Here is a 53770-nt window from a genome sequence, read left to right on the forward strand (position 1 = left end):
CGGGGAAGGACCCTGCTTCGAGGCGTTCGACCTCGGGGTGCCCGTCCTGCTGCCCGACCTCGACGCCACGGCCAGCTCGCGCTGGCCGATCTATGCCTCCCGGGCCGTCGAGCACTCCCACGCCCGGGCGGTGTTCGTGTTCCCCTTGAGGTTCGGGTCGCTGCGGATCGGCACGCTGAGCACCTACCGCACGACCCCGGTCCCACTCGAACCCGAAGCCCTCGCCGCCGGGGCCGAACTGGCCCAGACCGCGGCCTTGGTGCTCCTGAGCCTCCAGGATCCGGCCGGCACCGCCGCCCAGGTCCAGCGTGAGGCCTCGGCAGGACACCTCGGAGTGCGGGTGGCGAGGCACGACAAGGTGCACATGGCTGCGGGCATGCTCGCCGAGCAACTCGACCTGAACCCCGACGACGCGTTCGACCGGCTGCGTGGGCACGCGTTCGTCGAGAGCCGGCTGCTCGTCGACGTGGCCTCGGACGTCCTGGCCCGCCGGTTGCGGTTCGATCAGGAGCCCGATGGGGCCGGTGACGCTGCGGGCCCGCCGGAGCAGTGACGTCACGGCCCGTAGCGATGTGCGGGTTCGCCCGGTCGGTGATGACAGAGACGGCCGCTGCTCACGTGGTAGGGAGCGGCTGGGCGTCGCCACGAAGTCGGCACCGGCAAGCGTGATGAGACCGGAATCGCAGGAGCACGGAGCACGGCCCTCGCGGGTACGCTCGCTTGCCTCCAACTGCGTGGGGGCTCGCGGGGGATCCAGGGCGATGGTTCCCCGGCAGTCCCGCGACGCCGAGCTGCTCTACAGCTGGCCCGTCCTGCTGGTGCTCCACGACGCCGACGGCGTCTGGCACCTCCTGCCGACCGTTCCGGGCCACGCCCGCGAGGTCGCGTCCGGCTCGCCGCGACGTTCATCGTGGACGCACCTGGCGTCGATGGATGCGACCCTCCACGAGCTGGCGGGCCTGCCTCGGGGCTGGCTCGCGGCACGGGAGCACGGCGGGCGGCCCTTACAGCGCCAGCCCTACTGAGTCCCGACCGCTCGCCCGCCGGCAGGAGGCCCGCGACGTTCCCCTTCAACCGGCACACACTCGCCCGGGACCACCCGACGACCGGCGCCTGGTTCGGTCGTCGATGTGGCGGTGGCGCGACCCCGTGGGGGTGGAAGCCTCCCGGGGTAGTGGAAGCCTCCCGGGGTCAGTGGAAGCCTCCCGGGGTCAGAGGCCCGGTTGCGATCTGGATGCGGACGCCAGCAGCGTTGAGGTCGGGCCGGGTACGCCGAGGCGCACCCGGCCCGTAGCGATCAGCGTTGTCAGCGCTTGGAGGAGCCGATCTTCTGACCCACCATGCCGCCCGCGGCGGCCGCGAGGACGGTCAGGCCGAGCGCGAGCGCGGCCCAGCCGGCGCCCTGGTGGGCGGCCTGCAGCGCCTGCGCGGGGTCGATCTGGCCGGCGGCCTGGCCGGCCTGGCCGGCCTGCTGCTGCAGCGCGGCGTTCTGCGCGGTGGCGTTGGAGAGGTTGCCCAGCAGCGCTCCGGCACCGAGCAGTCCGGCGCCGAGGATGGCGACGATGCCGACGGCCCACGTCAGAACGCCGTGGAGCAGGCCCTCGTCGGAGTCGCGGGAGGCGGCGGTGGAGCCGGCCATGAGCCCGCCGACGAAGAAGGCGACGAGGGCGAGCACCGCACTGACGATGCTGGCCGTGGTGCTCTGGCCCTCGCCGTTCACCCCGAGGTCGATGATGCTCAGGGCGAAGAACAGCAGCTGCAGGACGAGGTAGACGGGCAGCGCGACGACCACCCCGGCCCAGACCGGGCCCCAGTGCACGCGATCCTGCAGGCGGGCGCGGGCCGGGGTGTCGGCATGTTGGGTGCCCCGCGTCGACGGAGCGACTTCGTGGGTGTTCTGTCCGGTCTCGTAGGCAGTACTCATGAGCACCTCTTCAGTTCGGGTGGACGCCACCGACCCGCGCAAGCAGGTGCTCGCGTTGGTGGTGTGTCGGGGGATGAGGGTGCGCCTGCTCTTCGGGTTGAACTTCGACGTCACCGCGCCGCGCGCTCGGTCTGGCGATCCGCAGCGGCGAGCGAGGCTGCCCAACGCCACGTCTGGTCATACCGATCGGCCGCCCGGAGTGATGAGCGACGCCGCGGTCTTCCCACATGTGCACCCGATCACTCAGCACGCCCAGAAGCCCTATCACGGCCTCCGCCGACCTCTCGTGCCCCGAATCGGTCGGACGGTCGTGGAGCCCGTGACCGGCCTGCTCTGCGGCGGCCATCGCGGTCATGAGCCGGGCGCCGCGATCCCGGTCTCGCGGTGGGACGCGAGGGCGACCGACCGATGCCACCTATTGGACGAGGGCGGCGGAGTCGGCCGGGCGCCATGGCACACGTCGTCGGCGCACCGTCGGCCGTGCGCATCGACACGTTCTGTGAGTGTCGTGTCAGCAGCGTTCGTGGCGGAGACCGATTGGTCCGCCGAGGACTCGCTGCGATACTCGGCGGGTGGATGTGAGGACCCGCAACCGCGTGACCGTGACCGGTCGCGGGGGCTGCCCCACGCTCCTGTTCGCCCACGGCTTCGGTTGTGATCAGTCGATGTGGCGCCTGGTGACGCCCGCGTTCGAGCGCGACCACCAGGTGGTGCTCTTCGATCACGTCGGGGCCGGTGGCTCGGACCTCTCGGCCTGGAGACCCGACCGGTACGCCTCGCTCGAGGGGTACGCACGGGACGTCCTCGAGATCTGCGAGGAGCTCGACCTGCGCGAGGTCGTGTTCGTCGGACACTCGGTGAGCGCGATGATCGGCGTGCTCGCCGCCGCCCGGGAACCCGACCGCTTCGCCGGCCTCGTCCTCGTCGGGCCGTCACCCCGCTACCTCGACGACCCGCCGTACCGGGGCGGCTTCGAGGCCGCGGACATCGCGGAGCTCCTCGAGTCGCTGGACAGCAACTACCTGGGCTGGTCGGCGGCGATGGCTCCGGCGATCATCGGCAACCCCGAGCGGCCGGAGCTCGGGGAGGAGCTGACCAACAGCTTCTGCCGCACCGACCCGTCGATCGCGCGCCACTTCGCGCGGGTCACCTTCACCTCCGACAACCGTGACGACCTCGCCCGCGTCGGCGTGCGCTGCCTGATCCTCCAGTCCCGCGAGGACGTCATCGCCCCGCTCGAGGTGGGCGAGTTCGTGCACTCCCGGATCCCCGACAGCACCCTGGTCGTCCTCGACGCCACGGGTCACTGCCCGAACCTGAGCGCGCCGGACCAGGTCGTCGCGGCGATGCGCGCCTGGCTGCCGGCTGCCGCGGTCGCGTGACGTGGGTCCGGCCGACGACATCGACGGCGCGCGCGCGGAGCGCCTGCACCGGGCGGAGCTGACCGAGACCGCCGAGGACCTCTACGACAACGCCCCGTGCGGCTACCTCTCCACCACGCCCGAGGGGTACATCGTGCGGATCAACGACACGCTCCTGCGATGGCTCGGCTACGCGCACGACCAGGTGGTCGGTCGTCTCCGCTTCGCCGACCTGCTCACCATCGGCGGCAAGATGTACCACGAGACCCACTTCGCGCCCCTGCTGCTGCTCCAGGGCTCCGTGCACTCGGTGGCGCTGGAGATCCGCACCGTCGACCGGCGCCGCCTGCCGGTGCTGGTGGACGCGGTGGTGAAGAAGGCTCCCGACGACACGCCGTCGCTGGTGCGGATCATGGTGGTCGACGCCGCCGACCGCCGCGCCTACGAGGAGGAACTGCTGCGGGCCCGTCGCCAGGCGGACCTCGAGAGGGACCGTCTGCAGCAGCTGGCCACCACCCTGCAGCGCACGCTGCTGCCACCGGCGCTGCCCGGCGTGCCCGGGCTCGACATCGCCGCGTACTACCACAGCGCCTCGCTCGAGGAGATCGGCGGAGACTTCTACGACCTCTTCCCCCTCGCGCACGACCGATGGGGGTTCTTCCTCGGCGACGTCTGCGGCAAGGGTCCCGGTGCGGCGGTGTTCACCTCCCTGATCCGCTACACCCTGCGAGCCGCCGCGGTCTACGACAGCGACCCCGTCTCGGTGCTGACCACCCTCAACACCAGCCTCCGGCAGGAGCGCGGCGCGACCTCCACGGGCTGGTGCACCCTCGTCTACGGCGTGCTCGTCCCGGCAGACCCCGGTTTCACCCTGACGCTGGCCAGCGGCGGCCACCCGCCCGCGTTGGGGCTCCTCCGCGGCGGCGGCGTCGAGGCCGTCGACACCGTGGGCGGGCAGCCCGTCGGGCTCCTGGCCCGGCCTCGCTTCCGCGTCGCCACGACGACGCTGCGGCCGGGCGACGGGCTGCTGCTCCACACCGACGGACTCTCCGAGGCGCGGCGCCCGGACGGCAGCATGCTCGACGAGGGCCTTCCCGAGCTCGTCGCCGCACTGCCCCGCGGGACGGCCCGGGGTGTCGTCGACGCGCTGGCCGATGTCCTGGCCTCGCTCGGGGCCGGGCTGGGTGACGACGCGGCGATCATGGTGCTCAGCGCGACCGACGCGACGGAGGAGGCGGCGACGTCGGACCTCTCGTCAGGGCGCCGTGAGTCCGGAGACTCCCGGTGTGGCCTACCGGAGGCATCGACCTCGTGACCCTTGGACACCAGCGCGTGCCTCGTGCCCGTCCCGTTGCTCGCCAGGACGCGTGAGCCCTCGCTACAGGGCGTCCTAGCCGGACGACTCGGCGGCCCTTGCCCGCCGACGTCGTCGACCTCGGGCCGCGGACGTGACGTCCAGGCCCGTCGACGTCGCCTCGGCGACGCCGTGGCACGAGAGGGGGCGGTGCCGGTGGAGACGCTGGTCGACGGACGAGCATGAACCAGCAGCTGGAGGAGCTCGCCGAGCAGCTCGACGCCAACGGGTGGGCGGCCGAGCTGCTCGACCACCGCTGGCACCTGGTGTGGGTGTCCGACGAGCTGTTGGCGGTGTACGCCGAGCGCGACGCCGAGCGCGACGCCGAGCAGGTCGGCGTGGGCAGCCACGTCCTCGCGGCGCGGGGGAGGGGTCTGGCACGAGACCTACCGCGTCGCCGCCGGACAGTACGAGGCCATCGACGCCGACATGCCCCGCATCGGCCTGGCCGCCGCGGGCGAGTACCGGCCCCTGGGAGCGGCGTCGCGCCTGCGGGACCGGATCGGCGACAGCGAGGCCGGCTGACGGCCCCGCACGGCCGACGAGGACCCGGATCGCTCCAGGGCGATCCGCTAACCGCCGTCGCCGTCCGGCGGGGGCCCGCCTCGGAACCCGGGTGAGCCCGGACCGGAGATCGGCGTGGGGCTGAACGTCCCGGTCCACGACGCCGTCGAGCCCGAGTCCCCGATGCGGTAGACGGTCACCACGGACCCGGCCGCCACGGCGACGGCGAGAACCGCGATCACCACTGTCGCCGCGGTCCCACCGAGGGCGCCCGCGGCCCGTCGAGCGGGCGGCGCGGTCGTCGTGCCGGGCCCCTCCCGGCGCGCCCGGCCGATCCACCGGGCACGGACGGCGAGCACCACCGCGACGAGGGCCAGCCCGATCGCCCACGGCAGCATCGTGTCGCCGAGCTCCGCATGGGCCTCGATGAGCTCCGAATGCGGCAGTCGGTGCTCGAGCCACTCGCCGGCCTCGGTGGTCAGCGGGACGGCCACGAGTGTGATCACCGCGAGCCCGGCGGTCAGGCCTGCCCACCGTCTCCGGGCGGCCGGCCACACCGCGACCAGCACCAGCAGGAGCGACGTCAGTGGGACCAGCACGACGACCGCGTGCACGAGCAGCACATGAGCGGGCAGGCCGTTCACCGTCGACATGCGTCAGCCCTCCGGCAGCACCATCGGACCCACGGGCCCGAACGCCGCCGATCTCGGCGGCGCGCCGGTATGTCACACCACCCGGCTGAAGCGGTCCTGAAGCCGCGACAGCGGCCGCGCCGTGCCCGACGGGTCAGCTCACCCGGGCTGCGGCGCGACGCCGACGGGCGGGCACCGCGACCTCGGTGAGCACGGCGACGCCGAGCAGCACCCAGCACAACTCCCACCCGGTGATGGCCCAGAGCGCGAGCGGGGCCGGCGGGCCACCGGAGGCGATGATGGCCGGGGTGAGCACGACCAGCGACCACAGTCCGACCAGCACCGGGGTGAACCGGTGCCACCCGCTCCAGCGGCGAGCGGTCAGCACCGCGATACCCGCTACGATCAGGCCGACCGCGCTGAGCAGGGGCGCGACCGAGAAGATCTGGTCACCGACGTCCGGGCTCACCGGATAGATCAGCTCGGCCGCGACCAACAGGACCTGGCCGATGACCGCTGCCCCCAACCCGATCCGGGCGAGCCACCCACGCCCGGTGGCGCCGCAGAGCGCGAGCGCGATCACCACGGCAAGCTCCCCGAGATGGATGACGGCCTGGGCCAGGAAGCCCCATGAGGGCTCCCAAGCGGTGAGCGCGCCGATGGCGGCGAACAGCGCCGCGAGCACGGTGATCACCACGCCGACCAGGGCGAGGCTCCGGGTGGTACGGATCGTGGGGTCCATGCTCACTCCTGATGGCTGGCACGAAGGTCGCAGACGGCGAACCGGGCCGCAGGCGGAGGACGTGGCGAGCATCCGGCCGTCTGTTAAGGCAACCTTAAGACTGTGAGTGACGACGAGCGAGGACCGTCACCCGAACAGCTCATCAACACCGCGGCGCTGCTCGGGCAGGCCTACAGCCGCCTCGGGCACCAGATCGTCGACGGCGTGATCGCCGCCGGGTTCCCCCAGCGGCCGGCGCACTCCGGGGTCTTCGCCCACATCGACCTCGAGGGCACCCGGCTGACCGTGCTCGCCGAGCGCGCCAACATGACACCGCAGGCGATGAAGGACCTCGTCGACGACCTGGTCCGCCTCGGCTACGTCTCCCGCCGCCCCGACCCCACCGACGGTCGCGCGAAGCTGGTGACCCTCACCGAGCGCGGCCGAGCCTGCATCGCCGCCAGCGTCGAGGTCATCGCCGGACTCGAGCGCCGCCTCGAGGCGCTGCTGGGCCCCGAACACCTCGCGACCATGCAGGACGCGCTGACCCGCATCCTGCGCCACCACTGGTGACCACGACCTGGACCTCGATGGCCGGCACGGAGACCGTGGCGTCGCGACCGGAGGACGTCCCCCGGTCGGCGGCTCCATCGCTGCCCGTCGGGTGCCGATGGGAGACGACGGACGCGGAGGGACCGGCCCTCCCGGCGCGGAGGAGGTCGACCCATCAGCGAGACGACGACACCCACGGCCGGTCGGCACCGGACGGCGACGACGCGCCGGTCCCGTGGACCGCGGAGGAGGTCGTGGTGGGCTGCCACCAGCGTCTCGGTCGGCATCCTCGCGGCGGTCGGGGGGCTCGCCGTACCGGCACTGGCGGAGAGCGCCCCGGCGGCGAACCCCGAGTCCGGTCCCGTTGCGCAGGCCGCCCACGGTGAGGCCGTGGTCCCGGGCACGCCCTGCGCGGTGTCCGCGCGGGCCTGCGTCGACCTCGAGTCGCAGCGCGCCTGGCTCATCCGCGACGGCCGGGTCGTCCGCGGTCCGATGACGATCTCCTCCGGCGGCGAGGGCTCGCCGACCCCCGTCGGGCACTCGTTCCGCGTCTACCGCAAGGACGAGCACCACGTGAGCGGCGAGTCGACGACCCGGGAGGGCCGGCCGGCGCCGATGCCGTACTCGGTGTTCTTCGCCGACGGCGGGATCGCCTTCCACGGCGGCGACCCGAGCCGGTCGTCCGCCGGCTGCATCCGCATGGAGATGCCGGACGCCGAGGCGACCTTCGGCGAGCTCCGGGAGGGCGACAAGGTCCAGGTCGTGAACGCGTCGCAGGAGGCCGCATCCCGCGGCGCGTGACCCCTCACCTGCGGAAGGAGCTCCTCGCCGTCCACCCGACACCCGGCCCCGCGCGAGGGCCCGACGAACGCGGTGATCAGAGGGCAGGGCAAGACGGCCCAGACCAGCGTCGGGGGGACAACGGGGTCTGGGCCGTCCCTGCTCGGCTCCTGCACCGACCGGGGCGGGGCGCGACGGTCGGGGCTCAGGAGGAGCCAGCTCCGCAACGGTCCACCCCCGGGTCGCCCCGAGTCAAGGTTCCTGACAGCCGGCGGCCAGGTCTCTCAGTCGTCTCGCGGCGTGCTCGTCCTCTGCTCGGGGATCAGCCCGGTCAGGTCGGCCGGTGCGGGGTCGCCTCGTCCCGTCGCTGCCCACCCGTCGAGGTCGGTCACCGACCTCAGCACGCGGGGACGGATCACCGGTCGGTGGGCGATCACATCACGGGCCACCTCGATCACCGATGTCCCGGCCAGCACGGCGTGGACCTTCAACGCCTGTGCCGCCTCGTCGAGAGAGATGCCGCGCAGGTGGGCCAGCACCCGCTCCGCTTCGCGCAGGTCTCGTTCGACCCGCAGCCTGTCCCTGTCTCGCCCGGTCCGCGTCACGGTTCCCCCAGCGGCTCGGTCCCCCACCCCTCGCGGGGGACGTGGCCGGCTGGGTCCGGGCCGACCCCGCCCAGGGTGCCGCCGATCCTGTGCAGTGTCGACCAGGTGGCGGGGGCGCGTCCGGCGTCTCGGTCAGAGGTCGGCGCGCGCAGCCTCCCGGTCGATGCCGATCCGGCGCCCACGTCGCGCGGCCGGGACGCACAGCTCGCGAGGGATGGTCAGCTCCCGGTCGACGACCCGGCGGGCGACGGTGTGCAGCAGCTCCCCGGTCATCGCCGCGTACGCGCGCAGCCCGCGGTAGGCCTGGGGCCGGAGACCGTGATCGCGCTCCGCCGCCTCGTCCGGCGCTGGACCCAGGCCACGGTCGTGGACGAGGAGGTCGGCGAGTCGATCGTCCTGGCCGTCGACGAGGCGGTGAGCAACGTCGTCGAGCACGCCAACCGTGACGTCGCCGGAGACGTGCACGTGCTCGCCTTGCCGCGGCCCTGCGGGGGTGGGGTCGCGGTCGTCGTCGAGGATCAGGGGATCTGGTCGCCCCCGGCCGCCGATCCCGGTTTCCGTGGCCGTGGGCTCGCCCTCATGGGCGCTCTCGGACCACCACTCGGTCGCCGGGTCCGGTGGCGGCACGACCGTCCGGATGTGCTGGCAGACCCTCGTCGCGAGCTGAGGCGGTTCGTCGCACGACGCCGACTACGGCCACGCAGGAGGTCGCGACGGTCGTCCGGAGACGGCGGGTGTCGGTTCGGACTCGACGGCGAGCACCGACGTGAGCGGGCCGGAGATGAACCGGCTGGTCGCGGTGAGCTCGCCGTGCTCGCCCTCGACCGGCACGAGCTCGGCGAATCCGAAGCTGTGCCCGTCGACCTCGAACGTCTGCTCATCCACCTCGTGCCACCCGTCGGCGAGGAGCACGCGGGTCACCTCGGGGTGTCGTTCTCGTGGCGTGGCGCTCATCGGGCGGGTGGGCCTCAGTCTCGACGGTCGTCGCGCCGGGTGGCGCGGCGACGGTGGCGGCGCATCACGCCGAGCCCGAACCACACCAACGCCCCGACCAGCGCCGAGACGAGGGTGAGTAGCCAGAGCGGCCAGGTGAAGCTCCAGAACAGGAACGACAGCGTGATGCGTTCGGTGTTCTGGACCATGAAGACGACGAGCAGCCCCAGCCCGATGAGGGACGCGACGGCTCCGCCGCTGACCCGGAGTCCTCGTCCACCCGCGGCGCCGGCGGCGCCGGGGGGCCTCTGCTGGACCATGGGTTCCTCCTCCGTGCTCCGCGTCCTGCGCTCAGCCTGGAGGGCCCGCCGGGCACGGGCATCACCCGAACGGGACGAAGGGACCGGTCCCTCCGCTATCCCGGCGAGCCCGTCGTCGTGGGGGACGCGGGCCGGTCCGCCGGCCGGACGGGAACGGTCGCCGAGGCCTGCTCGGCTTCCCGGGCGAGCGCTCGTGCTTCGGCGTTGGAGCTGTAGTCGGCGAGCTCCCTCATCAGGGCGCGACGGATCTTCGGCTGCTGGGACAGGGCGACCGCGAAGATGGTCAGCAGGATCCACATGCCGATGCTGCTGAGCACGATGAGGATCGCCGGGAGGACCACACTGCCCATCCGCTGGGCCAGTTCCTGGGCCGCGAACACCCGTAGGAGCAGCATGATGTTGACCAGGTAGCCGACGAGGTAGGCGACGGTGAAGGCGACGAGGAACGGCTTGAGGGTGCCGGACCTCCTGCGGTTCCTGATCGGCTCGTCGCGGATCGGCACGACCACTGACAGGACGTTGCCCACGCCCAGCCACAGGACGATCAAGCAGATCATCAGCGCGCAGGCCTTGAAGAACGCTCCGAGGTCTCCGGCCCGCCAGGCGAGCAGGCCGCTGAGCAGGAAGCCGATCGGGGTGACCAGGCAGAAGAGGGCGAGGTTCTTGACCACGAGCAGGTGCCAGAGCCGGGCGCCGCTGTCGAGGGCGGCGCGGACCCGCATGGCGTCGAAGCTCATCGCGTTGAGGCAGACCGAGCCGCCGATGACGAACGAGATCGCCAACAGGCCGAGGTAGGGCAGGTACGGCTGGCCCCGGTCCCAATTGAAGATTCGGATGAAGCCGAGGTAGCCCAGGCCCAGGGCCAGCCCGACGGCGAGGCTCGTGAGGATCGAGCGGGGCTTGCGCGCCAGCATGTAGCGGATCTCGCCGCCCAGCCCGTGGGCCAGTGCCGGCCCGTGGCGGGCGACCGCGTTGCGGCCCTGCAGGGGGACGTGGCCGTCGACCGCGGCCGCTTCCGGCTCCGCCTCGCCCGCATCGAGACGGGCGAGGCGCGCGTCGAGGACCGCCAGATGAGCCTCCAACAGGGCCAGCCGCGCGACCGTCACCGCGGCCACGGCGTCGGCCTCGGCCTGCACGGCGTCCTCGAGACCCGTGTGTGCCCGTGAGGCGGACGTGTCACCACCGGCCGGTTCCCGGCCGGCGGGGTCGATCTGGAGGACGGCCTCCCTGCGTCGGGCCCACCGGCCGGTGAGCGCGGTACCCGGGCTCGCCCGCCGTTCCAGATCGCGCTGGTCGTCGAGCGCGTGCCGGACCCGGCGCTGCAGAGCTTCGACGTCGCCGCGTTCCTTCCACTTCGACGCGAGCGCAGCCCGTTCCGCCGCCCCGGCGCGTTCGACGAGCTCGGTCAGGTCATCAACGGCGGACATCGCGGCTCCTGCCACCAGGGGGCGCGGCCGTCACGGACGGCCGACGTCCCGGCCCACGCCTCGGGCTCAGGGGGCGCTCCGCCGCAGGGACATCGCCAGACCGACGGCGGCGCCGCCGCGCAGGATGAAACCCAGGGCGATGACCAGGGCGATGACGCCGACGGCGGTCCCCGGCGAGAACAGCAGGACCAGCGCCGCGACCAGGCTGATGACGCCCATCGCGATGTTCCAGCCCCGGTGCTCCCGCGTCGAGGCCGCAGCGACGAGGTCGTTCACACCCGCGACGGCGAACCACAGGATGAGGCCCCAGACCAGCACCAGCACACCGGTGCCGGGCACGAACAGGACCAGGACGCCGGCGACGAGGGCGAGCACGCCGAACGCGACGAGCCATCCACGACCGGTCGCTCCCGCTCCGCCGCGGATCGCGGCGGTGATCTCGACGATGCCCTGGACGACGAGGCCGATCCCGAGGAAGACGGCCGCCGCCAGGATCGTGACACCGGGGAAGAACAGGGCCAGGACGCCGATGAGGATGCCGATGACTCCGGAGGCGGCGACCCATCCCCACTGCGGGGACGTCCTCGGGGCGAGTCCTCCGGGCGTGGTCCGAGCCGACATGGGTGCTCCTTTGGGCAGCGATCCTGTCCCGACGTGGGTTCGTCCACCGTGGTCCGGACCGTCGGCGCCCCCGTCATCCGTGGCGGGTGAAGGCGACGAGGACCTCGGAGCAGGCCGAGCACCCGACATGCGGAAGACGGCTCTCCGGCGGGTCTCACCGGTCGACGCCTCGGCCGGCCGCGGCGGCCGCCGCGTCCCCATCCGGGGCGGGTGAGGGCCGAGGGGGGTGCATCCCCAGTCTTCGAGCACGGGATGAGTTCCGACGTGCCTCGCTCCCGATCCGCGTCGTGGCCCGGCAGGAGCAACGAGGAGGCGGTCCGGATGGGACGTGGGAAGAACGGGGACGGTGGCGCGGGGCACCGAGCGGGGCACCGAGCACCGCGACTGCGAGACCGAGGTCGCATCGTCGGCGCCCCGAACCCCTCACCGGGCTTCGGGTTCCGCCGGGCCGGCACCGCTCAGGCGAGCCCGGCCACGGCTCACGGCGTCGACCACCGCCTGCAGCACGAACCCGAGCACGAGCAGGTCGGCGATCATCTGGATGGTCACCACGACCCGAGCCGGATCCGAGACGGGCGAGATGTCGCCGAACCCCACGGTGGCGAACACGGTCACGCTGAAGTACACCGCGTCGGTCCGCGACATCTCCTCGCTGAACGACGCCGGCTGCGCCTGGGACATGAGGGTGTAGGCCGCAGCGAACAGCAGCAGGAACAGGGGGATGAGCACCGCGAGGGTCTCGATCGCCCGCAACGCCGGGTACGGGGACCGGGCGATGCCCCGGAGCTGCCAGGCGGTCAGCAGGGCCAGGGCGAGGAGGCCGACGACCAGGCGGATGAACGTGCCGACGTCGACGGACAGGCGGAGGGGCACCAGGTAGAAGAGGACCACGATCAGGACGGCGACGACCAGCGCCCGGGTCAGGACGAGCACGAGCCGGACGCGCGAGGGTGCCTCCGGGGTGCTCATCGCGGCCGGCCGAGGTCGTCGGCAGAGCTCGCGCCGGTGTGCGGTGTCGTCATCGGCCAACGATGCGGCGATTTCCTGCTCGCTCCATCACCCTCGCGACATGACCTCCGTGTCGTGCGCGGGTCGCGTGCAGGCACGGGGTCGGATGCAGCACCCACCGTCGTCAGGTTGCCAGGCCGGTCGAGGATCCTCGCCGGCCGAGAACGCCCTTCCGGAGTCGGGACGGGAGTAGCGTCCGGAGGACCGAGAGCTCTCCGTGCGCCGGTGTTCGAGCCGGTGCCGTCCTCGGCGTTTCCCACGTTCGGTCGCCGAGGCGGCCGGGGACGGGAGCACCGACATGACGTCGGTTCCTCAGGTGGCGCAGGTCGCCGCGGACGCCGCCTGGTTGCGTCTGTCCCTCAAGTCGACCGCGCCGGTCACGGGGTACGTCGACGGCGGGTGGTGGCCGCACTCCCGGGACCTCGGCGCCGAGGCGTCCGCCCTCGCCCGCGCCGTGACGCTCCGGCTGGGTCCGGTCCGCGAGATCGCCTACGCGCTCGCCGCGTGGAACCCCGCCCCGCGCCACGTCGGGCTCGACACCACCACCGAGGGCCGACGGGTCCGGCTCGTGGGGTTCGCGTCGCAGGACCCCAGCGTGGTGCTCGTGACCGGGACGTCCGGGCGCACCCTGGGCCTGCTCGTGGTCCCTCCGGAGACGACCGACCCGGCGGGGCACGACGCGATGGACCGGGCCGCCCGTGCAGGCAACGCCGAGAGCCCGTCGGCGCTGCTGGCCGCGGCCGGTGTCCGACCGGACCCGCGGGTCCCCGCACCGCGCCGCGCGAGGCCCTGATGAGCCGACGGCGGGCCGACCGCGTCTTCGAACGTGCCTAGCGACCGCCCCGCTCCGCGCCACGGGTCTGCTCCCTGCGGATCACCGGGACGTCAGCGGCCGGCCCGGGCTCCACGCCCGGCGCCCCACCGACGGTCCCACCGGATCCCTCGCAGCAGCCCCGGAGGCGTGCTCCGGACCCGCCGGCCTCGTGCACCGAGGTCGGTGGCGTCGGGGTCGTCGGCGTCCCGCCGAGTCCAGGACGGGCGCTCGAGCCAGAGCTCCCCGACTACGTGGACCAGTCGGTGCGGCGCTGGACCGAGGTGGTGGGTCGCTCACGCGCGTGCGGGTCGTCGTCGGCTCTCCGGCGGACCGCGTCGTAGACCAGGAACACCTCGTCGAGCGGAGCGGCGTTCAGCGCGGCCAGGAACTCGGGCAGTGCCACCCCGACGAGCCGCAGGCTCCCCCCGTGGTCGGCCAGCTCGGCGCGGGTACGGGCGAGCACCGTCAGCAGCGCGGCGCTGTCCCAGGCGTGGGTGAGGTCGACGACGAGCTCGCTGACCCCGACCGCGAGCAGGCCCCGGACGGTGCCGGACACCTCGCCGGTCTTCGCGCGGTCCACCTGGCCCGTCACGGTGACGGTGGGCCGGTCTCCGGTGTAGGAGAGCTCCACGCCGGGCTGCGGGTGCCGGTCCGGCGGTGGATCGCCGGACGTCGGCGTGGACGGTTCGTGGACACCCTGCGCCATGATGCGGCCCCCCGGCCTGGTTGCTCGACGATACGAGCGCTCGGCGCCGGGGTCCGGGGCGTCACAGAGGGATGATCCTATCTCCGCAGGTCAAGAGGTCGCCATTCGAGCGGGACCGTCGGAGAGGGGCCGGGCGTCTCCCTCGGGGTCAGGCGGTGTGGTGCTCGGCGGGCGACGTGCCGGCGGACCCGGTGCCGGCGGTGGGCGGAGAGGTCGTGAAGCCCTTGACCACGAGCCAGACGCCCAGCGACAGCTCCCACAGGAAGATCGGGATGGTCGCGATCGCCGACCAGACCGAGACCTGGCTGTAGGCGCCGAACAGCGTCGCGATGGACGACGCGAGGAGCAGCGGGGCGCCGACGAGACCCATGGCGGGGATGATGCGGGGGACCAGCCGCGCCCGGAAGAGCAGCGTGGCGAGCAGCAGGGCGTTGACGGCGGGCATCACGCCGGGCCCGAGCAGGAACGTCCACTCGTGGACGGCGACGAGTGCGTGCCCCGCGGTGAGGAGGGAGGCCGCGTCGGCTCCCGCAGCGCCGGCCAGGTCCTGCCGCAGGCTCGCCACGGCGAGCAGGCTCACCACACCGGTGACGATGGTCGCGGCCTCGAGGCCGCGTGAGGCGATGAAGCCGAGCGCGACGGCCTCGTTGTGCCGGCGGAGGACGGGGAACAGCGCGATCGCGGTGCCGACGCCGGCGATCGCGGTGATCACCTCGAGCAGGCCGCCCCAGAGGATGCCGGTGTCGGGGCCGGAGCCGAGGACGAAGCCCGGGTCGTTCAGGACCGGGCCGTACAGGATGAGCGCCGGGATCGAGGCCACGAACGTGACCAGGTAGAGCGCGCCGGCGACGACGGCGAGTCTCCTCGTGGCGTCCTGCGGGGCTCCGCGCGCCACGGTGGGGGGAGTCGACGTGGCCGGCGGTTCGTCCCGACCCGGCCCGACGGGCGGGACGGTGGAGCCGTTCACGGGTGGGATGTTCAGCGTGGGCATCGGTGGGCTCTTCTCGGTGGTGGACCTCCGACATCTGATCGGTGCCGACGGGAGGGTCGGACGCGTCTACGCGGAGCGGGCGAGCGGCCGGTGGGACGCGAGGGTCACGGCGATCGCCGGTGCTGGGCGTGGGAGTCGACGCGGGGCAGGACGGCGATGAGCAGGAGGCCGGACAGCGCGCTGTAGGTCAGCGCGCCGTAGGCGCCGAAGACGGTGTACTGGCTCTCGACGTCGATGCCGCCGAGGGTCGTGGCCGTCCAGCCGAGAGCCCAGAGCGCCGGTGCCGCGGCGGCCCAGAGCCAGCGACGACGTCGTTCCGTCCCGCCGGGCAGGGCGAGCGCCTGGACGGGACCGAGGACGAGGCCGGTGAGGGCGCCCTGGACGGCGAGGTCGCCCAGGCCGGTGCGGTACCCGACCACGACCGCACCGAGCAGCAGCCCGACGGCCATGCCGGCGCCCGTGGCGGCGGTCCAGCGCAGCGCGGGCAGGCGCCGTCGCGACACGAGCGCCTGCACGGCGCCGATGACCAGGCCGGCGACGGCCCCACCGAGCGCCGCGGCGAGGGGGTCGTCGACACGGCCCGCGAGGGCCGTGCCGGCCAGCCCGGCCAGCGGGAACGCGACGAAACCCGCGGTCCACAGGGCCCACGTCAGGACCGGCGAGCGGGCACCGGGCGGTCGGGACGCCGCCGGGCGGGGCGGGGCGGTGGTCATGCGATCGGCACGTCCTCTCGTGTCGCGGTGTCGGCTGCGAGGCGCGGGTGGTCGGGACGCCAGCGGTCGCCGCGGGCGGTCACGTACCGGGAGACCACGTGGTCCCAGGGGATGACGGCGACGATGATCAGGACCGGCGCGCACGCGATCACCACCTGCTGGGTCGCCTCGTCGATCTGGCCAGCGGCCCACAGCGGGAGGACGACGGCGGTCAGCCAGATCAGCTTCCAGAGGCACTCGAGCAGCAGCAGGGGCAGCATCCGCAGCGGGTAGCGGATGCCCAGGAACGCGAGCAGGGAGAACGCGACGAGGATCGAGGTCTCGACCCCCTCGAACAGGGGCCAGGTCAGGTCGTGGCCGATGAGCAGCGGCCACTTCGTCACGACGAGTCCGACCGCGAAGAAGAGATAGCCGCCCCTGAGCAGGTAGAGGCGCAAGAGTGACAGCCGGGCGTCGGCATCGGCTCTGGTCGGACCCATCACGACCTCCTTCGGTGCGGTCGGGTCGTCCCGTCAGCGGGACGGGACGTGTCAGGCAGGGAGGGGCTGCGCGGTGGGGTCCGGTGCGGGCGCCGCGGGGGCGCGGAACGCTCCGCGCAACAGCAGGACGCCGAACCAGACGATCCACGCGCTCCACAGCAGGAAGCCGGCGAAGTTCGTCGTGTCGGCCCCGGGAACGCCGAGCGGGACGAGCAGCCCGGCGAGGATCATCACGGCGGACACGACCCCGACCACTGCGAACACCCGGGGGACCCGGGCGCGGCGGCGGAGGGCGAGGAGGACCAGGAGCGTCCACGCCGCGGTGAGCAGGTAGCCGCAGGTCTCGCCCAGGCCCTGTCCCAGCACGGTGTTGAGCCACGTGAACTGCTCGGTCGCGCTCGCGCGGTCCACGGCCGAGGACGTCGGGTCGGCGACGGTGGCGGCGAGGGAGGGCACGAGGAGGGGCCAGCGCGCCAGACCGACCACCTGCATGAGAGCCGCGGCGACCCCGGTCGCGGCCGCGGCGGTGCTCCACCGGCTCGGGCCGGCCAGCCTCGCGGTGCCCAGCGCGATCGGCGCCAGCATCGCTGCGCCGAGCGCGAGGAGGGTGAACAGGCTCCCCACCAGCCAGGCCTGGGCGCCGAACGCGACCAGCACCTGCTCGGCGGGTCGTCCCAGCACGTCCGGGTAGTCGAAGGCGGAACCGAGCCCGGCGAACGCCACGGTCACCACTACGGCGCTGCCGACGAGGAGTAGACCGGTCAGACGTGGTCCAGGGGCTGCGAGGGCCATGAGGCTTCCCGACCTGTATAGTGTCCAGAGTTTGGACGGTGTCCAGAGTCTGGACACCGTCCACCACCACGTCAAGGGGACGGGATGAATGGCCCAGAGCGCTACAGGGCGGGTGGGACCGCGGCGATCCCTGGCCGAGGGCGACATCGTCGCCGCGGCGCTGGGTCTGCTCGACCAGGGCGGCGCCTCCGCGCTGTCGTTGCGCGCGGTCGCCGCGGCCGTCGGGGTGGCCCCCAACGCGCTCTACACCTACTTCCGCACCAAGACCGCCCTGCTCCACGCGGTCACCGACACGCTCCTCGGACAGGTCGACCACCGGCTCCTCGCCGACCCCGCCCGGACCTGGCGCGACCGGCTCGCGCTCTACGCGCTCGACGTCCGGGCGACGCTGCTCGCGCACCCGGGCTCCGCGCCGCTCCTGCTGAGCTCGCCGCTGGACGGACCGCACGCGCTCGCGGCCGGGGAGGCGCTCCTCGGTGTCCTCGCCGAGGCCGGCCTCGACGGCGACGAGGCGGCACGTGCGTCCTACCTGCTCATGACCTACGTCCTGGGCACGGTCGCGTTCGACGTGGCCGAGCTCGAGCCGGGTGCTGACCCGCTCGACGACGACGCCCGCACCGCGTCCCGACGAGCCGCACTGGACATCCCGGCCGAGCAGTACCCCCGCACCGCGGCCCAGACCGACCTCATCGCCGCCTACAACAGCACCGAGCAGTACCTCTGGGGCCTGCACCGCCTCCTCGACGGTCTCGAACGACCCCGCACGGACGGACGGCAGTGGCGATCCCCGGCGGGCCGGGACGCGGGGACATAGCCTGGGTCGGCGCGCGGCCGGTTCGCCCGCGCGGACGGGGGCGGTCATGCAGGTCTCGACATCGAGCGACGCCGACAGCGGTCTGGTCGCGATCACGCTCGCCGACGAGCAGGGCCACGCGGTCCGCAGCCGGGTGATGTCGGCCGACGTGGCGGAGCGGGTCGGGTACCTGTTCCTCGGGATCGCGGTGGCCGCGCGGGCCCGGGGCGAGCGGATCGCGTACATCGACCTGGACGAGGTCGTCGCTGCCGCGGAATCCGACTAGAACGTCCGCTCGTGTGTTCGTGCCATCCGTCGACACGGGACGAGAGCCTCGGGCTCAGCCATGAGCGGCGATCATGTCGCGGACCGCGTCCCAGGTGCCGACCCGCGTCCAGGATGCGCCTGTGTCGGCGAAGATCGCTCGTCGTGTGGTGTCGGTGAGCGTGACCGAGCGCGGTTGTCCCTTCGCCCGATGGTTCTTGGCTTTCCAGCGTCCGTCAGGGGTCGTCCAATAGCCTCGAGCGTCCGGTTTCGGACAGAACTCGATGTTGCTCGTTCGCGTGCTCACTGCTCGAGCATCACGCCCGACCGCGCGGCTGTACACCCCCCGCCTCTCGGGACGGGCTCACCTCCATCACAGAACCCCGCGGGTTGTCCGCCCCAGCGCCTTCAGCGGCCGGTCTGGTCGAGGACCTCGATCCCTGCCTCGCGAGTGACGAGTCGGCGGGCGAGGTCGGTGAGGGGCTGGTCGGTCGCGTGTGCGTGGTCGCGCAGACGGATGAACGCCTCGCCCATGTCGAGGTTCCCGACCTCGGCGAGGACGCCCTTGGCCTGTTCGATGATCGCCCGACGGTTCAGGGCGGCCTGGAGCTTCGTGGTGACGGCTTGTTCGCCGTGGAGGTCGCGTTCTTGCAGGATGGTGATGGTGGCGGCATCGGCGAGGGCCTGGACCGCCCGCAGGTCAGCCGGCGGCAGCGCGGCCGAGGCGGCGCCGAAGAGGTTCAACGCGCCGATGGTCTGACCGCGCAGGCGCATCGGCACCGCGTGCACCGATCGGAACCCCTCCTGGGCGGCACGGGCGGTGAACCGTGTCCACCTGTCTCCCACGCTCAGATCGGGAGCGTTCACCGGCTGGCCGCTGCGGTAGCAGTCCAGGCAGGGGCCCTCGTCGGACTGGAGCTGGAAGAGCTCGACGAGCCGGGCCGCCTCGCTGGAGGACGCGACGAGGCGCAAGGTGCCCTGGTGGTCGGAGACGAGGAGTCCGGCGGCGTCGGCGGGGAACAGCGCGACGCAGTCGGTGGTCAACCGGTGCAGCAGGTCGAGCAAGTCGAAGTCGGCCACGAGCGTGTCCGCCACGTGGATCAACGCCGCGAGCAGCGCCGTCTCCCGGTTCTCCCCGGCCGTGGCCATCACTTCTCCTCGGCGAACCGCAGCGTGCGGGCCACGACGTCGCGGGCCACCGCATCGATGGGCCGGTCGTGGACGAACGCGTGCGCGCGCAGGGTGGCGAGCGCGTCGTCCGGAGTGAGCCCGAGCTGGGCGATGACCATGCCGGTCGCCTGGTAGACCTCCGGGCGCTCCAACGGCACATCGGCCAGCCAGCCCGCGACGTCCACGTCGACGCCACCCACGGGCTCCGCGTCGTCGGGGGCTCCGCTCGGGCCCAGCGTCCCCCGCGGACGCATGTCCAGCACGGCCCAGAACGCGGCGCCCGATGCTCGTAGTGCGCGAGCCACGTCGTCCGGACCGAACGCTAGAGGCCGGTCGCGGTAGAAGTCGAGCACCCCGATGCTGATCGGCCCGCCGAGCAACGGCAGGACATACATGCCCCGCGCCACCGTCTCCCGCACGGCAGTGGCGGCGAACACCGGCCACTTCTCGTGGACACCCTCGCGGATGTCGGGCACCACCACCGGAGCCGCGGAGGTGAACGCCTCCACGCACGGCCCCTCGGCCAAGCGGAACTGCAGTTCGTCGATCCGCGCCGCCACCTCGTCGGTGGCCCACATCGTGTTCTGTCGATCCGGGCTGACCATCGCCGTGATCGCCGCCCCGGTCACGGGCAGGGACTCCACACACAGCTCGCAGATGAGCTGGGCCGCCCGAGCCCCGCCCGCAGCCAGGGCCGCGGCGAGTCCCTGCTCGAAATCGGGTCGCCCACGTCCGGTCGTCATGTCTGACACCACTCACTGGTCGGGTCGGCCGCGCCTGGCGAGCCGCGCTCAGCCGCCTGACGCACCTGATGGGGCGGACCACGCCGGGGGCCTGACCCTACCCCCGGCCCGAGCTCCGGCGGCCGGCAGTCGACACCCCTCCGGGTGGGGCCCGAGCACCCTCGATTCCGTCACGCGTCGACGCCGGGCCTCACCGCCCGGAACGGCGGTCCTGACGCCCGGTGCGTCACCCGGCCGGAGCCTCCTTCGTTGCGGGGAGCGAGAGATGCCTGCTCGCGGGGGAACCCGCCGCTCCCGGAGGTCCCCCATGTCGCTGTCCCACTCCACCGGACGGCACCTCCGCGCCGTGCTCGGCGCCGTCGCCCTCGCCGTGACGGCAGGTGCCACGCTGCCGGGCGCGGCCCTCGCCGAGACCTGCACCGCCGGGGACGACACGGCCGCCTGCGCACCGAGCGACCAGGCGCGGTCCGACGCGACCTCGGGGACGGCGACAGCGTCCGGGTTCGCCGACGACAGTGGCGCGGGCCAGTCGCTGTTCGACCCCGATGCCTCGTCCGACGACTACACGGTCACCTTCGGCGGGACGGAGGTGTCGGGGTCCGGCACCTCGACGGCCACCGCGACCCACGGCGACACCGCCACCACCATCGCGGGCGCGGCGACGGACAGCGACGCCACCGCACGAGCGGACGGCTTCCGGGCCTCCTCGGTCGCGGGCGCCGTGCGTGGCTCGGAGGCCGGGGCGACCACCACCGGCGACGGCGCGCAGGCGGCCGCCACGGCAGTGGACTCCTCCCGGGCCACCGCTCGGGCCCAGGGCGAGGGCGCCCGGTCGAGCGCGGCGGCCGCGGACCACAGCACGGCCGACGCCGCCGCGTTCGGCGCCGGGGCCACCAGCGGCGCGGCGGCCGACGACCGCGGCTTCGCCTTCGCCCGCGCGATCGGACCCGGCTCCAGCGCCCGCGCCGCCGCCACCGATCAAGGACGCGCGTTCGCGCTCGCCGGACCGTTCTCGAGCGCCGACGTCGCACCGGGCCGGGCGCAGTGCACGGGGCTCGCGGCCGGCCTGGACCTCCCGAGCGGCGCCGCGTGCCTCGGCCCCGTCGACGGTGTGCACCAGCCACACGAGCCGTCGCACCACCACGAGCACGGCAGGCACCACCGGAGTGGCCACCACCGGCACTGACCCGGCCGGGCCCCGTCTCCGCCGTCAGCGCGCCGCGGCGAGCCGCGCCCGCGGTGCCGCGGACGACGTCGGGCCGCGCCCGACCTCCTCGTCGGCGAGCGCCTGCCGGTAGTACGCCTGGGCGGCCGCGACGCCCGCGCCGGCCACCAGGTCGACGCCCGCGTCGAGCAGGGCCATCTCCGCCGCGGCGAGCGCGGTCAGGCAGGAGACCTCGTTGACGTCACCGAGGTGCCCGATGCGGAACACCCGTCCGGCGACCTGCCCGAGTCCGCCGCCGAACGACGTCCGGTAGCGGTGGTAGGCGATCCGGCACACCTCGGCCCCGTCGACGCCGTGCGGCAGCCGCACGGCGGTGACCGTGTCCGAGTACCAGCGCGGGGACATCGCGCACAGGTCCAGGCCCCACGCCTTGACCCCGTGCCGGACGCCCTCCGCCAACCGGTGGTGGCGCGCGACGACGTCGTCCATCCCCTCGTCGAGGAGGCGGTCGACCGACGCCCGCAGACCGTGGAGGAGGGGCAGCGGCGGGGTGTAGGGGAAGTAGCCGACGTCGTTCGCGGCGAGCATGTCGCGGAACGCGAAGTAGCACCGTTCCGTCGTCGTGCGCTCCGCGGCCTCGAGCGCCTTCTCGCTCACGCCGAGCATGGCGAGGCCGGCCGGGAGCATGAACCCCTTCTGGCTCCCGGCGACCGCGACGTCCACGCCCCAGTCCTCCTGCCGGAAGTCGAGCGAGGCGATCGACGAGACCCCGTCGACGAACAGCAGGGCGTCGGAGCCGGCGGCGTCCATCGCCCGCCGCACCGCCCGGACGTCGGAGGTCACGCCGGTCGCGGTCTCGTTGTGGGTGACGAACACGGCCCTGATCGAGGGGTCGACCCGCAGCTCCCGCTCGTACGCCTCGACCGGGACGCCCTCGCCCCACGCGACGTCGTGGCAGACGACGTCGAGCCCGAGCCGCCGCGCCATGTCCACCCACAGGTGGGAGAAGTGGCCGTAGCGCGACATCAGCACCCGGTCGCCGCGGGAGAGGCAGTTGCTGATCGCCGCTTCCCACGCCCCGGTCCCGGAGCCGGGAAAGAGGAGGACGCGACCCTCCGGCAGCCGGAAGACGCGCTGGAGGTCGGCGAGCAGATCGAGGACGAAGTCCGGCAGGTCGGGCGCCCGGTGGTCCTCCATCGGGACGTTCATCGCCCGCCGGACCACCTCGGGCACGGTGGTGGGACCGGGGACGAACAGGTGCGTCGTACCGATCTTCACGGCCGTTCCTCTCGACGGGCGGTGGTGCCCGTCGACGCTAGGTCGCGGCGCCCCGTCCCGACTCCCCTGTCACGGGGAGACGCCGGGGGACGCGGGTCAGGTCAGAGCGGCCCGCGCGAACGCGGCCGGGCGGGTCCGCCGGAGGATGACCGCGGCGGCGGCGACCATGGCCGCGGCGGTGCCGCCGTGGACGCCGTAGGCGGTGGCCGCGGGGCCGCCGTGGGCGAGCACGATCGCGGCGTCGCCGGCCGGGATCACGGACGCGGCCAGCAGGGTCGCGCCCACCGCGCGGTGCTGCCCGGTCGAGAGCAGGGACAGCAGGATCAGGCCGCTGCCGATGTCGCGCACGCCCTTGACCGCGAGGTAGGGGTCCCCGCTCGTGGGCGCTGCGGCGCCGTAGCCGGCCGCCGACGCCTCGGGCTGGAGCAGGAACCGGGTGCCGATCGCGGCGATCCCGAGACCGGTCAGCCAGGCGACACCGGTCGCGATCTTCTCCTGCGTGGTCATCGAGCACCTCTTCCTAGCGCTGACAGCAACACGGCTGACGCTAGCACTAGCGTCGACCTGACATCTAGCGCTGCTAGGAAACGGCGATACGGCCGACGAGGAGGTCGAGGCGGTCCTCCTGGCCGGCGGCGGGGATGCGGCGGCTGTCCGACAGGACCGCCATGCCGTGCAGGGCGCTCCACACGACCTCGGCGAGCAGTTCGCGGCGCTCGTCGTCCGGGGGGAAGCAGTCGACGAACTCGCCGAACGCCTCCCGCAGCGGGGCGGGCGTCTCCGCGCTGCCGAACTCCAGGTCGGTGGGCAGCACGAACATGGCCTGGTAGAGGGCGGGTCGCTCGGCGGCGAAGTCCAGGTAGGCGCGGCAGACGGCGCGCAGGACCTGTCCCGGGCCGGCGGCCTCCCGCGCGCGGCGCAGGTGGTCGGCGAGCTCGCCCATGCCGTCGAGGGCGACCGCACTGACGATGGCGTCCTTGCCGGCGAAGTGGCTGTACAGCACCGGCTGGCTGTACTCGACGCGTTCGGCCAGCCGCCGTGTCGTCACCGCCTCCCACCCCTCGGCCTCCGCGAGGTCGCGCGCGGCCGTGACGATCAGCTGGTGACGCTGGGCGCGCTCGCGTTCCCGCCGCTCGCTGATGGCCGACATGACGTGAACCTAGCAACGCTAGGAACTGGCGGACGTCAACCGACGATCCCGCCCACGAGGGTGCCGAGGAGATAGGTGAGCGTCGCCGCGCCGGCACCGATCGCGAGCTGGCGCAGCCCCCGCCGCAGCGGCGGCCCGCCGGAGAGCACCCCGACCGTCGCGCCCGTCAGCAGGAGACCGAGGCCGACGAGGACCATCGCGGCGACGAGCGCGGGCGGTCCCTCGAGGCCGACGAGGAACGGCAGGACGGGGATCGCCGCGCCGGAGGCGAAGAAGGCGAAGCTCGACACGGCGGCGCCGACCCCGGTCCCGACGACCTCGTGCCGCGTGTCGGGGACGGGCTCGGGTCGTGCGTCGGCGCCGAGGAGCACGGCCTCGGCCTGGTGCTGCGCGTCCTCGGTGCTCATCCCGCGCGCCCGGTAGACCAGCGCCAGCTCGTTGGCCTCGATGTCGAGGTCGGGGACGACCCGGCGCGACGCGGGGTCGGGCGCCGACGCGGCCAGGAGCTCCCGCTGGGACCGCACGGAGATGTACTCCCCGGCGCCCATCGACAGCGCGCCGGAGAGCAGCCCGGCGAGGCCGGTCAGCAGCACGGTGCTCGCCCCGACGCCGCCGCCGCTCACGCCGAGCACCAGCGCCAGGTTGCTGACCAGCCCGTCGTTGGCGCCGAAGACCGCGGCGCGGAAGGTGCCCGACGCCTGCTCGCGGCCGCGGGCGGCCAGCCCGCGCACCACCTCGGCGTGCACGCGCTCGTCGGCGACCATCGCCGGGGTGGTGTCGACGTCGGCCGCCGCGTCCTGCGAGGCACGGCCCTCCGCGCGCTGGGCGAGGGCGAGCACGAAGACGGAGCCGAAGTGCCGGGCGAGCAGCGCGAGCAGGCGCAGGCGCACGTCGCCGCGTGCTGCCGGGCCCGCCTCGTCGCCGAGGAGGGCCTGCCAGTGCGCGGCGTGGCGCTCCTCGGCCTCAGCGAGGCCCAGCAGGATCTCGCGCTCGTCCTCGGAGGACCGCCGCGACGCGAGGTCGCGGTAGACCCGCGCCTCGGCGCACTCGTCCGCGAGCCGCTTGCGGCGCCGGCGCGTGGTCGCGTCCAGGTCGGGCATGCGCCGAGGATGCCCGACGGTGGCCGGCGCACTCCGCCCGCGCTCGTGCTTGACTTCATACTTGTTTTTAGCAAGTGTGAGCGCCGTCCGGAACCACGGACCCACGAGAGGGAGACCCCATGCCCCAGATGTTCGTCAACCTGCCGGTCACCGACCTGGACCGCGCGAAGGCCTTCTACGAAGCGGTCGGCTTCCGCATCAACCCGCTCTTCACCGACCACAACGCGGCCTGCGTCGTCGTCGAGGACGGGCACAACTACTTCATGATCCACACGCGCGAGTTCTTCCAGACCATGACGTCACTGCCGATCGGTGACCCGGCGGTGAACCCCTCCGCGGCGATCACGATCTTCCTCGACAGCCGGGAGGCCGTGGACGCCGCAGCGGCCGCCGGCGTCGCGGCGGGCGGCGGCGAGCCCGGGCCGCCGTCGGACTACGGCTTCATGTACCAGCGGCCGCTCACCGACCCCGACGGCAACGTCGTCGACTTCGGCTGGATGGACCCGGTCGCCGCCGAGCAGGGGCCCGAGGCGTTCGCGACGCAGCAGGGCTGAGGGCGGTGGCCCCCCGCGACTACGGGCAGTTCTCCGGCATCACGCGGGCGATGGAGCTGGTGGGGGAGCGCTGGGCCCTGCTCATCGTCCGCGACCTGCTCGTCGGCCCGCGCCGGTACGGCGAGCTCGCCGCGGGGCTGCCGCGCATCCCGAGCAACATCCTGGCGGCGCGGCTCAAGGAGCTCCAGGCGGCGGGCGTCCTGCGCCGGGCGCCGCGCTCGCGCATCATCGTCTACGAGCTGACGCCCTACGGACGGGAGCTCGAGCCGGTGGTGCTCGCGCTCGGCGCCTGGGGCTTCAAGGCGATGGGGGATCCGCGCGGGGAGCAGGTCATCACGCCCGAGTCGATGACGATGGACCTGCGCAGCGCCTTCCGCCCGGAGGTGGCGGCCCGCCTGCCGGCCACCGCCTACGGGGCGCGCCTCGGTGCCGCCGAGCTGCGCATCCGGGTCGACGGCCCCGCCCTCGACGTGACGCGCGACGACGGTCCCGTCGACCTCGCCTTCGCCACCGGCCTGGGCATCCACCGGCTCCTGTCCGGCGAGCTCGCCCCGGAGCGCGCGATCGCCACCGGTGTGGTCGAGGTGGTGCGGGGCCCCCGCGACCTCCTCGGCCGGTTCGCGGACACGTTCCACGTGGCGGCGTGACCCCCGCGCCGCCACGCGGGACCGGTCAGCCGGCGGTGCGGAGGGCCCCGGCCTCGGCGGTGAGGGTGGCGACGATGTCGGCGGCCGGGCGCACGTCGTTGACCAGGGAGCAGGACTCGCCGGCGTAGAGCACCGAGGCGTCGAGGTCGCCCTCGAAGCCGTCCATGGGCATGAAGATGCTGTAGCGCGGGAGCTCGATCGTCTGGCCGCCGACCGGCATCTTCCCCGTGACCTCGCCCTCGCCCTCGCGCTGGCCGCTCGCGGGTGACCCGGCGGCCACCCACTCGTCGACGACCCGGTTCCGCAGCACGCGGTGCGTCGCGTCCGGCCAGCCCACGTCGAAGAGCGTCGTGTAGTAGGTGTCGGCGGCGGTGGCCGCGACGACCCGGTCCTTGTACGCCGCGCGCGACTCGTCGCTGCACAGGAACCGCGTCCCGAGCGACACCGCCTGCGCGCCGAGGGTCAGGGCGGCGGCGAGCCCGCGGCCGTCGGCGATCCCGCCCGAGGCCACGACCGGGAGCGGCGCCACGGCGTCGACGGTGGCCGGCAGGACGACCGACAGCGACTCGACACCGCGGACGTGCCCGCCCGCCTCGACACCCTGGATCACGACCGCGTCCACCCCGGCCCGTGCCGCGGCCTCCGCCTCCGCGACCGACCCCACCTGGGACACGAGGCGCGTCCCGACGGCGTGGGCGCGCTCGACGTAGGGGCCCGGGTCGCCCCAGAACAGGACGAGTACCGGTACCCGCTCCTCCAGGCAGCAGTCGATCGGCGTGTCGTCCTCGAGCAGGGGCATGATCAGGTTGACGCCGAAGGGCCGGTCGGTGAGCATCCGCGTCTCGCGGACCTGCTCGCGCACCACCGGCTCGGGCAGGCCACCCATCCCGAGGACGCCGAGGCCGCCCGCGTTCGACACCGCCGCGGCCAGGGCCGGGCCCGCGAGCCCTCCGCCCATCCCGGCGTTCCAGATCGGGAGCTCGACTCCCAGGGTCCGGCAGAGGTCCGTCGTGAGCATCGGTGCTCCAGCCTGTGGTCGCGCGAGGGAAGCCTCACCGCGACTGTGCGCCCGGCCCGGACCGGGGTCAACGTCCCGCGGCGCCCTCGAGCAGGTCGGCCGCGAGCCGCCGGGCCCGGCCCAGGCGGGCGGTGTCGCCCTCCAGCCCGGCGCGCACCATGGCGCCCTCGAGCAGCAGGGACAGGTGCTCGGCCAGCGCGTCGGCCGCGTCGAGGGGGGCCAGGGCGTCGCGGAGCATCTGCTCGACCTCGGCCTTGTCCCGCGCCACCACCTCGCGGCCCGGGTCGCCGGTGGGCAGTTCGCCGGCCACGTTGAGCAGCCCGCAGCCGCGGAACTCCTCGACCGCCTCGGCGTGCTCGACGTAGGCGTCGAACACCGCCAGCGCCCGCGCGCCCGGCCCCGCGTCGGCGGGCAGCCCCTCGAGGCGCCGGCGGTGGAGCGCGCGGAACTCCTCCTGGCGCCGGTCGAGGTAGGCCGCCACGAGGTCGGCCTTCGAGGAGAAGTTGTTGTACAGGCTCATCTTCGCGACGCCGGCGTCGGCGGTGATCACGTCGATGCCGGTCGCCGCCACGCCGCCGGCGTAGAAGCGCGCTGCGGCGGCCGCCATCAGCTTGGCGCGCGCCGTGCCCCGTCCGCGGCGCCCGGTCGGTTCCTCGTCCATAGTGGGTAGACTAGTCTACCTACTGAGGAGGAACACCGTGGAGCTCGACCAGCACGTCCTCGTCGACGGTGTGCGGCTGGCGTACCGCGACCGTGGGGAGGGCGACCCCGTCGTCTTCGTGCACGGGACGCCCTCGTACTCCTACGAGTGGCGCGACGTCGTGCCCGCGGTCGAGGCCGCCGGGCACCGCGTCGTCACCTACGACCTGCTCGGCTACGGCGCCTCGGAACGCCCGCTCGACCGCGACACGTCGGTCGGCGCGCAGACCGACCTGCTCGTCGGGCTGCTCGACGCGCTGGGGATCGAGCGCCCCAGCCTGATCACCCACGACATCGGCGGGGCGATCGGCCAGCGGATCGCCGTCCTGCACCCCGAGCGGGCCCGCCGGCTGATGCTCATCGACACCGTCAGCTACGACTCGTGGCCGTCGGAGACCTGGCGGGAGATCATCCGGACGCGGCTCGAGAGCTTTGCGGCGATGTCGGCGGAGGACTTCGAGGAGATGCTCACCCGCCAGCTGGAGATGACCGTCGCCGACCCGGCGCGCATGCAGGGCGACGAGCTCGCCGCCTACCTCGCCCCGCACCGCGGGGCCCTGGGGCGGGCGTCGTTCTTCACCCACCAGGTGGGGCACTACGACTCCCGGTACACCGAGGAGCTGACCGGCAAGCTCGGGGAGATCGGGGTGCCGGTGCGCATCCTGTGGGGCGAGCAGGACCGGTGGCAGCCCACGAGCTACGCGGAGCGGCTCGCCGCCGACATCCCCGGCGCCGAGCTCGTCGTCGTGCCCGGCGCGGGCCACTTCCTCATGGAGGACGACCCGGCGCGCGTGACCCGCGAGGTCCTCGACTTCCTGGCCACGACCCGTCCCTGATCCGGACGCCCGGGGGATGTCGCCGGGGACGGAGATCCCGGAGGCTGGGCCCGGACACGGCGCCCCACCGAGGCGGCGCCCGGAGAGGGAGCCGAGATGGCGGAGATCAAGGTCGAGCACGAGGTGACGCTGTCGCGCGAGGAGGTGGCCGACTGGCTGGCCGACCTCGCCGACGCCATCCGCGAGGGTGGCTCGGCCGAGCTGTCGCTGTCGGGGCCCGTCCTCACGCTGCCGCTCTCCGACGAGATCGAGGTCGAGATCGACGTCGAGATCGACGGGGACGAGATCGAGCTGGAGCTCGAGCTGTCGTGGTCGACGAAGAAGTCCGGGTCCGCCGCCAAGACCGAGGACGAGGACGAGGACGACGAGGAGGACGGCGAGCAGGACGAGGACGAGGAGAGCACCTCGTCCGGCGCGAGCACCTCGTCCGGCGACACCGCGTCCGGTGCGACCCCGCCGGCGGGCGGCACGACCGGCGCGATCACCCAGCCGGCCACGCCCGCCGCCTCGTCGTCGTCGTCGTCCTCGTCCGGGTCCGGGTCGGGCGCACGGACGGCGGCGAAGGGCCCGGCGCGGACCCCGACGCGGAACGCCGGGCGGGGCGGGGCCAAGGCCGGGGCGAAGGGCCCGGCGGCGCGGACGCCGGCGACCGAAGGGACCGACGCCTGAGGGCGGTCAGCCGCCGCCCCCGGCGATGTTGACCAGCCAGCTGACGCCGAAGCGGTCGGTGCAGGCGCCGAAGGTGTCGCCCCACATCTGCTTCTCCAGTGGGGTCTCCACCTTCCCGCCCGCCGAGAGCTTCTCCCACCAGCCGCGCAGGGTCGCCTCGTCGTCGCCGGAGAGCGAGACCGTCATGTCGTTGCCGTGCTGGCGCGACATGCCGGGCGGCATGTCCGAGACCATGAGCGTGATGCCGCTGTCGGTCTCGATCTGCCCGTGCATGACCTTCTGCGCGTCCGGGCCCTCCATGCCCATCTGGCCGAAGGTCATGACCGAGGTGGTGCCGCCGAGCACGTCGGCGTAGAAGGCGATGGCGTCGGCGGCCTCGCCCTCGAAGTTCAGGTACGGGTTGAGTCTGATGCCCACGGCACGCTCCGGGAATCGATGGTTCAGGGCCCCGACGGGCGCGCCAAGGTAGCGCCGTCCGCCGCGGCGGGGAACCGCCTCACGGGCGTCGCGCCGCCTCCCGTGCCGCCTGCTCGACGTCCGCGTGGTGCGCCGACCACGCCGCCGCGTCGCCGTGGGCGAGGTTGTCGTTGTCGGAGCGCAGCCCGGCCACGCCGTCGATGTGCTCCCGGACGATGTCGGCGTGCCCGGCGTGGCGGTGGATCTCGGCGACGACGTGCACGAGGATCCCGTGCAGGGTGACGTGGCGGCGCTCCTCGGGCCAGTGCTCGACGGTGCCCGGCGCGTCGAGGGGCAGCGTCGCGATGATCTCGTCGGTGTGGGCCGCGACGCGGCGGTGGGTCGCGACGACCTGGTCGCGGGACTCGTCGGCGGTCACCCAGAGGTCGGCGTCGGGGTCGTCGCCGAGGTCCTCCCACCGCGGCCCGCCGGGCAGCGACGGGCCGAAGGTGTCGGCGAAGTAGCCGATCTCGACGAAGGTCTGGTGCTTGACCAGCCCGAGCAGGTTGGTCGCGGTGGGCGTCATCGGCCGCCGGGCGTCGTACTCGTCGAGACCCTCGAGCTTCCAGAGCAGGGCCTCGCGCCCCTGCTGCAGCGCGCGGTGCAGGTGCGCCTTCGCGATCGCCTCGTCCACGCCCGCGTCAGCAGCCCTGCGGCGCCCGCTGGCAGTGCGGGGTGGTGCCGGGGAAGCGGCTGCGGTGGTCGGCGACCCAGCGGTACGCGCGCTCCTGCAGACCGGAGCTGGCGCGGTAGAGCGTGGACGGCAGCGCGGTGCCGGTGAGCACCGCGAGCACGGCGTTGACCGCGTCGGCGCCGCTGCGGCGCACGCCGTCGGGACCCAGGAACTGCACCGCGCCCTGGCACTCCTCGACCGTGGCGCCGATCGACGCCGGCACGCCCTCGGCCTGGAAGGGCTGCACGTCGATCTTCCCCTGCGGGTCGAGGCGGCGCAGCCAGTCGACGCAGCGCGTGCAGAACCCGCACTCGCCGTCGAAGACGAGCCGGCCCGCGTATCCGTCGGCGCTGCTCATGCCTCCAGGGTGCCAGCGGCACCGGGACGGTGGGTGCCGAAGCTCCAGACGTTGTCCTCGCCGTCGACCGCGGCCCACTCGCGGGCGCCGTAGGGCTGGTCGACGAGCTCCTGGACCACGGTCGCGCCGGCGGCGACCGCCCGGGCGTGGTGGGCGTCGGGGTCGTCGACGACGCAGTAGACGACGGCCCGGCCGGTCGCGAACGCGTCGCCGTCGCGGCGGGGCCCGATCAGCACGGCGCCGCTGCCGTGCACCAGCTCGGCGTGCACCACGGTGCCGTCGTCGTCGCGGTGGGCCGAGGCCACGGTGAAGCCGAACGCGTCGCGGAGCAGGGCGATGGCGGCGTCGGGGTCGGCGTAGCGGAGGGTGGGGTGGACGCTCATGGCCGGTGACGCTAGGAGCCCGCGGCGGCGCCGTCTTGGACGTCGGGGAACCACGCGCGGAGGTACTCGCCCGGGGTCCAGCCGGTGAGGTCGCGGAACTCGCGCACCAGGTGGGAGTGGTCGGCGTAGCCGCACGCCGCGGCCACGTCGGCGATGCGCACGTCGGCCGGCAGCCTGTCCGGGCCGGCGCCGGGCACGAGCAGGGCGCTCGCGTGCCGGAAGCGCAGCACGCGCCCGGCGACCGTCGGCGCCAGGCCCACCTGCCGGTGGAAGCGGGCGAGCAGGTGCCGCCGGCTCCAGCCCGTCTCGGCCGCGAGCTCGCCCACCGGCACCCGCCCGCGGGCCGCGGCCAGGCGCCGCCAGGCGTGCGCGACCTCGGGGGCGGGACGGAACGCCGAGCGCGCGAGCAGGTCGGTCAACGTCGTGGTGACCAGGGCGAAGCGCGCCTCCCACGTGGGCGTCGCGGCGAGGCGCTCGGGCAGCGCGGCCAGCGCCGGCACGTCGAGCAGGTCGAGGTCCGTGACGAGGTGCGCGACCTCGACGCCGTCGCGCGCGAGCAGGCGCGCGGCCCCCAGTGGGGTGAGGTCGACCTGGACGCCCGCCTGGTCGCCGGTGAACGTCGTCGTGGCCCACGCGTCGTCGAGGCCGGCGAGGAACGCACCGTGGCGCGCAGGGCGTCCGACGCCCTCGACCTGCAGCGGGCCGCCCCAGGCGAGGATCAGCGTGACGCCGCCCGTCGGGCTCTCGCGGCGCACGAGGGGCCTCGTGGCGTGCTCGGTGTAGCCGGCCAGGCCCGTCACCACGCCGCGGAGGACCGCGGGTGGGTGAGCCGCCGTGTACGTCACGTTGGCAGCCTGCCAAAAGCGGCCGCGACCAGCTACCGTCCGCTGCCGTGGACGGACGCAGCGCAGCAGGTCAGCGGGTGGTCGTGGTGGGCGCGGGGTTCGGCGGGATCGCCGCCGCCGTCGAGCTGCGCGACCACGGGATCACCGACGTCGTGATCCTCGACAGCGCCCCCGAGATCGGCGGCACCTGGTACTACAACAGCTATCCCGGCGCGGCGTGCGACGTCCCGAGCCACCTCTACTCGTTCTCGTTCGCGCAGCGCAGCGACTGGTCGCGGCTGTGCTCGCCGCAGAGCGAGATCCTCGAGTACCTGCAGGGCGTCGCCCGCGAGTTCGGCGTCGAGGAGTGCTTCGTGCCGGACGTGCGCGTCAGCGCGTGCCGCCTGGACGAGGCGACGATGACCTGGACGGTCGAGAGCGAGGACGGGCGCACCTGGGAGGCCGACGCCGTCGTCCTCGCGACGGGCCAGCTGAACTCCCCGGCGATCCCCGAGGTGCCGGGCGCCGACACCTTCGCCGGCCCGACCATGCACTCGGCGCGCTGGGACCACGAGGCCGACCTGCGGGGCAAGCGCGTCGCGGTGGTCGGCACGGGCGCCAGCGCCGTGCAGTTCGTGCCGGCGATCGCGCCCCAGGTCGGACACATGACCGTCTTCCAGCGCAGCGGCAACTGGTTCTTCCCGCGCAAGAACCGCTCGTACCCGCGCTGGCTGCAGGCGTTCTTCCGGCGGTTCCCCGCGGTGCTGCGCGGTCGCCGGTTCTTCCTCAAGGGCTACCTCGAGTTCCTGACGATCATGATCAGGCACCCGCGGACCGTCGGGCGGCTCGGCCGCGTCTACTCGACGCTCTTCATGCGCCGCCAGCTCCCCGACCCCGAGGTCCGGCGCAAGGCCTGGCCGGACTACACGTTCGGGTGCAAGCGGATCCTGTTCAGCTCGCACTACCTGCCGGCGCTCGGGCGGGACAACGTCGAGCTGGTCACCGAGCGGGTCACCGAGGTCGTCCCCGACGGCGTGCGCACCGGCGACGGGCGCCACCACCCGGCCGACGTGCTCATCTGGGGCACCGGGTTCCGCACCACCGAGTTCATGTTCCCCATGGACATCGTCGGGCGGGGCGGCCGGACGCTGCAGGAGGAGTGGGGCGCGGGGGCGCACGCGCACTACGGCATCACCGTGCCCGGCTTCCCCTCGCTGTTCGTGCTCTACGGCCCCAACACCAACACCTCGGGCGGCTCGATCATCGTCTTCCTCGAGGCGCAGGTGGCCTACGTGCGCCAGGCGCTGGAGGAGACCGCGCGCCGCCGGGCGGCCGCGCTGGAGGTCCGCCGCGACGTCGAGGAGGCCTTCGACCGGCGCGTCCAGGCGCAGTTTGAGGGGACGGCGTGGACGCGGTGCGACTCCTGGTACCGCGACGCGTCGGGCCGGATCGTCGCCAACTGGCCGCGCTACATGGAGGAGTACGTGCGCGCGGTGTCGCGCCTCGAGCCCACGGACTACGAGTTCCACCCCGCTCGTCGGTGACTTCTCCACAGGGGTTGTCCACACTGGGGACGAATGACACGGCTGTGATTACGAGCCCGGATCCGGCCGGTGTCTAGGGTCGGGGGATGCTGCGGCGCTCCGAGATCGAGCTGAAGTCCGCCGGTGAGATCGACGCGATGCGCGAGGCCGGCCGGGTCGTCGCGCGCTGCCTCGACGCCGTGCGCGCGGCCGCGGCGCCCGGGGTGTCGCTGAAGGAGCTCGACGACGTCGCCCACGACGTCATGCGCGAGGCCGGCGCCGTGCCCGCGTTCCTCGACTACCACCCGCACTTCGCGCCCAGCCCGTTCCCGGGCGTCATCTGCGCGAGCGTCAACGACGCGGTCGTCCACGCCATCCCCGGGGCGCACCGGCTCGCGGCGGGCGACCTGCTGAGCATCGACTGCGGCGCCTTCCTCGACGGGTGGTGCGGCGACGCCGCGATCAGCCTCGTGGTCGGCGACGACCCCGATCCCGCCGACGTCGCGCTGATCGCCACCACCGAGCGCGCGCTCGAGGCCGGCATCGCCGCCGCCGTGCCCGGCAACCGGCTCGGTGACCTCGGGGCCGCGATCGGCGCCGTCGCCCGCGAGGCGGGCTACGGCATGCTCGCCGACCACGGCGGGCACGGCATCGGGCGCGCGATGCACGAGGCCCCGCACGTCCCCAACGAGGGCCGGGCCGGGCGCGGGATGAAGCTGCGCGCGGGCCTGGTCATCGCGATCGAGCCGATGCTGCACGCCGGCGGGGACGACGACTACCGCCACGACGCCGACGGCTGGACCCTGCGCACCGCCGACGGCAGCCGCGCCGCGCACGTCGAGCACACCGTCGCCATCACCGACGACGGCCCGCGGGTGCTCACCCTCGCGTGAGAGGTGCGCTGCGCGCTCGTGAGCACCTCCTGGTGCTGGAGCACCAAGAAGTGCTCACGTGCGCGGAGCGCACCTGGCCGCGCGCTCGTCGTCCTGCGGCGAGTCGCCCTGCGACGCCCCCTCGCGCGGCGCGTCGGCGCGCTCGCGGTGTGCCTGCTCCCACTCGGAGTCGTCGCGGGCGCCGTCCTCGCCGCCATCCGAGCGGGGCTTGCGGCGCACCCCGCGGCGGTCGAGGCGGTGGAGCTGGCCGTTGCTGTCGCGGCCCCAATGGGTGCCGTGCGAGTCGGTGAACCGCATCTCCGGCACGGCCGGCGCCGAGTAGAGCTCCTCGCGGCTGACGTCGCCGGAGCCGAACGGCAGCGACCGGATCTCGTCGCTGGCCGGGGGCAGGAGGGCCATGGAGATGCTGTGCTGCTCGTCGCTCGAGGGCAGGCTGAACAGGCAGCGGACCTGGAAGACGGGCGAGTCGCCGCCGTTGTGGACGCAGAGGACGTAGTCCTCGTCGCGGTCGTGGCGGTGGCCCTCGTCGAGCCACGCGGTGACGCCCTGGGCCTGCTGCTCCTGCCGGACCTCCACCTGGTCCTTGCGGTTAAGCAGCATGATCCAGACGTAGGCGGCGAAGCCGAGCAGCGAGCCGGCGCTGCCCACCGCCGACACCCACTGGGCGGCGAGCTGGGAGGTGCTCATCGGGGGTCGACACCCCGGGGGGAGAACTGGTGGATCACGAGCGCACGAGTGCCCCACCGGCCCGCGGTCTACGCTCCCTCGGTGTGAGCGCCGCGCCGTCCCCGTCCCGACGTCCCGCCGCCGACCCGCCCCGGCCGACGCCCCCGGCCGACGCGACGCCGGGCGCGCTGATCCGCTGGACCGTCGACGTCGTCAACAGCCACGACGCCGAGGCCCTGCGCCAGGTCTACGGGCCGTCGGTCTACGCGCGGTTCCCCACGCGCACCGTCCGGGGCCCCGACGCCCTCGTGGCCTGGTGGCGGGAGGTGTTCACCGCCCTGCCGGACCTGACCCTGACCATCCAGGGCATGGCCGAGAACGACGAGGGCGAGGTGTTCCTGCACTGGCGGCTGACCGGGCACCACACCGGCGGCGACTGGGAGGGCATCGCCCCGTCCGGTGCGACGATCGACCTCGACGGCATGGACCACTTCACGGTCACCGACGGCCAGGTGGCCAGCAACTTCGTCGTGTTCGACCAGATGCAGTTCGCCCGCCAGATCGGCCTCATGCCCGCCGACGGCTCGCGGCTCGACGTCGGCCTGAAGTGGGCCTACAACGCGGTGCAGCGCCGCAAGAGCTGAGGGCCCGCCGCTAGGACGAGCCCGCGCCGTCCTTGCGGCTGCGGCCCTGCGTCCCGCCGCGACCACGGAACTCCACGCCCGCGTCGACCAGCAGGCGACGGACCCGGCCGATGCTGTAGCCGGTCTCGGAGCAGATCTCCCGGATGCTCGCGCCCTTCTGGTACCGCTTCAGCAGTTCGCTGCCCAGCTTGGCGCGCTCCGCTCCCGTCACCCGCTGGTTGCGCGCCAGCTCCGGTGTCTTCGCCATGCCGGGGAGTATCACAGCGCGTGGCCGAGCGACGCCACTATCGCGTATTACTCCTGAGTCAAGCGGTCGGAGGCGTACTGCGAACGAGATCAAGGTCCGTCCGACGGTCCAGTCTCGTCACGGTGCGTCGTCGAAACGGCCGGGGCCTGTACTACCTGTACGCGGGGTACTGACGGCCCCGCGGGGCGACCTCGTCGTCGGACTCGGCACCCCAGCTGGCCCACCCGGGGCGGGCGTAGCGGGCGAACATCTCGAGGTACGGACCCGGCGAGCACGCCTCGATGAGGTCGTAGGCCTCCTCGGGCTTGCGGGAGTGCTCGCGCTTGCGGGTCTCGATCATGTTGACCTGCCGGCGGCCCGGCTCGAGCGTGCGCATCGACCCGCGGACGCCGAAGAGGATCAGCTCGGTGACGTTGCGGAAGTAGAACCCCACGCCTCGCCCGTCGGGGCCGCCGTCCTTGCGCCGCTTGGCCCACACGAGGTTGCTGACGTAGCGGAAGCCCCAGCCCTGCATCACCGCGAGGCCCTCGGGCAGCAGGGCGTTGGGCACCCAGAGGTAGAGGTGCGCGTTGGCCGAGACGACGTCGGCGACGGGCAGCGCGGCGATCTCGGGCGCGGACATGGTGTCGTAGCGGTCGAGACGCCGGTGCTCGGGCGCGACCTTGCCCGTGCGGTTGGTGAACCGCCACGGCGGATCGGCGTAGACGCACGACCACCCGCCCGCGGTGCGCGGCAGCTCGACGCTCCCGGCGGGCGTCGCGTCCGCGCGCAGCGGGGCGGCCCGCCGGGCGCGGGCGGGCACCCCCGGGCCGTCGTCGGTGCCGTCGGTGTCGTCGGTCTGGCCGGCCTGCACCGCCGCGGTCATCGTGCTCCTCGGGCTCGGGGTGGTCGCATCGGGCGGGACGCTAGCGGCGGCCCCCGACAGCCCCGGGTCCTCGGCGGGTGCGCCGGTCACGTCAGCCCGTCGGTGAGCATCAGCGGCGCGGGCTCCGGCGGGCGCGCCCGCTCGCCCGCGGCCGGCGACCAGCAGCGGCGCGAGATCGCCACGGCGAGCAGCGGGCAGCCGCCCGCGTCCCCGCGGGTCATGCGCGACTCGAGCTTGCCGAGGTGGGTGGTGGTCGACGTCGAGAGCCGGCTGCGCACCTCGTCGTCGCTGCCCCCCGCCGCGCGGGTGAGCTCGCGGGCCAGTTCGCGCAGGTCGTCGTGGGTACGGGTGAGCAGGACGGCGCCGTCGATGAGCCCGGCGTCGTAGAGCGCGCGGTAGGCGCCGACGTCGCGGTCGAGGTTGCCGTCCTTCGCGTTCCACTCCACGTCGAGCGCCACCCGGCCCTTGACGTTGTCGACCTTGTAGCCCTCGTTGAACACCTCGCTCTCGCGCACCGTGACGCCGTGCTCGCCGGCCGGGTGCCACGGCTGGACCTGCAGCCGCGAGGTGACGACGGTGTCGACCCGCCCCTCGCGCCAGCCGCGGGAACGGAACGCGGTGTTGAGGCGCGCGGCGAGGCGCGACTCGTTGCCGCCGGGATCGACGAGGTCGGGGGTGGTGAGGACGAAGTCGGCGAGGACGGCGCAGATCTCGGCGAACTCGGCGGGGCTGGTGGCCGCGAGGACCGCCGCGGCGTTGCGCGTCTCGCGCAGCTCGTAGCGCCCGGCGACGTCGGCCGGCAGGGCGGCGTTCCAGCTGCCGGTGAGCTCCATCGCCGCACATCCTTGCACCACCCGCGTGTCGGCGACCTCCGCCTCCGGGCCCGCGCAGGCGTGTCGCTAGGGTCCCTCGGATGGGTCACGACGAGACGTGCGCCTCGTGACCGCCACGGCTCCGCTGCCGACCCTCGCCCCGGTCGCCGGCCCCACGCCGGCGACCCGGCCCCGGGTGGCCTGGCGCCCCGTGCTCCTGCTGGCCGGCGCGCTCGCGCTGGTGCACGGGATCGCGTCGGCCTGGTACGGGGCGTTCGGCGACGAGCTCTACTTCGTCGCGGCAGGCCGCCACCTCGCGTGGGGCTACGCCGACCAGCCGCCCCTGGTGCCGTGGCTCGCGGCGGCGCTCGACCACCTGGCGCCGGGGAACCTCGTCGTGCTGCGCCTGCCGGCGACGCTGGCGAGCGCCGGGCACGTCGTGCTCGCCGCGCTCCTCGCGGTGGAGATGGGTGGGCGCCGGCGCGCCCAGCTCCTCGCCGGCGCCGCCGTCGCGATCTCGCCGTTCTTCCTCGCCACCGGGCACCTGCTGGCGACCTCGACGCTCGACCCGGTCCTGTGGACCCTGCTGCTGTGGCTGGTCGTGCGCTGGATCCGCATCGACGTCGGCCTCCGGCGCGGCAGCTCCGCTCCGCTGCGTGCCGCAGGCCACGACGTGCTCCTCCTCGCCGCCGCCCCGGTGCTCGCGGTGGCCCTGTTCGGCAAGTTCCTCGTCCCCGTGCTCGTCGCGGGGCTCGCCGTCGGCGTGCTCCTGGCCGGCCCGCGCCGCCTGCTCGCCCGGCCGTCGCTGTGGATGGCGCTGGTCCTGGCCGCGGCGTCCACGGTGCCGACGCTGCTCTGGCAGGCCGCGCACGGCTGGCCGCAGCTGCGCATGGGCGCGGTGGTCGCGGCCGAAGGCGGCGTCACCGGCAACCAATGGTGCTTCCTGCCCTTCGCCGCCTGGGACGTCGGGCTCCTGCCCGGCGTCGTGCTCGGCGGGCTCGGGCTGTGGGCGCTCCTGCGCGTCGACGCCCTGCGGCCCTGGCGGGCGATCGGGATCGCCACCGTCGCCGTGGTCGCGGTGACGCTCGCGGGCGGCGGCCGGCCCTACTACGTCATGGGGATGGCCGCGGTCCTCGTCGCCGCCGGGGCCGTCGCGCTGCAGGACCGGGCGCCGGCGCGGTGGTGGTCGTGGACGGTGTCGGTGCCCGCGTTCGTCGCGTCCGCGCTCGTGGTCGCGGTGATCGCCCTGCCGGTCGGGCCGGCGTCCTGGCGGGTCGACCGCGGGGACTTCCTCGCCGCGGGCCAGGTCGGCTGGCAGAGCCTCACCGCCGACACCGCGGCCGCGCACCGGGCCCTGCCGCCCGACGAGCAGGCGCACACGACCGTGCTCGCCTGGTCGTACTGGTACGCCTCGGCGCTCGAGTACTACGGCCCCGCCGCCGGCCTGCCGCCGGTGTACAGCGGCCACCGCGGGTTCGGGTTCTTCGGCCCGCCCCCGGACGGGGCCCGCACCGCGATCCTCGTGGGCCCGGTCCGCGGGGCCGCGGACTTCTGCCGCACGCTCACGCCCCTGCCCCCGCACCGCGACCCCACGGCGAACGCCGTGATCAACGGCGACGTCCCGCTGACGCTCTGCACGCCCCGGGCGCCGTGGTCGCAGCTGTGGGGCTCGATCGTCGACATGCACTGAGGCGCCGCAGAATGGTCCCGTGAGACCACGGGGGGTGCCGGCGCGGGCCGTCGTGCTCGCGGTCGTCGTCCTCGTCGGCCTGGCCGGGTGCGCACGCCCGTCGACCCGGGAGGAGTCGGGCCCGCCGCCCCTGGGGACCAACGGCGCCCCGGTGCCCGCGCTCGACTGGCGCGCCTGCGGCGGGGCGTTCACCTGCGCCGACGTCACGGTGCCCCTGGACTACCGGCAACCGGCCGGGGAGACGATCAGCCTCGCCGCCGTCCGCCTACCCGCCACCGACCCGGCCGCCCGCATCGGCACCCTCGCGGTGAACTACGGCGGCCCCGGCACCCCGGCCACCTCGAGCCTGCGCCGGCTCGCGCAGCGCTTCGCTGGCCTGCGCGCGCGCTTCGACCTGCTCGCCGTCGATCCACGTGGAACCGGCGCGTCCGCCCCCGTCGACTGCGGCCCGTTCGGCGGCGACCGCGTGCCCGCGCCCGTCGGCCCCGCCCGCACCCCCGCGTTCTGGGCCTCGGCGGCCGAGCCGGGCCGGGCGTGCCTGGCGGGCACGGGCGAGCGGCTGCGCCACCTCTCGACGGCCAACGCCGCCCGCGACCTGGACCTCGTGCGCCAGTCGCTGGGCGAGCCCACGCTCAGCCTCTACGGCTACTCCTACGGCACCTACTCGGCCGGGACGTACGCCAACCTCTTCCCGGACCACACGCGGGCGATGGTGCTCGACGGCAGCCTCGACCTCGTCGCCAACGCCGCCGGCGCGCCCGGCACCGAGCGCCTCCCGGTCGACGTGCGGGCCGGGGTGAGCGAGGCCTGGGAGGAGGCGTTCGGCGTCGCGCTCGACCGGTGCGCGGCCGCGCCCTCGTGCCCGCTCGGCCCCGATCCCCGGGCCCGCGCCACCGACGTCCTCGCCGCGTCCGCCGCCGGCACCCTCGGCGCCACGACGAACGCCGAGCTCGTCGCGCGCATCGACCGCGCGCTGCAGACCGAGGGCCGGCTGCCCGGGATGGTGCGCTCGCTGGCCGCGCTCGCGCCGGGCGCGCCGCCCTCGGGCGGGCGGATCCCCCTGGCCGCGGCGCCGTGGGCCCCGGAGCACTCGCCGTCCTACCTGGCGATCCAGTGCACCGACGCCGTCACGCCTTCGGCCGCCGACATGGACGCGGCGGTGGTGGACGAGCAGGCGGCGCACCCGATCGTCGGGGCGTCGACGGCGCTCAACCACGCGATGTGCGTGGACTGGCCGGCGATCGACCCCGACCGCTACCTCGGGCCGTGGAACGCGCCCCTCGCCGCGACGGCGCTGCTGGTCAACTCGCGGTGGGACCCGACGACGCCGCTGATCGACGCCCGCGCGACCGCGTCGCAGCTGTCGGCGGCGCACGTCCTCGTCGTCGACGCCATCGGGCACACGACCCTCGACGCCCCGAGCCGCTGCGCGCAGGACGCGTACACCGTCTACCTGCTCGACCCCACCGTCACGCCGCCCGAGGAGTGCCCGGCCGGGCTCTGAACCGCCATCCCCGCACGCACCGCGTCCGCCGAGCCCCGCGGGCCGACGTAGCCGTCGGGCCGGATCGCGACCACCTCGCCGGGCGCGAGCGCGTAGGTCGCAGCCGCGGGCCCCTCGGCGGGGACGACGACCACCGTCGCCCCCGGGACCTCGACGGCGGTGTCGGTGGTCAGCAGCGTCCAGTCGGCCTCGCGGCGGCGCAGGAACACGGTGCTGGTACCGGTGGGGGCGTCGGGCGCGCGGTCGCCGGGCCGGGGTCCCGGCGCGCCGCCGTCCGGCTCCCCGAGCGGGCCGCCGCGGTAGGAGAGCGCGAGCTGGGAGGTCTCGCGCCGCTGCGTGGCGGTGCGCGCCCCCATCGCCTGCCCGGTGAGCTCGGCGGAGAGCCCGAGCACGCCGGCGGCGACCGGCAGGCGCTCGGCGGTGTAGGTGTCGAGCAGCGCCGGGTCGGCCCCGCGGAGCACGGCGGCGAGCTTCCAGCCGAGGTTCACCGCGTCGCCGATGCCGGTGTTCATGCCCTGCGCGCCGGCCGGGGAGTGCACGTGGGCGGCGTCGCCGGCGAGGAACACCGGGCCCACCCGGTAGTCGGCCACCATGCGCACGTTGAGGCGCCACACCGAGCGCCACGCCACCGTGCGCAGCCGCACCCGCGGGCCCCGCGCCGCCACGATCTCCGCGAGCACCGCCTCGTCGGGCTCGCGGTCGTCGAGCGGGCCGGCCTGGAGCTGCCAGGTGGGTGACGCGGGCAGCGGGCACAGCGCGACCCACGAGTACGGCGCGGGGTCGGGCGACCCCCACTGGTGCCAGTGGTCGCGGTCGAGGCCCTCGAGCTCGACGTCGGCCACCACCATCCGTACCTCCTGGCGCGTCTCGCCGAGGAACGGCACCCCGAGCCGCCGGCGCACCGTGCTGCCGCCGCCGTCGGCGCCCACGAGGTGGCGGGCGCGCAGCGTCCCGGCCGTCGTCGCCACCTCGACCCCGTCGGCGCCGATCGCCAGGTCCTCCACGCGCACGCCCTGCTCCGGCACGACCCCGAAGTCCGCGAGGCGCTCGCGCAGCACCTGCTCGACGCGCCACTGGGGCAGGAGCAGGGTCGAGGGCCACGGGGTGTCCGGCGTCGCGGGGACGGCGCGGCCGGGCTCGTCCTGGACCTCGCCGCCGGGACCGTGGCGACGGACGGGCAGATCGGAGCGACCCAGCGCCACGAGCCGGTCGGTGACGCCCCCGACGGCGTCGAGCAGCTCCAGCGAGCGGGGCTGGAGCCCCTTGCCCCGCGAGCCCGCGAACGGCGCGGGCGCCGCGTCGAGCAGGCGCACGGCGACGCCCCGCCGTGCGAGCTCCAGGGCCGTCGTCAGCCCGGTCGGGCCCGCGCCCGCCACGATCACCTCGGTGTCCATGTCCGAGAACGCTAGGCCGAAGTGGAACGGAGTATCAAGTAGTACTCGGTACCATTAGAGTCACGTGCCAGACTGCTCGCGTGACCGACCCGGGCCTGCGCCAGCGCAAGAAGGCCCGCACCCGGGCCGACCTGCAGCGCCACGCCCTGCGGCTGTTCCGCGACCGCGGGTGGGCCGCGACCACGGTGGACGACATCGCCGCGGCGGCCGAGGTCTCGCGCAGCACGTTCTTCCGCTACTTCCCGACCAAGGAGGACGTGCTCCTCCTCGACGACGTCGACCCGCTCTACGAGCAGGCCTTCCGGGCGCTCCCGGCCGGCACGCCGCTGCTCGAGGCCCTGCGCCTCTGCGTGCGCACCGCCTTCGCCTCGCTCGACGAGGAGAAGCGCGTGCTCGAGGAGGTGCGCATGGACCTCGCGCGCTCCGTGCCGGAGGTGGCGGCCGTGCTGCGCGAGCGGAACACGTGGGGGGTCGAGGCGAGCGCGCGGATGGTGTCCGCGGCTGTGGGGCGCCCGGCCACCGACCCGGACGTCGTCCTGTTCGCCGGCGTGGTCACCGGCGCGCGGCTGGCCGCGCAGGCGCTGGTGCATGCCGACCCGTCGCGCGGCTACATCGACACCCTCGACGCGGTCCTCGGGCGCCTCGCCGACGGGGTCCCGCTGGCCGACGCCCCCATCGCCACCATCGCCACCGAGCCCGCCGGGAGGGCAGCCCCGTGACACCTCTGCGTCCCTACATCCTCGACGACGCGGCGACGATGGAGTACCAGCGCCTGGACCTCATGTCGAAGATCCTCGATCCGTGGACGCGGGGCTACCTCGAGGGCGTCGGCGTCGGCCTCGGCTGGCACTGCCTGGAGCTCGGCGGCGGCAACGGCAGCGTCGCCGAGTGGCTGTGCGGGGTGGTCGGCCCGTTCGGGAGCGTGACGTCGGTCGACGTCAACACCGCGCTGCTCGACCTGGTGCCCGCGCCGAACCTCACCGTGCACGAGGCGGACGTCCGCACCAGCGGGCTGCCCGCCGGAGCCTACGACCTCGTCACCGGCCGTGCCGTGTTGCACCAGATCAGCGAGCACGCCCCGCAGGTGCTCGCGCAGCTCGCTGCGGCGGTGAAGCCGGGCGGGTGGCTCGTGGTGCAGGAGCCGGACTTCCACCTCGCGCCCACCACCGAGCCCGAGGCGTGGGCCGCGACCTGGCGGGGCCTGCTGGCGTGGGGCCGCGACAGCGGGGTCGACTGGTACATCGGGCGGCGGCTGCCGGGGATGGTCGACGCCCTCGGGCTCGGGCGGCCGCAGGCGAAGACCGACGTGCAGGACATCCGCGGGCGGGATCGCGGCGCGCTCTACTTCAAGCTGTTCTTCGCCGAGGTGCGCGACCGGGTCCTCGCCAGCGGCCACCTCGACGCGGCCACGCTGGACGCCGCCACGGCGGTGCTGGACGACCCGGCGTCCTGGACCCAGTGCTGGATGATGACCGCCGTGTGGGCGCAGCGGCCACCGGCCGGCGCCTAGTCGGGCTCGCGCAGCACGACCTCGGGCAGGAATCCGTGCTGGTAGAGGCGCTTCTCGCGCACCATCGGCGAGAACAGCGCCGCCATGAACAGCGTCGCGAACAGCACGAACAGCGGCAGCGCGAGGCGGAGCCACCCGGGTCCGGGCAGGAGCGCCAGCAGCGCCGCCGGCGTGGCCTGCACCGCCGAGCGCGAGAGGTGGCGCAGGAACCACGTGCGCGCCGTGAGGTCGTGCAGCACCCACGGCGCGTAGCGCACGGGCAGCCGCGCGCCGAACGCGTACCCGACCCAGCGCAGGACGCCGGGGCGGGTCATCCGGCCGTCGGCCCTGTGAGTGCTTGTCCGTGCCCCGACACGGACGATCGCTCACGAGGCCGCAGGCCCAAGGCGACCGCGGCGAGGTGGGCCAGGTGCACCGGCTCGTGGCCCGTGTCGTCGAGCTGGCGGATCTGGGTGCGGCACGAGAAGCCGTCGGCGAGCACGGCGGTGTCCGCGTCGGCGCCCCGCACCGCGGGCAGCAGGCCGCGCTCGGCGCAGGCCGTCGACACCTCGTAGTGCCCCTGCTCGAACCCGAAGTTGCCGGCGAGCCCGCAGCAGCCCTCGTCGAGCACCGCGGTCTCGACGCCGAGCGCGTCGAGCACGGCGCGATCGGCGTCGTAGCCCATCGCCGCGTACTGGTGGCAGTGCACCTGCGCGATCGCCCGCTGGCCCGTCGTCACGACGCCCGCGCGCAGCTCGTCGAGGTGCGACGCGAGCACCTCGGCCAGCGTGCGCGTCGACGCCTGCATCCGGACGGCGTCCTCGTCGTCCGGGCCGAGGAGCTCGGTGAGGTCCTGGCGCAGGGTCGCGGTGCACGACGGCTCGAGGCCGACCACGGGCACGCCGTCGTCGAGCCACGGCTTGACCGCCGCGATGCTGCGGCGCACCACGGCGCGGGCGGTGTCGAGCTGGCCGGTGGTGTGCCAGGTCAGCCCGCAGCACACCTGCCCGGTGGGCAGCTCGACGCGGTAGCCGAGGTGCTCGAGCACCGCGATCGCGTCGAGCGCGAGGTCGGGGTCGAACGCCGAGGTGAACGTGTCGGGCCAGAGCAGGAGCCGGGGCTTGCGGCTCTCGTGCCGTGCCGAGCGGTCCCCGACCAGGCGCCGCAGCGGGCGCGGCGCCAGCGGCGGGATGTCGCGCTGCGGGGCGATGCCGCCGAGGCGCTTGGCCACCCCCGCCAGCGCCGGCCGCCGCGCCAGGGCGTTGGCCAGGCGCGGCAGCCCGGGCACGGCGGTCGCGAGGCGCAGCCAGCGCGGCAGGTACCCCATCGACCAGTGGCTGCGCGGGCGCTCGCGGGCGCGCCCGGCGTAGTGCTGGGAGAGGAACTCGGCCTTGTAGGTGGCCATGTCCACGCCCACCGGGCAGTCGCGCTGGCAGGCCTTGCAGCTCAGGCAGAGGTCGAGCGCGTCGCGGACCTCGGTGGAGCGCCAGCCGTCGGGCACGAGCTGCCCGGACGCCATCTCGAAGAGCAGCCGCGCGCGCCCGCGGGTGGAGTGCATCTCCTCGCCGGTGACGCGGTAGCTCGGGCACATGTAGCCGCCCGAGTCGGTGATGCACTTGGCGACGCCGATGCAGCGGCGGGTGGCGCGGGTGAAGCTGCCGCGGTCGTCGGTGTAGTGCAGCTCGGTGCGCGGCCCGATCGTGGGCACGCCGACGAAGACCTTGAGGTCGTCGTCCATCTTCTTCGGGTCCACCACGCGGCCGGGGTTCATGCGGCCCTCGGGGTCCCACACCGCCTTGAACGCGCCGAACGCGTCGATCAGCGCGGGGCTGTAGGTGCGCGAGAGCAGCTCGGCGCGCGCCTGCCCGTCGCCGTGCTCGCCGGAGACCGACCCGCCGTGCTCGGCGACGAGGTCGGCGGCGTCGAGCAGGAACGAGCGGAAGTTCGCGAGGCCGGGGCGCGTGAGCAGGTCGAAGTCGATGCGCACGTGCAGGCAGCCTTCGCCGAAGTGCCCGTAGTAGGCCCCCTGGCGCCCGTGGCGGGCGAGCAGCGCGTCGAACTCGCGCAGGTAGGAGCCCAGCGTCGCCGGCGGGACCGCGGCGTCCTCCCAGCCCGGCCACGCCTCGCCCCCGTCGGGGGAGCGGGTGACGATGCCCGAACCGTCCTCGCGGATCTTCCACAGCGCGCGCATCGCGCGCGGCTCCGAGACGACCTTGACGCTCGCCCCGTAGCGCGCCATCTCGCGGCCGATGGCCTCGGCCTTCGCCGTCGCCTCGGCGCGGTCCTCGCCGCCGGTCTCCACGTAGAGCCAGCCCTTGCCCTCGGGCAGCTGCTCGTGGGTGCGGTCGTCGGGACGGCTCGCGCGCAGGGCGCCGATGACGCCGACGTCGACGCCCTCGATCGTCAGCGGGGCGTGCTCGCGGATCGGCAGGACGTGGTCCGCGGCGACGTAGGCGTCGGGGAAGCCGAGCACGCACAGCGCCCGCGCGGCCGGGGCCTCGACGAGCTCGACCGTCGCCTCCATGAACGTCGCGCACGTGCCCTCGGTGCCGACGAGGGCACCGGCGAGGTCGACGCCCTCGTCGTCGAGCAGCTGGTCGAGGTTGTAGCCGCTGACCCGCCGGGTGAGGCCCTCGACCACCAGCTCGTCGCGCACGATGCGCTGGGTGCGGTCGCGCAGCGCCGCCAGCTCCCGGTACACCGCGCCCTCGCGTCCGGGCCGCTGCTGGGCGGCCTGCAGGTCGGGCGTGCGGCCCACCGTCATCCGCGTGCCGTCGGCCAGCAGGACGTCGAGCTCGCGCACGTTGTCGACGGTCTTGCCCCACGCCACGGAGTGCGACCCGCAGGCGTTGTTGGCGATCATCCCGCCCAGCGTGCAGCGGTTGTGCGTCGACGGGTCCGGGCCGAACGTCAGCCCGTACGGGCGCGCCGCCTCGCGGAGGTCGTCGAGCACGACGCCGGGCTGGACGCGGGCGGTGCGGGCGTCGGGGTCGATCTCGAGCACGCGGTCGAGGTGGCGCGAGAAGTCGATCACGACGGCCTCGTTGACCGACTGCCCGCCGATGCTCGTGCTCGCCCCGCGCGGCAGCAGGGGCACGCCGTGGCGGCGCGCGACGTCCACCGTGGCCTCGACGTCGTCGAGGTCGACGGGCTGCACCACGCCGATGGGGACGTGGCGGTAGTTCGACCCGTCCGCCGACCACATGGCCCGGCTCGCGGTGTCGAAGCGCACCCGACCGCGCACCGACGACCGGAGCTCCTCGGCGAGGTGGGACGCGGCGGACGGACGGCGCATCGTGGTCATCGTGCTCCAGTCTGCGCTGGTGGCCGTGCCTTGTCGCAGCGAACGGGCTGTTCGCTGCTTCTAGGCGCGCGAAGTCCCCGTTCGTGCCGGCTCGAGGTCGGCGACGTGCGTGCGCGGCGCGCGGTCGAGCATGCCCGTCGCGGCGTCCGGGGCGTCGAGGAGCACCAGGTCAGCGCGGGCGCCGGGCACGACGTCGTGCGCCGGGTCGCCGAGCAGGGCCGCCGCGTCGCCGGTGGTGAGGTCGAGCAGCGTGTCGGGGTCGACGCCCTGCATGTGCCCGAGTATCAGCGCGGTGTCGAAGGCGTCGACGGTGCCGAACGGGGTGAAGGCGTTGCGGACGTTGTTCGACGAGCACGCGACGCGGACACCGGCGTCGCGCAGCTCGCGCACCGGGGCCGAGGCGCCGACGAGGTAGAGGTCGGTGGGCGGCAGCACGACGACGCCGACCCCGGCGACGGCGAGGGCGTCGGCGGTGCGCCGCCGACGGTCGGCGTCCAGGGCGGCGAGCGTGGTGACGTGGCCCAGCACGACGTGGCCGTCGAGGCCCGCGGCGTGGGTCATCGCCGCGATCTCGGCGGCGAGGTCGTGGCGGGGGTCGTCGGCGCCCGCGGCGAAGTCGGCGTGCACGTCCACCGGCACCCCGTGCTGCGCGGCGAGGTCGAGGACGTCGCGGACATGGTCGCGGCAGGCGTCGACGTCGTCCTCGGCGTAGCTGCACGCCCCGAGCACGTCGGCGCCGCGGCGCAGGGCCTCGACGAGCAGGTCGCGGGTGCCGGGGCGCGCGGCGATCCTTTCCTGGGGGAACGCGACGACCTGGATCGCGATCCGGCCGGCCCACGCGTCGCGGAGCTCGAGCAGCACCTCGAGGCTGGTCAGGCCGACGGTGGGGTCGACGTCGACAGGGGTGCGGACGCGGGTGGTGCCGGCGGCGTGGGCGCGCTCGAGGACGTCGGTGGCGCGGGTGCGGACGTCGTCGGGGGTGAAGGACGCCTTGCGCTCGGCGGTGCGGGCGACGGCGTCGTCGAGCGAGCCGACGACCTCGGCGCCGAGCATCGCCTTGTCCAGGTGCAGGTGGGGCTCGACGAGGCCGGGGAGGACGAGGCGGCCGGCGCCGTTCACGACCGGGCCGGGGTGCTCGAGGTCGGCACCGACCGCGGTGATGCGCCCGTCGACGACGGCGACGTCGACCGGGCCGTCCGCGGTGCGCGTGCGGACGTCGGTCAGGAGCCAGGTGTCGCGAGCAGCCACGAGACGTCCGTACCCGCCGCGAGCTCCGCCGGCTCCTGACCGCGGCGGAAGAGGCGGGCGGTGTAGCCGTCGAGGGTCAGGCGCTCGCCCGACCGCAGGAGCCACGCGCCCTCGCGGAGCCCGACGACGGCGACGGCGTTCTCCTCGTGGAACTCGGCGATCCGCTCCTCGCGGGTCTCGCCGCGGTGCGTGGAGTGCGGGTCGGGGTCGAGGTAGTGCGGGTTGATCTGCACGGGGATCCGCGCGAGGGCGTCGAGCCCGCCGGGCTCGACGATCGGCATGTCGTTGGTGGTCCGGATCGTCGGGCAGGCGAGGTTGGAGCCGGCGCTGGCCCCGGCGTAGCGGAGATCGGTGCGCTCGCGCAGGGCGGCGAGGACGCCGTTGTCGCCGAGCCGCCGGCGCAGGCGGAAGGTGTTGCCGCCGCCGACGAAGACGGTCTCGCGCTCGGGGTCGGCGGCGCGGAGGGTGGCGGCGGGGTCGGGCTCGCGGTGCAGGCCGCGCAGGTCGACGTCGCCGAGCACCTCGCGCAGGGCGTCGCCCACCCAGCCGGTGTAGTCGTCGAGCTCACCGCCGGCCCAGGGCACGAACCAGACGGTCCGCGACCCGAGGTGCTCGCGCAGCGGGGCGACCGCGTGCGCGAACGGCACCTGGGCGCCGGGCGGGCGCGAGTTCGAGAACAGCAGCGAGTCGGCGGCCACGGGCGTGATCCTCGCCGTCCTCCAGAGGTGCCTGGCGCACGGGGTGTGCCAGCCTGGCGGCCACGCTGGCGTTCAACGCCAGTTTTCCCACCAGCTCGACCCGAAACGCGGCGGGTGGCCCGCGACGAAGATCGTGGGGGCTCTGCACGCGTTGAACGCCAGCGTGGCCGCCACGCTGGCACTGGGGCATCAGGAGACAGGAGTGCGCGCAGGGACGGCCGGGGTGCCCAGCGGCACGAGGCGCAGGGCGCCGGGGGCGTCGGCGGGGACCACGGGCGCGCGCGGAGGCACGGGCTCCACGCGGCGGTAGGGCGCGCCGAGCTCCGGGCGCGGGTCGGCCTCGCCCTTGTTCGGCCAGAACGCCATGGCCCGCTCGGCCTGCGCGGTGATCGTCAGCGACGGGTTCACCCCGAGGTTCGCCGACAGCGCCGCGCCGTCCACCACGTGCAGCCCGGGGTGCCCGAAGAGTCGCTGGTAACCGTCGACCACGCCGTGCTCGGGGTCCGGGCCGATGGGGCAGCCGCCGATGAAGTGCGCGGTCATCGGCATGTTCACCGCCTCGCCCCAGGTGCCGCCGGGGTCGCCGTCGATGATCTCGGCGATCCGGCGCACCGTGTCGTTGGCGGCCGGGATCCACGTCGGGTTCGGGGTGCCGTGGCCCTGCCGCGACACCAGCCGCCCGAAGCGCCGCCGCACGGTGATCGAGTTGTCCAGCGACTGCATGACCAGCGCGATCACCGTGCGCTCCGACCAGCGCCGCTTGTCCAGCGAGCGCACGAAGGTCCGCGGGTGCCGGACGATGCCGCCGAGCAGCTTGAGCGCGCGCGGCACCCGCCCGTCGCCGTCGGTCATCAGCGTCGTCAGCAGGCCCATCGCGTTGCTGCCGTAGCCGTAGCGGCAGGGCTCGACGTGCGTGTCCTCGTCGGGGTGCCAGGACGAGGTGATCGCGACGCCGCGGGTGAAGTCGCGCGGGCCGCCGCGCTCCGCCGCCCGGTGCGCCGAGGCCCCGACGAGCGCCTCCGAGTTCGTCCGCGTGAGCTCCCCGAGCCGTCGCGAGATCTGCGGCAGCACGCCGGTGTCGCGCAGCCGGTGCAGCAGCGTCTGTGTGCCCCACGTGCCGGCCGAGAAGACGACCTGGTCCGCGGTGTACGTGATCCGCTGCCGACGCCGCCGCGTGCCGCGGGTGTCGACGGCGTAGCCCGTCGCGGTCGGGCGCACGGTCCGCACGGTCGTCTCCGGGTGCACGACCGCGCCCGCCGCCTCCGCGAGCGCCAGGTAGTTGGTCTCCAGCGTGTTCTTCGCGCCGTAGCGGCAGCCGGTCATGCACTCGCCGCACTCCAGGCAGCCGGTGCGCGCCGGGCCCGCCCCGCCGAAGAACGGGTCCGGCGCCGTGACGCCCGGCCCCTCGCCGAAGTACACGCCGACCTGCGTCGGGCTGACCGTGTCGCCCCGCCCGCGCTCCTGCGCGACCTGCCGCATCACGACGTCCGACGGCGTCACCGACGGCTGCGTCACGACGCCGAGCATCCGGGTCGCCTGGTCGTAGAACGCGTCGAGCTCGTCGCGCCAGTCGGTCATCGACGCCCACTGCGCGTCGCGGTAGAACGCGTCGCTCTTGGGCCGGTAGAGCGTGTTGGCGTAGTTCAGCGAGCCCCCGCCGACGCCCGCGCCCGCGAGCACCACGACGTCGCGCAGCACGTGGATGCGCTGGATGCCGTAGCAGCCGAGCCACGGCGCCCAGAGGAAGTTCCGCACGTCCCACGACGTCGAGGGCAGCGTCTCCGGGGTGAAGCGCCGGCCCGCCTCGAGGACGCCGACGCGGTAGCCCTTCTCGGCGAGGCGCAGCGCGGTGACGCTGCCCCCGAACCCGGACCCGACGACGAGCACGTCGTAGTGCTCCCCCTGCTGCGACACCCCGAGAGATTAACCCGTCGGTAGCTGTGACGGCAGGTCACAGACACAGTGCGATTCAGGGCACGAGCACGACCTTGCCCACGGCCCCGTTCTCCACCGCCTCGTGCGCGGCGACGACGTCGTCGAGCCCGTAGCGGGTGATCGGCAGCGGCGAGAGCGCCCCGCTGCCGGCGGCGTCCGCGGTCCACGCCACCGCGGCCTCGAGCTGCGCGGACGGCACGCCGTAGAGCAGCACGTAGCTGATCGTGGCGTTCGCGACCATGAACCGCCGCGTCGGCACCACCGGGTCGTTCGGCTCGTTCGCGTACACCGCGATCACCGTCCCGGCGCCCGCGACGGCGAGGTCCAGCTCGAGGTTGGCACCCAGCGCGACCTCGACGACGCGGTCGACCCGCTCGGTGAAGCCCCGCACGCGCTCCACGGCCCCGGGCTCGCGGTAGTTGACGACGAGGTCGGCGCCGGCAGCACGGGCCAGCTCGCCCTTCTCGTCCGAGCTCACGGTGGTGACGACGCGCGCGCCGGCGTGCTTGGCCAGCTCGATCGCGTAGTGCCCGACCGCCCCGGCCCCGCCCGCGACCAGCACGTCGCGGCCCCGCAGCGCCGCCGGGTCGCCGACCCCGCCCACGAGCAGGCAGTGCGCCGCGGTCACGGCGGGCACGCCGAGGCACGCGCCCAGCTCGTCGGGGGCGTCGCCGGGCAGCGGGCGGACGTGCGCGACGGGCAGCACGCTGTACTCGGCGGCGGTGCCGTAACGGTTGCCGAAGGCGGACAGGAAGAGCCAGACGCGCTGCCCGACGAGCCCGTCGTCGACCCCCTCGCCGACGGCGTCGACGACGCCGACTCCGTCCTGGTGCGGGATCTGGAAGCTGTCGGGGTCCTGGCCGGTGAGCCCGGCGCGGGTCTTCCAGTCCGTGGGGTTGATCCCGGACGCCGTGATGCGGACCCGGACCTCGCCGGCCCCGGGGTCGGGCGTGTCGACGTCCTCCACCGAGAGCACCTCGGCGGCCGGGCCGGTCCGGCGGTAGATCGCTGCCTTCATGCCCGCCAGGTGCCCCCGATCGGCGCGGGCTATCCGGGCCGGTCCACGGCCTCCCGCAGCGCCGCGAACGCCGCCGCGAGGCTCGCCGGGGTGTGGTGGGCGTTGAGCCCGCTGGGGTTCGGCAGCACCCACAGGCCGGTCGCCCCGAGGGTCCGCTCCTGGCGGCCCACGGCGGCCTTCCGCTCGGCGAACGCCACCCGGTAGGCCCCGATCCCGACCACCGCCAGCCACGCCGGGCGGACCTCCGCGACGAGCGCGCGCAGCCGCTCGCCGCCGGCCACCAGCTCGGCGTCGTCGAGCTCGTCGGCGCGCGCGGTGGCGCGCGGTGCGACGTTGGTGATGCCCAGCCCGAGCCCGGGCAGCAGGTGCTGCTCGGCCGGCGCGAACCGGCGTGGCGTGAAGCCGGCGGCGTGCAGCGCGGGCCAGAACCGGTTGCCGGGGCGCGCGAAGTGGTGCCCGGTCGCCGCCGAGAGCAGCCCCGGGTTGATGCCGCAGAACAGCACGCGCAGCGGCGGGTCGTCGGGACCGGGCAGGACGTCGGGGAGCAGCCGGTCGCGGGCGGCCTCGAGCTGCTCGGCGGTGAACCCCACCCGGCGAGTATCCGCCGGACGCCCGTCCCCATCGGCCGTGTGCGTCCCCAGGCCGCGCGGACCCCCGGATCCTCGGCAGTGCCGCGTGCGTCGGACCGGGTGTGGACGAACAGGACGGGCCGCTCGTGCGGCCCGAGGAGCTGGCGGCGGCCGGGGTGGCGTGCGTCGCCGCGGCGCTCGCCGTGCCGGTGACCGCCCCCGCCGACGCGGTGCGCGGCACCGAGGTGGTGCCCGGCGGGCGCGCGGGGCCGGCCGCGGCGGCGCTGGCCGACCGGTGGGAGATCGCGGTCGCGCTGTGGAGCGCGGACGTCGTCGCCTACGGCGAGGCGCTCACCGCAGCGGCGGAGGCCTACGCGGCGGGCGACACCGAGGCGGCGGGCGCGTTCCCGGGAGCCCGCTGATGGGCCCGCCCGCGGTGGCGGCCGCCCGCCTGGCCGCGGCGCGCACCGCGCTCGCCCGGGTCGTGCCGACGGGGCCCGCGCCCGGTTGGGACGGTCCGGCGGCGCGGGCCGCGGCCGGTGCGGCGGCGGCGCTGGGCGCCCGCCACCGCGCGCTGCTCGCGGACCTCGACGCGGTGCTCGCCGCCCTGGTCGCGGCCGCCGCGACTCCCGGGACGGCGGCGACGGACGCTGCGCTCGCCGCCGTGCTCGACGCCGCGGGCCACCCCCCGCCGGCCCCGCCGGGCACCGTGCCGCTGGGCGGCGGTCGGGGCCCCGACCCCGAGGGCGTCGCGCGCTGGTGGGCGGGGCTCGATCCCGACGCCCGCGCCGTGCTCGAGCGGGAGCGTCCGGCCCTGGTCGGCGGCCTCGACGGGTTGCCCGCCGCGGTGCGCGACCGCGCGAACCGCCTCGTGCTGGCCGGCGCCCAGGAGCAGGCGCGCCAGGAGGAGCGGGTGGTCCTCGACCGGCTCGCGCACGCCCGCGGCGCGGTCGCGCTCGCGGCCGTCGGGTGGCAGCTCCACGAGGTCCGCACCCGGCTCGCGCGGCTCACGGCGGTGGCGGGAGCGATCGACCGCCCGGGCCGCGCGCTGCTCGACCTCGAGGTCGACCCGCGGCGCACCGACGGCGAGGGCGTGCGCGCGGCCGTGGCCCAGGGCGATGTGGACACCGCCGCGCACGTCGGCGTGTACACGCCCGGCTTCACCACGGGCGTCGACGAGCTGCCGGCGCGCCTGGGCGAGCTGGAGTCGCTGGCCGCGGCGGCGGGCCCGGGCACGGCGACGGTGGCCTGGTA

General features: G+C 74.5%; 62 protein-coding genes and 2 pseudogenes (2 of these 64 only partly in view). 25 read left to right on the plus strand and 39 right to left on the minus strand.

The annotated features are described in order from the left end of the window. Positions 1–553 carry the 3' portion of a GAF domain-containing protein gene (locus ACQPX6_RS00485; protein ID WP_433784692.1) on the plus strand. The gene continues 212 nt to the left of window position 1, outside the view, so only the last 553 of its 765 coding nucleotides appear in the window; the start codon falls outside the window, past its left edge; the stop codon is at positions 551–553. A gap of 208 nt (positions 554–761) precedes the next feature. Beyond that, positions 762–1025, plus strand: coding sequence for a hypothetical protein (locus tag ACQPX6_RS00490; protein WP_433784694.1), 264 nt, complete (start codon positions 762–764; stop codon positions 1023–1025). Between the two features lie 281 nt (positions 1026–1306). Here ACQPX6_RS00490 and ACQPX6_RS00495 read toward each other — a convergent pair whose 3' ends face one another. Continuing rightward, the gene (locus tag ACQPX6_RS00495; protein ID WP_433784695.1) at positions 1307–1924 is read right to left on the minus strand and encodes a hypothetical protein; all 618 of its coding nucleotides are present in this window, start codon (positions 1922–1924) and stop codon (positions 1307–1309) included. Positions 1925–2520: 596 nt separating this feature from the next. Here ACQPX6_RS00495 and ACQPX6_RS00500 point away from each other — a divergent pair. The 3 genes and pseudogenes from ACQPX6_RS00500 to ACQPX6_RS00510 all read left to right on the plus strand — a co-directional run. After that, positions 2521–3306: an alpha/beta fold hydrolase gene (locus ACQPX6_RS00500; RefSeq protein WP_433784697.1), complete on the plus strand. Its 786-nt coding sequence runs from the start codon at positions 2521–2523 to the stop codon at positions 3304–3306. A 1-nt stretch (position 3307) separates the two neighbouring features. Beyond that, a complete protein-coding gene (locus ACQPX6_RS00505; RefSeq protein ID WP_433784698.1) occupies positions 3308–4600 on the plus strand; it encodes a PP2C family protein-serine/threonine phosphatase in 1293 nt (430 codons plus the stop codon). Positions 4601–5005: 405 nt separating this feature from the next. Next, positions 5006–5164: pseudogene (locus ACQPX6_RS00510) on the plus strand (monooxygenase family protein); the annotation flags it as partial. Between the two features lie 47 nt (positions 5165–5211). On the opposite strand, the gene ACQPX6_RS00515 reads toward ACQPX6_RS00510, so the two are convergent. Beyond that, positions 5212–5796, minus strand: a complete 585-nt coding sequence (locus ACQPX6_RS00515; RefSeq protein WP_433784699.1) for a DUF2231 domain-containing protein — start codon at positions 5794–5796, stop codon at positions 5212–5214. Between the two features lie 133 nt (positions 5797–5929). Further along, positions 5930–6472: a hypothetical protein gene (locus ACQPX6_RS00520; RefSeq protein ID WP_433784701.1), complete on the minus strand. Its 543-nt coding sequence runs from the start codon at positions 6470–6472 to the stop codon at positions 5930–5932. 147 nt (positions 6473–6619) lie between these two features. Here ACQPX6_RS00520 and ACQPX6_RS00525 point away from each other — a divergent pair, with 147 nt between their 5' ends. Together ACQPX6_RS00525 and ACQPX6_RS00530 are read left to right on the plus strand one after the other, a co-directional pair. Beyond that, the gene (locus ACQPX6_RS00525) at positions 6620–7069 is read left to right on the plus strand and encodes a MarR family winged helix-turn-helix transcriptional regulator (protein WP_433784703.1); all 450 of its coding nucleotides are present in this window, start codon (positions 6620–6622) and stop codon (positions 7067–7069) included. 369 nt (positions 7070–7438) lie between these two features. Then, positions 7439–7849, plus strand: coding sequence for a L,D-transpeptidase (locus ACQPX6_RS00530; protein WP_433784704.1), 411 nt, complete (start codon positions 7439–7441; stop codon positions 7847–7849). A 263-nt stretch (positions 7850–8112) separates the two neighbouring features. On the opposite strand, the gene ACQPX6_RS00535 is transcribed toward ACQPX6_RS00530, so the two are convergent. Then, positions 8113–8433 (minus strand): hypothetical protein, encoded by a 321-nt coding sequence (locus ACQPX6_RS00535; RefSeq protein ID WP_433784706.1) that lies wholly within the window; start codon positions 8431–8433, stop codon positions 8113–8115. A 366-nt stretch (positions 8434–8799) separates the two neighbouring features. Between ACQPX6_RS00535 and ACQPX6_RS00540 the strand changes: the two are divergent. Then, positions 8800–8964, plus strand: a pseudogene (locus ACQPX6_RS00540) (ATP-binding protein); the annotation flags it as partial. 159 nt (positions 8965–9123) lie between these two features. On the opposite strand, the gene ACQPX6_RS00545 reads toward ACQPX6_RS00540, so the two are convergent. The 5 genes from ACQPX6_RS00545 to ACQPX6_RS00565 form a co-directional block, all read right to left on the minus strand. Continuing rightward, positions 9124–9354: a hypothetical protein gene (locus ACQPX6_RS00545; protein WP_433784708.1), complete on the minus strand. Its 231-nt coding sequence runs from the start codon at positions 9352–9354 to the stop codon at positions 9124–9126. Positions 9355–9401: 47 nt separating this feature from the next. Then, a complete protein-coding gene (locus ACQPX6_RS00550) occupies positions 9402–9686 on the minus strand; it encodes a lipopolysaccharide assembly protein LapA domain-containing protein (protein ID WP_433784710.1) in 285 nt (94 codons plus the stop codon). Positions 9687–9781: 95 nt separating this feature from the next. Next, a complete protein-coding gene (locus tag ACQPX6_RS00555; protein WP_433784711.1) occupies positions 9782–11113 on the minus strand; it encodes a hypothetical protein in 1332 nt (443 codons plus the stop codon). 66 nt (positions 11114–11179) lie between these two features. Beyond that, entirely contained in the window at positions 11180–11734 is a 555-nt protein-coding gene (locus tag ACQPX6_RS00560) for an HdeD family acid-resistance protein (RefSeq protein ID WP_433784713.1), read from the minus strand. A gap of 423 nt (positions 11735–12157) precedes the next feature. Next, entirely contained in the window at positions 12158–12703 is a 546-nt protein-coding gene (locus ACQPX6_RS00565) for a potassium channel family protein (RefSeq protein ID WP_433784715.1), read from the minus strand. Between the two features lie 337 nt (positions 12704–13040). Here ACQPX6_RS00565 and ACQPX6_RS00570 point away from each other — a divergent pair, with 337 nt between their 5' ends. Continuing rightward, complete coding sequence (locus ACQPX6_RS00570; protein WP_433784717.1) at positions 13041–13535, plus strand: DUF5994 family protein; 495 nt, start codon at positions 13041–13043, stop codon at positions 13533–13535. Between the two features lie 268 nt (positions 13536–13803). Here the strand turns inward: ACQPX6_RS00570 and ACQPX6_RS00575 are convergent, their stop codons facing one another. From ACQPX6_RS00575 to ACQPX6_RS00595, 5 genes are all read right to left on the minus strand, one after another. Next, positions 13804–14262, minus strand: coding sequence for an STAS domain-containing protein (locus ACQPX6_RS00575; protein WP_433784719.1), 459 nt, complete (start codon positions 14260–14262; stop codon positions 13804–13806). A gap of 148 nt (positions 14263–14410) precedes the next feature. Then, complete coding sequence (locus ACQPX6_RS00580) at positions 14411–15157, minus strand: DUF4386 domain-containing protein (RefSeq protein ID WP_433784721.1); 747 nt, start codon at positions 15155–15157, stop codon at positions 14411–14413. 200 nt (positions 15158–15357) lie between these two features. Then, positions 15358–15966, minus strand: a complete 609-nt coding sequence (locus ACQPX6_RS00585) for a hypothetical protein (RefSeq protein WP_433784723.1) — start codon at positions 15964–15966, stop codon at positions 15358–15360. After that, positions 15963–16445 carry a hypothetical protein gene (locus tag ACQPX6_RS00590; protein ID WP_433784725.1) on the minus strand — a complete coding sequence of 161 codons (483 nt, stop codon included), beginning with the start codon at positions 16443–16445 and terminating at the stop codon, positions 15963–15965. The genes ACQPX6_RS00585 and ACQPX6_RS00590 overlap by 4 nt, the downstream gene beginning before the upstream one ends. Before the next feature lie 51 nt (positions 16446–16496). Next, positions 16497–17237: a DUF4386 family protein gene (locus tag ACQPX6_RS00595; RefSeq protein WP_433784727.1), complete on the minus strand. Its 741-nt coding sequence runs from the start codon at positions 17235–17237 to the stop codon at positions 16497–16499. An 88-nt stretch (positions 17238–17325) separates the two neighbouring features. On the opposite strand from ACQPX6_RS00595, the gene ACQPX6_RS00600 reads away from it, so the two are divergent. Both ACQPX6_RS00600 and ACQPX6_RS00605 read left to right on the plus strand, forming a co-directional pair. Beyond that, a complete protein-coding gene (locus ACQPX6_RS00600) occupies positions 17326–18051 on the plus strand; it encodes a TetR/AcrR family transcriptional regulator (protein ID WP_433784729.1) in 726 nt (241 codons plus the stop codon). 46 nt (positions 18052–18097) lie between these two features. Then, positions 18098–18316: a hypothetical protein gene (locus ACQPX6_RS00605; RefSeq protein ID WP_433784731.1), complete on the plus strand. Its 219-nt coding sequence runs from the start codon at positions 18098–18100 to the stop codon at positions 18314–18316. Between the two features lie 386 nt (positions 18317–18702). Here ACQPX6_RS00605 and ACQPX6_RS00610 read toward each other — a convergent pair whose 3' ends face one another. Beyond that, entirely contained in the window at positions 18703–19443 is a 741-nt protein-coding gene (locus ACQPX6_RS00610) for a GAF and ANTAR domain-containing protein (protein WP_433784733.1), read from the minus strand. Then, a complete protein-coding gene (locus ACQPX6_RS00615) occupies positions 19443–20207 on the minus strand; it encodes a GAF and ANTAR domain-containing protein (RefSeq protein ID WP_433784735.1) in 765 nt (254 codons plus the stop codon). The genes ACQPX6_RS00610 and ACQPX6_RS00615 overlap by 1 nt, the downstream gene beginning before the upstream one ends. A gap of 307 nt (positions 20208–20514) precedes the next feature. Here ACQPX6_RS00615 and ACQPX6_RS00620 point away from each other — a divergent pair, with 307 nt between their 5' ends. After that, positions 20515–21393 (plus strand): DUF6764 family protein, encoded by an 879-nt coding sequence (locus ACQPX6_RS00620; protein WP_433784737.1) that lies wholly within the window; start codon positions 20515–20517, stop codon positions 21391–21393. Between the two features lie 24 nt (positions 21394–21417). On the opposite strand, the gene ACQPX6_RS00625 is transcribed toward ACQPX6_RS00620, so the two are convergent. The 4 genes from ACQPX6_RS00625 to ACQPX6_RS00640 form a co-directional block, all read right to left on the minus strand. Beyond that, positions 21418–22650 carry a pyridoxal-phosphate-dependent aminotransferase family protein gene (locus ACQPX6_RS00625; protein ID WP_433784739.1) on the minus strand — a complete coding sequence of 411 codons (1233 nt, stop codon included), beginning with the start codon at positions 22648–22650 and terminating at the stop codon, positions 21418–21420. Between the two features lie 96 nt (positions 22651–22746). Beyond that, the gene (locus ACQPX6_RS00630) at positions 22747–23157 is read right to left on the minus strand and encodes a DUF4267 domain-containing protein (protein ID WP_433784740.1); all 411 of its coding nucleotides are present in this window, start codon (positions 23155–23157) and stop codon (positions 22747–22749) included. Positions 23158–23230: 73 nt separating this feature from the next. Further along, the gene (locus ACQPX6_RS00635) at positions 23231–23800 is read right to left on the minus strand and encodes a TetR/AcrR family transcriptional regulator (protein ID WP_433784741.1); all 570 of its coding nucleotides are present in this window, start codon (positions 23798–23800) and stop codon (positions 23231–23233) included. A 35-nt stretch (positions 23801–23835) separates the two neighbouring features. After that, positions 23836–24900, minus strand: a complete 1065-nt coding sequence (locus tag ACQPX6_RS00640) for a VIT1/CCC1 transporter family protein (RefSeq protein ID WP_433784743.1) — start codon at positions 24898–24900, stop codon at positions 23836–23838. A gap of 119 nt (positions 24901–25019) precedes the next feature. Here ACQPX6_RS00640 and ACQPX6_RS00645 point away from each other — a divergent pair, with 119 nt between their 5' ends. Further along, complete coding sequence (locus tag ACQPX6_RS00645; RefSeq protein ID WP_433784744.1) at positions 25020–25454, plus strand: VOC family protein; 435 nt, start codon at positions 25020–25022, stop codon at positions 25452–25454. Between the two features lie 5 nt (positions 25455–25459). Then, complete coding sequence (locus tag ACQPX6_RS00650) at positions 25460–26101, plus strand: winged helix-turn-helix transcriptional regulator (RefSeq protein WP_433784746.1); 642 nt, start codon at positions 25460–25462, stop codon at positions 26099–26101. 25 nt (positions 26102–26126) lie between these two features. Here the strand turns inward: ACQPX6_RS00650 and ACQPX6_RS00655 are convergent, their stop codons facing one another. Together ACQPX6_RS00655 and ACQPX6_RS00660 are read right to left on the minus strand one after the other, a co-directional pair. Continuing rightward, complete coding sequence (locus tag ACQPX6_RS00655; RefSeq protein WP_433784747.1) at positions 26127–27119, minus strand: NAD(P)H-dependent flavin oxidoreductase; 993 nt, start codon at positions 27117–27119, stop codon at positions 26127–26129. Between the two features lie 67 nt (positions 27120–27186). Next, complete coding sequence (locus ACQPX6_RS00660; RefSeq protein ID WP_433784749.1) at positions 27187–27780, minus strand: TetR/AcrR family transcriptional regulator; 594 nt, start codon at positions 27778–27780, stop codon at positions 27187–27189. 37 nt (positions 27781–27817) lie between these two features. On the opposite strand from ACQPX6_RS00660, the gene ACQPX6_RS00665 reads away from it, so the two are divergent. Together ACQPX6_RS00665 and ACQPX6_RS00670 are read left to right on the plus strand one after the other, a co-directional pair. Further along, positions 27818–28654, plus strand: a complete 837-nt coding sequence (locus tag ACQPX6_RS00665) for an alpha/beta fold hydrolase (RefSeq protein WP_433784751.1) — start codon at positions 27818–27820, stop codon at positions 28652–28654. Between the two features lie 96 nt (positions 28655–28750). Beyond that, on the plus strand, positions 28751–29323 hold the full coding sequence (locus tag ACQPX6_RS00670) for an amphi-Trp domain-containing protein (protein ID WP_433784753.1): 573 nt from the start codon (positions 28751–28753) through the stop codon (positions 29321–29323). Positions 29324–29329: 6 nt separating this feature from the next. On the opposite strand, the gene ACQPX6_RS00675 is transcribed toward ACQPX6_RS00670, so the two are convergent. From ACQPX6_RS00675 to ACQPX6_RS00695, 5 genes are all read right to left on the minus strand, one after another. After that, the gene (locus ACQPX6_RS00675) at positions 29330–29740 is read right to left on the minus strand and encodes a VOC family protein (RefSeq protein WP_433784754.1); all 411 of its coding nucleotides are present in this window, start codon (positions 29738–29740) and stop codon (positions 29330–29332) included. A 79-nt stretch (positions 29741–29819) separates the two neighbouring features. Further along, the gene (locus ACQPX6_RS00680; RefSeq protein WP_433784755.1) at positions 29820–30413 is read right to left on the minus strand and encodes a DinB family protein; all 594 of its coding nucleotides are present in this window, start codon (positions 30411–30413) and stop codon (positions 29820–29822) included. Between the two features lie 7 nt (positions 30414–30420). Continuing rightward, on the minus strand, positions 30421–30810 hold the full coding sequence (locus ACQPX6_RS00685; RefSeq protein WP_433784756.1) for a thiol-disulfide oxidoreductase DCC family protein: 390 nt from the start codon (positions 30808–30810) through the stop codon (positions 30421–30423). Then, positions 30807–31193 (minus strand): VOC family protein, encoded by a 387-nt coding sequence (locus tag ACQPX6_RS00690; RefSeq protein WP_433784757.1) that lies wholly within the window; start codon positions 31191–31193, stop codon positions 30807–30809. The genes ACQPX6_RS00685 and ACQPX6_RS00690 overlap by 4 nt, the downstream gene beginning before the upstream one ends. Before the next feature lie 11 nt (positions 31194–31204). Further along, entirely contained in the window at positions 31205–32038 is an 834-nt protein-coding gene (locus ACQPX6_RS00695) for a helix-turn-helix domain-containing protein (protein WP_433784759.1), read from the minus strand. A 47-nt stretch (positions 32039–32085) separates the two neighbouring features. Here ACQPX6_RS00695 and ACQPX6_RS00700 point away from each other — a divergent pair, with 47 nt between their 5' ends. Both ACQPX6_RS00700 and map read left to right on the plus strand, forming a co-directional pair. Then, complete coding sequence (locus ACQPX6_RS00700) at positions 32086–33561, plus strand: flavin-containing monooxygenase (protein ID WP_433784760.1); 1476 nt, start codon at positions 32086–32088, stop codon at positions 33559–33561. An 86-nt stretch (positions 33562–33647) separates the two neighbouring features. Further along, the gene (map, locus tag ACQPX6_RS00705; protein ID WP_433784762.1) at positions 33648–34433 is read left to right on the plus strand and encodes a type I methionyl aminopeptidase; all 786 of its coding nucleotides are present in this window, start codon (positions 33648–33650) and stop codon (positions 34431–34433) included. A gap of 54 nt (positions 34434–34487) precedes the next feature. Here map and ACQPX6_RS00710 read toward each other — a convergent pair whose 3' ends face one another. Continuing rightward, the gene (locus ACQPX6_RS00710; protein ID WP_433784764.1) at positions 34488–35120 is read right to left on the minus strand and encodes a hypothetical protein; all 633 of its coding nucleotides are present in this window, start codon (positions 35118–35120) and stop codon (positions 34488–34490) included. A gap of 83 nt (positions 35121–35203) precedes the next feature. Between ACQPX6_RS00710 and ACQPX6_RS00715 the strand changes: the two genes are divergently transcribed. Continuing rightward, entirely contained in the window at positions 35204–35743 is a 540-nt protein-coding gene (locus ACQPX6_RS00715; RefSeq protein ID WP_433784766.1) for an ester cyclase, read from the plus strand. A gap of 10 nt (positions 35744–35753) precedes the next feature. On the opposite strand, the gene ACQPX6_RS00720 is transcribed toward ACQPX6_RS00715, so the two are convergent. The 3 genes from ACQPX6_RS00720 to ACQPX6_RS00730 form a co-directional block, all read right to left on the minus strand. Then, a complete protein-coding gene (locus ACQPX6_RS00720; RefSeq protein ID WP_433784767.1) occupies positions 35754–35990 on the minus strand; it encodes a helix-turn-helix domain-containing protein in 237 nt (78 codons plus the stop codon). A gap of 151 nt (positions 35991–36141) precedes the next feature. Continuing rightward, positions 36142–36855, minus strand: a complete 714-nt coding sequence (locus ACQPX6_RS00725) for an MT-A70 family methyltransferase (protein WP_433784769.1) — start codon at positions 36853–36855, stop codon at positions 36142–36144. Between the two features lie 86 nt (positions 36856–36941). Beyond that, complete coding sequence (locus ACQPX6_RS00730) at positions 36942–37688, minus strand: BglII/BstYI family type II restriction endonuclease (protein ID WP_433784770.1); 747 nt, start codon at positions 37686–37688, stop codon at positions 36942–36944. A 106-nt stretch (positions 37689–37794) separates the two neighbouring features. Between ACQPX6_RS00730 and ACQPX6_RS00735 the strand changes: the two genes are divergently transcribed. Beyond that, on the plus strand, positions 37795–39357 hold the full coding sequence (locus ACQPX6_RS00735; protein ID WP_433784772.1) for a glycosyltransferase family 39 protein: 1563 nt from the start codon (positions 37795–37797) through the stop codon (positions 39355–39357). Between the two features lie 19 nt (positions 39358–39376). Next, the gene (locus ACQPX6_RS00740; protein WP_433784773.1) at positions 39377–40861 is read left to right on the plus strand and encodes an alpha/beta fold hydrolase; all 1485 of its coding nucleotides are present in this window, start codon (positions 39377–39379) and stop codon (positions 40859–40861) included. On the opposite strand, the gene ACQPX6_RS00745 is transcribed toward ACQPX6_RS00740, so the two are convergent. Continuing rightward, complete coding sequence (locus ACQPX6_RS00745) at positions 40807–42255, minus strand: FAD-dependent monooxygenase (RefSeq protein WP_433784775.1); 1449 nt, start codon at positions 42253–42255, stop codon at positions 40807–40809. The genes ACQPX6_RS00740 and ACQPX6_RS00745 overlap by 55 nt on opposite strands. A gap of 80 nt (positions 42256–42335) precedes the next feature. Here ACQPX6_RS00745 and ACQPX6_RS00750 point away from each other — a divergent pair, with 80 nt between their 5' ends. Next, entirely contained in the window at positions 42336–42974 is a 639-nt protein-coding gene (locus ACQPX6_RS00750) for a TetR family transcriptional regulator (protein ID WP_433784776.1), read from the plus strand. Further along, positions 42971–43765: a class I SAM-dependent methyltransferase gene (locus ACQPX6_RS00755; RefSeq protein WP_433784777.1), complete on the plus strand. Its 795-nt coding sequence runs from the start codon at positions 42971–42973 to the stop codon at positions 43763–43765. The genes ACQPX6_RS00750 and ACQPX6_RS00755 overlap by 4 nt, the downstream gene beginning before the upstream one ends. Here the strand turns inward: ACQPX6_RS00755 and ACQPX6_RS00760 are convergent. The 7 genes from ACQPX6_RS00760 to mug form a co-directional block, all read right to left on the minus strand. Continuing rightward, the gene (locus ACQPX6_RS00760) at positions 43762–44079 is read right to left on the minus strand and encodes a DUF5313 family protein (protein ID WP_433784778.1); all 318 of its coding nucleotides are present in this window, start codon (positions 44077–44079) and stop codon (positions 43762–43764) included. The genes ACQPX6_RS00755 and ACQPX6_RS00760 overlap by 4 nt on opposite strands. Next, a complete protein-coding gene (locus ACQPX6_RS00765; RefSeq protein ID WP_433784779.1) occupies positions 44076–47039 on the minus strand; it encodes an FAD-binding and (Fe-S)-binding domain-containing protein in 2964 nt (987 codons plus the stop codon). Before ACQPX6_RS00765 ends, ACQPX6_RS00760 begins: the two co-directional genes overlap by 4 nt. Before the next feature lie 69 nt (positions 47040–47108). Further along, on the minus strand, positions 47109–48296 hold the full coding sequence (locus ACQPX6_RS00770) for an amidohydrolase family protein (protein WP_433784780.1): 1188 nt from the start codon (positions 48294–48296) through the stop codon (positions 47109–47111). Beyond that, on the minus strand, positions 48269–48994 hold the full coding sequence (gene pepE, locus ACQPX6_RS00775) for a dipeptidase PepE (RefSeq protein WP_433784781.1): 726 nt from the start codon (positions 48992–48994) through the stop codon (positions 48269–48271). Before pepE ends, ACQPX6_RS00770 begins: the two co-directional genes overlap by 28 nt. Positions 48995–49183: 189 nt before the next feature. Then, entirely contained in the window at positions 49184–50908 is a 1725-nt protein-coding gene (locus ACQPX6_RS00780) for an FAD-dependent oxidoreductase (RefSeq protein WP_433784782.1), read from the minus strand. Between the two features lie 55 nt (positions 50909–50963). Continuing rightward, entirely contained in the window at positions 50964–51947 is a 984-nt protein-coding gene (locus tag ACQPX6_RS00785; protein ID WP_433784783.1) for an NADPH:quinone reductase, read from the minus strand. Positions 51948–51976: 29 nt separating this feature from the next. Next, on the minus strand, positions 51977–52537 hold the full coding sequence (gene mug, locus ACQPX6_RS00790; protein ID WP_433784784.1) for a G/U mismatch-specific DNA glycosylase: 561 nt from the start codon (positions 52535–52537) through the stop codon (positions 51977–51979). A 101-nt stretch (positions 52538–52638) separates the two neighbouring features. Here mug and ACQPX6_RS00795 point away from each other — a divergent pair, with 101 nt between their 5' ends. Together ACQPX6_RS00795 and ACQPX6_RS00800 are read left to right on the plus strand one after the other, a co-directional pair. Continuing rightward, positions 52639–52938 carry a hypothetical protein gene (locus ACQPX6_RS00795; protein WP_433784785.1) on the plus strand — a complete coding sequence of 100 codons (300 nt, stop codon included), beginning with the start codon at positions 52639–52641 and terminating at the stop codon, positions 52936–52938. Then, on the plus strand, positions 52938–53770 hold the 5' portion of the coding sequence (locus ACQPX6_RS00800; RefSeq protein ID WP_433784786.1) for an alpha/beta hydrolase. It continues 556 nt past the right edge of the window; 833 of the gene's 1389 nt are visible here — the first part of the coding sequence; its start codon is at positions 52938–52940; its stop codon lies off the right edge, out of view. The genes ACQPX6_RS00795 and ACQPX6_RS00800 overlap by 1 nt, the downstream gene beginning before the upstream one ends.

This window comes from Actinomycetospora sp. CA-101289 (genome assembly GCF_050955895.1).
GTDB lineage: Bacteria > Actinomycetota > Actinomycetes > Mycobacteriales > Pseudonocardiaceae > Actinomycetospora.

Coding starts and splice junctions, on each gene's coding strand:
- ACQPX6_RS00490 (WP_433784694.1), top strand. CDS start 762: ATGGTTCCCCGGCAGTCCCGCGACGCCGAGCTGCTCTACAGCTGGCCC.
- ACQPX6_RS00495 (WP_433784695.1), bottom strand. CDS start 1,924: ATGAGTACTGCCTACGAGACCGGACAGAACACCCACGAAGTCGCTCCG.
- ACQPX6_RS00515 (WP_433784699.1), bottom strand. CDS start 5,796: ATGTCGACGGTGAACGGCCTGCCCGCTCATGTGCTGCTCGTGCACGCG.
- ACQPX6_RS00550 (WP_433784710.1), bottom strand. CDS start 9,686: ATGGTCCAGCAGAGGCCCCCCGGCGCCGCCGGCGCCGCGGGTGGACGA.
- ACQPX6_RS00555 (WP_433784711.1), bottom strand. CDS start 11,113: ATGTCCGCCGTTGATGACCTGACCGAGCTCGTCGAACGCGCCGGGGCG.
- ACQPX6_RS00560 (WP_433784713.1), bottom strand. CDS start 11,734: ATGTCGGCTCGGACCACGCCCGGAGGACTCGCCCCGAGGACGTCCCCG.
- ACQPX6_RS00565 (WP_433784715.1), bottom strand. CDS start 12,703: ATGAGCACCCCGGAGGCACCCTCGCGCGTCCGGCTCGTGCTCGTCCTG.
- ACQPX6_RS00570 (WP_433784717.1), top strand. CDS start 13,041: ATGACGTCGGTTCCTCAGGTGGCGCAGGTCGCCGCGGACGCCGCCTGG.
- ACQPX6_RS00575 (WP_433784719.1), bottom strand. CDS start 14,262: ATGGCGCAGGGTGTCCACGAACCGTCCACGCCGACGTCCGGCGATCCA.
- ACQPX6_RS00585 (WP_433784723.1), bottom strand. CDS start 15,966: ATGACCACCGCCCCGCCCCGCCCGGCGGCGTCCCGACCGCCCGGTGCC.
- ACQPX6_RS00590 (WP_433784725.1), bottom strand. CDS start 16,445: ATGGGTCCGACCAGAGCCGATGCCGACGCCCGGCTGTCACTCTTGCGC.
- ACQPX6_RS00595 (WP_433784727.1), bottom strand. CDS start 17,237: ATGGCCCTCGCAGCCCCTGGACCACGTCTGACCGGTCTACTCCTCGTC.
- ACQPX6_RS00600 (WP_433784729.1), top strand. CDS start 17,326: ATGGCCCAGAGCGCTACAGGGCGGGTGGGACCGCGGCGATCCCTGGCC.
- ACQPX6_RS00605 (WP_433784731.1), top strand. CDS start 18,098: ATGCAGGTCTCGACATCGAGCGACGCCGACAGCGGTCTGGTCGCGATC.
- ACQPX6_RS00610 (WP_433784733.1), bottom strand. CDS start 19,443: ATGGCCACGGCCGGGGAGAACCGGGAGACGGCGCTGCTCGCGGCGTTG.
- ACQPX6_RS00615 (WP_433784735.1), bottom strand. CDS start 20,207: ATGACGACCGGACGTGGGCGACCCGATTTCGAGCAGGGACTCGCCGCG.
- ACQPX6_RS00620 (WP_433784737.1), top strand. CDS start 20,515: ATGTCGCTGTCCCACTCCACCGGACGGCACCTCCGCGCCGTGCTCGGC.
- ACQPX6_RS00630 (WP_433784740.1), bottom strand. CDS start 23,157: ATGACCACGCAGGAGAAGATCGCGACCGGTGTCGCCTGGCTGACCGGT.
- ACQPX6_RS00635 (WP_433784741.1), bottom strand. CDS start 23,800: ATGTCGGCCATCAGCGAGCGGCGGGAACGCGAGCGCGCCCAGCGTCAC.
- ACQPX6_RS00640 (WP_433784743.1), bottom strand. CDS start 24,900: ATGCCCGACCTGGACGCGACCACGCGCCGGCGCCGCAAGCGGCTCGCG.
- ACQPX6_RS00645 (WP_433784744.1), top strand. CDS start 25,020: ATGCCCCAGATGTTCGTCAACCTGCCGGTCACCGACCTGGACCGCGCG.
- ACQPX6_RS00655 (WP_433784747.1), bottom strand. CDS start 27,119: ATGCTCACGACGGACCTCTGCCGGACCCTGGGAGTCGAGCTCCCGATC.
- ACQPX6_RS00660 (WP_433784749.1), bottom strand. CDS start 27,780: ATGGACGAGGAACCGACCGGGCGCCGCGGACGGGGCACGGCGCGCGCC.
- ACQPX6_RS00670 (WP_433784753.1), top strand. CDS start 28,751: ATGGCGGAGATCAAGGTCGAGCACGAGGTGACGCTGTCGCGCGAGGAG.
- ACQPX6_RS00685 (WP_433784756.1), bottom strand. CDS start 30,810: ATGAGCAGCGCCGACGGATACGCGGGCCGGCTCGTCTTCGACGGCGAG.
- ACQPX6_RS00690 (WP_433784757.1), bottom strand. CDS start 31,193: ATGAGCGTCCACCCCACCCTCCGCTACGCCGACCCCGACGCCGCCATC.
- map (WP_433784762.1), top strand. CDS start 33,648: ATGCTGCGGCGCTCCGAGATCGAGCTGAAGTCCGCCGGTGAGATCGAC.
- ACQPX6_RS00710 (WP_433784764.1), bottom strand. CDS start 35,120: ATGAGCACCTCCCAGCTCGCCGCCCAGTGGGTGTCGGCGGTGGGCAGC.
- ACQPX6_RS00720 (WP_433784767.1), bottom strand. CDS start 35,990: ATGGCGAAGACACCGGAGCTGGCGCGCAACCAGCGGGTGACGGGAGCG.
- ACQPX6_RS00725 (WP_433784769.1), bottom strand. CDS start 36,855: ATGACCGCGGCGGTGCAGGCCGGCCAGACCGACGACACCGACGGCACC.
- ACQPX6_RS00730 (WP_433784770.1), bottom strand. CDS start 37,688: ATGGAGCTCACCGGCAGCTGGAACGCCGCCCTGCCGGCCGACGTCGCC.
- ACQPX6_RS00745 (WP_433784775.1), bottom strand. CDS start 42,255: ATGGACACCGAGGTGATCGTGGCGGGCGCGGGCCCGACCGGGCTGACG.
- ACQPX6_RS00760 (WP_433784778.1), bottom strand. CDS start 44,079: ATGACCCGCCCCGGCGTCCTGCGCTGGGTCGGGTACGCGTTCGGCGCG.
- ACQPX6_RS00765 (WP_433784779.1), bottom strand. CDS start 47,039: ATGCGCCGTCCGTCCGCCGCGTCCCACCTCGCCGAGGAGCTCCGGTCG.
- ACQPX6_RS00785 (WP_433784783.1), bottom strand. CDS start 51,947: ATGAAGGCAGCGATCTACCGCCGGACCGGCCCGGCCGCCGAGGTGCTC.